The organism is Pseudomonas arcuscaelestis (assembly GCF_016881005.1).
GTDB lineage: Bacteria > Pseudomonadota > Gammaproteobacteria > Pseudomonadales > Pseudomonadaceae > Aquipseudomonas > Aquipseudomonas arcuscaelestis.
In genome coordinates this window covers 282,115-338,122 of the sequence record NZ_JACOPV010000001.1, presented here as the reverse complement: position 1 = coordinate 338,122, position 56,008 = coordinate 282,115, and the positions used below count along the sequence as shown (strand labels likewise).

Genomic DNA, 56,008 nt, shown 5'->3' with positions numbered 1-56,008 from the left:
TGGGCAACGAGGTGCCCACTTACGAGTTCTCGTATGCAGACGAACGCTCTTGGCAGGTGCGTTATGACTACGATTTTGTTGCCATGGGCGTACCGGGCCTGACGGCTACCGTGCGTTACCTTAAGGGCAACAACGTCGATACCGGGTTGGGTTTCGAGGGCAAGGAGCACGAGCGCGACCTGGACCTGGGATATGCGGTGCAGAGCGGATTGTTGAAGGGCTTGGGGATAAGACTGCGCAATGCTGTGGCGCGCTCCAACTACCGTTCGGATATTGACGAGAACCGGTTAATCGTTTCGTACACCTGGACGCTGTTGTAGGGGTTTCGCGGGGCATGCCCGCTCCTGCCGAATAGGCAGGGGGCTTGTTTGGCGATGTGTTTGGAAACACACCGTCCATCCCTCGATTGGTCGTGGGCCAGTGCTATCGCTTAGACTGCCAAGACAACTACAACGAGTGCCCTGGTATGGAAAGTCCCCTGCTCAGTGAGCGCAGCCGGGTTTTCGATCGTGCCGATCCTTATGCCGTGTCGACCTACGTCAATCAGCATGTTGGCGTGCACCACATCCGCCTGCCGCGCTACGGGCTCCCCGAGGCGTGCCTGAACCATCGCAAATTCGCCAGCCTCGACCTGTGCCGAATCAGCTATGGTGGCGAAGTGCGGGTGATGTCTGAAGCCCTGGAGAACGTGTTTCACCTGCAGATCCTGTTGCGTGGCCATTGCCTGTGGCGGCGCGGGCGTGCCGAACGCGTGCTCGGTCCTGGCGAGTTGTTGCTGATCAATCCGGACGAGCCGGTAGACCTTGCCTACTCGGCGGACTGCGAAAAATTCATTCTCAAGCTGCCTAATCGCTTACTCGAAAGCGTCTGCGACGAACAGCGCTGGCAGCGTCCGAGCGAGGGCGTGCGTTTTATCCAGAGCCATTATCAGTTGCTGGCGCTGGAGGGTTTCGCCGGGTTGCTGGCAATGGTTTGTCACGAAGCCGAGGCCAGTGAGCCGCTGCTGCGCGTTCAGGAGCACTATAGCCAGATCGTCGCCAGCAAGATGCTGACCTTGATGCCGACCAACGTCAGCCGTGAGGCCCTGGGTAGCCAGGCGGTGACGTTCGATCGCATTGCCGGTTATATCGAAGGCAACCTCAAGCTCGATATTTGCAGTGAGCAGCTGGCGCGCCAAGCCAGCATGAGCCTGCGTTCGTTGTATGCGCTGTTCGAGCGCAACGCGGGCACCACGCCTAAAATCTACATCCGTCAGAAGAAGCTCGAGCGCATCCACGCCAACCTCTGCGATCCCAACTGCCCGGTGCGCAGCATTACCGAACTGGCCATGGATTACGGCTTTGTCCACCTTGGCCGCTTCTCGGAAAACTACAAGTCGCTGTTTGGCGAACTCCCCTCCGATACCCTCAAGCGTCGTTCCTGACACTTTGCAGAAAACGGATAAAGGTCTGCACAAAGCGGATATTTGCCGTCCCCCTCGCTGCTTAACCTGACATGGCCTGAACACAATAACAACGGAGGCCCCGGCCATGTCCCTGGGATTCGATTACCTTAATTCCCTGCTTGAAGAAGATCAGGAGAAGGGCGTCTTTCGCTGCAAGCGCGAGATGTTCACCGACCCCCGTCTGTTCGATCTTGAGATGAAACACATTTTCGAGGGCAACTGGCTGTACCTTGCCCACGAGAGCCAGATTCCTGAAAAGAACGACTTCCTTACCACCACCATGGGGCGCCAGCCGATCTTTATCGCGCGCAACAAGGATGGTGTGCTCAATGCTTTCCTCAATGCCTGCAGCCACCGCGGTGCGATGCTGTGCCGGCACAAGAGCGGTAACCGCTCCTCCTACACATGCCCGTTCCACGGCTGGACGTTCAACAACTCCGGCAAGCTGCTCAAGGTCAAGGACCCGGTCGATGCCGGCTACCCTGCGAGCTTCAATTGCGAAGGCTCCCATGATCTCACCAAGGTTGCTCGTTTCGAGTCCTACCGGGGTTTCCTGTTTGGCAGCCTGAACCCGGATGTCGTGCCACTGCAAGAGCATCTGGGCGAGTCGGCCAAGATCATCGACATGATCGTTGACCAGTCGCCGGAAGGCCTGGAAGTGCTGCGTGGATCCTCGTCGTACATCTACGAAGGCAACTGGAAGCTGACAGCCGAGAATGGCGCCGACGGCTACCACGTCAGTGCCGTGCACTGGAACTACGCTGCGACCCAGAACCAGCGCAAACAGCGCGAGGCTGGCGATGAAGTCAAAACCATGAGCGCCGGCGGTTGGGCCAAGAGCGGTGGTGGCTTCTACTCGTTCGAAAAAGGTCACCTCTTGCTCTGGACCCGCTGGGCCAACCCCGAGGACCGTCCGCTGTTCGAGCGCCGCGATGAGCTGGCGGCTGATTTTGGCCAGGCCCGCGCCAACTGGATGATCGAGAACTCGCGCAATTTGTGCCTGTACCCGAACGTTTACCTGATGGATCAGTTCAGTTCGCAGATTCGTATTGCCCGGCCAATTGCCGTGGACAAGACCGAGATCACTATCTACTGCATCGCGCCCAAGGGTGAGAGCGCCGAGGCACGGGCCCAGCGTATTCGCCAGTACGAGGATTTTTTCAACGTCAGTGGCATGGCCACTCCGGACGACCTGGAAGAGTTCCGTTCCTGCCAGATGGGTTACCAAGGTGGGCGTGGCTGGAACGATATGTCCCGTGGCGCAACGCATTGGGTTGACGGTGCCGATGCTGCTGCCCAGGAAATCGACCTGCACCCGCAGATGAGTGGCGTGCGCACCGAAGACGAAGGGCTGTTTGTGCTGCAACACAAGTACTGGCAGGAAACCATGCTCAAGGCGCTTGCCGCTGACCAGCAATTGATTCCAGTGGAGGCCGTGCAATGAGCATTTCCTTCGAGCAAGTGCGCGACTTCCTGTTTGAAGAAGCGCGCTACCTGGACGACAGCCAATGGGATAACTGGTTGGAGTGCTATGCCGCCGACGCCACCTTCTGGATGCCGGCCTGGGACGATAACGATCAGCTCACCGAGGACCCGCAGCGGGAGATTTCGCTGATCTGGTACGGCAACCGTGGTGGCTTGGAAGACCGGGTGTTCCGGATCAAGACCGAGCGCTCCAGTGCGACCATGCCCGACACTCGAACCTCGCACAACATCAGCAACATCGAACTGCTGGAACAGGGCGATGGCGTCTGCAAGGTGCGCTTCAACTGGCACACCCTGAGCTTTCGCTACAAGACAGTGGACAGTCACTTCGGCACCAGCTTCTACACCCTTGATGTGCGCGGCGATCGGCCGCTGATCAAGGCCAAGAAGGTAGTGCTCAAGAACGACTACGTGCGTCAGGTCATCGACGTTTACCACATCTGAATCCAGCTTTTTGCGAGGTGCGCCATGCACAAGATCGCCTTGAATTTCGAAGACGGGGTTACCCGTTTCATTGACGCCACCGCTGACGAGACGGTCGCTGACGCGGCCTACCGCCAGGGCATCAACATTCCCCTGGACTGTCGCGATGGCGCCTGCGGAACCTGTAAGTGCTTTGCCGAAGCCGGTCGCTACGACTTGGGCCAGGAATACATCGAAGACGCGTTGAGCGAGGAAGAAGCCGCACAGGGTTACGTTCTGACCTGCCAGATGCGCGCTGAGAGTGATTGTGTGGTGCGCATCCCGGCGTCGTCCCAGGTGTGCAAGACCGAGCAGTCCAACTATCAGGCGAGCATCAGCGCAGTACGCCAGCTTTCCGATAGCACCATTGCCTTGTCGATCAAGGGCGATGCTCTGAGCCGCCTGGCTTTCCTGCCAGGGCAGTACGTCAATCTTGGCGTGCCGGGGAGTGAACAGACGCGCGCGTATTCGTTCAGCTCGTTGCAAAAGGACGGCGAGGTCAGCTTCCTGATCCGCAACGTGCCGGGTGGACTGATGAGCAGCTTCCTTACCGGCCTGGCGAAAGCGGGTGACAGCATGACCCTGGCGGGGCCACTGGGTAGCTTCTATCTGCGTGAAATCCGTCGTCCGTTGCTGCTGTTGGCAGGGGGTACCGGCCTTGCGCCGTTCACCGCGATGCTGGAAAAAATCGCCGAGCAAGGCAGCGAGTACCCCCTGCACCTGATCTACGGCGTGACCAATGATTTCGACCTGGTCGAGCTGGACCGCCTGCAGGATCTGGCCGCTCGTATTGCCAATTTCAGCTTCAGCGCCTGTGTGGCCAACCCCGAGAGCCAGCACCCGCTCAAGGGCTATGTCACCCAGCACATCGAGCCTTGCCACCTCAATGAAGGTGATGTCGATGTGTACCTGTGTGGTCCGCCGCCGATGGTTGAAGCGGTCAGCCAGTACATCCGCGAACAGGGGATTACGCCGGCGAACTTCTACTACGAAAAATTCGCTGCCGCGGCTGCCTGAACCCGTTTTATGGGGCCGGGCGCATCGTGCGGGTACGGTCGGTCCCTTTTTTCATTCGAGGTTGTCATGAACAACAGATTCGACAACAAGGTCGTGCTGGTGACAGGCGCGGCCCAGGGCATCGGCCGACGCTTGTGTGAGCGGTTGCTGGAAGAGGGCGCGACCCTGATCGCAGTGGATCGCTCGGAGCTGGTGCACGAGCTGGAAGCTGAGGGTGTGCTGAGCCTGACAGCGGACCTGGAGCAATACAGCGATTGCAATCGCGTAATGGCGGCAGCCGTGGAGCGCTTTGGTCGCCTGGATGTGCTGGTCAACAACGTTGGCGGCACCATTTGGGCGAAACCATTCGAGCACTACGAAGCGGCGCAGATCGAAGCGGAAGTGCGACGCTCGTTGTTCCCCACCTTGTGGTGCTGCCACGCGGCGCTGCCTTACATGCTTGAGCAGGGCAGTGGAGCGATCGTCAACGTTTCCTCGATTGCCACCCGCAGTGTCAATCGAGTGCCTTACGGCGCAGCCAAAGGGGGTGTGAATGCCCTGACTGCCTGCCTGGCATTTGAAACGGCCGGACGTGGAGTGCGGGTCAATGCGACTGCACCCGGTGGCACCGAGGCGCCACCTCGGCGAGTGCCGCGCAACAACGCCGAGCAGAGCGGCGACGAGAAAATCTGGTACCAGCAGATCGTCGACCAGACCCTCGATAGCAGCCTGATGAAGCGCTACGGCAACCTTGATGAACAGGTTGGCGCAATCCTCTTTCTTGCCTCCGACGAGGCTTCCTACATCACCGGCACGGTGTTGCCGGTTGGTGGCGGCGACCTCGGCTGAGTGCCCTTGGAGATCTCGATGAGTCATCCCCTGATTGAACGCATCTCGACGGTTATCGTCGACCTGCCCACGATTCGCCCGCACAAGCTGGCGATGCATACCATGCAGAAGCAAACCCTGGTGATCATCCGCCTGCAGTGTTCGGATGGCATCGAAGGGCTCGGCGAGTCCACCACCATTGGTGGCCTGGCCTATGGCAACGAAAGCCCGGAAAGCATCAAGCAGAACATCGACAGCTATTTTGCCCCTCTGTTGATCGGCCAGGACGCCAGCAACATCAATGCGGCGATGCAACGCCTGGACAAGACCATCAAGGGCAACACCTTCGCCCGCTCCGGGATCGAAAGTGCCTTGCTCGATGCGCAAGGCAAGCGTCAGGGGTTGGCTGTCAGTGAACTGCTGGGCGGACGTGTGCGCGACAGTCTGGAAGTGGCCTGGACCCTGGCCAGTGGCGACACCGCACAAGACATCGCTGAAGCGGAGCAGATGCTCGACCTGCGCCGTCATCGCATCTTCAAATTGAAGATTGGTTCCAACCCGGTCGCTCATGACCTGAACCATGTAATTGCGATCAAACGCGCGCTTGGCGAACGCGCCAGCGTACGCGTCGATGTCAATCAGTATTGGGATGAGTCCCAGGCCATTGGTGCCTGCCAAGTACTCGGCGACAACGGTATCGATCTGGTTGAGCAGCCTATTTCGCGCATCAATCGCGCAGGTCAGGTACGCCTGAATCAACGCAGCCCGGCACCGATCATGGCCGATGAATCCATCGAAAGTGTGGAGGACGCCTTCAGTCTGGCTGCCGAGGGTGCTGCCAGCATTTTCGCCTTGAAGATCGCCAAGAACGGTGGACCGCGCGCGGTGTTACGCACCGCTCAGATTGCCGAAGCCGCCGGTATCGCCCTGTACGGCGGCACCATGCTCGAAGGCTCGATCGGCACCCTGGCCGCGGCCCATGCCTTTGTCACCTTGAACAAGCTGACCTGGCACACCGAACTGTTCGGCCCACTGCTGCTGACCGAAGAGATCGTGATCGAAGCGCCGGTTTATCGCGACTTTGCGTTGCACGTACCCAGCACCCCGGGCCTGGGCCTGACCCTGGACGAAGAGCGCTTGGCGTTCTTCAGCCGCAAGTAAGGAGAGATGCCATGTTGTTCCACGTGAAAATGACCGTGAACCTGCCCCTGGATATGGATCCGGCGCTGGCCACCCGGCTCAAGTCTGACGAAAAGCAGTTGGCTCAACGCCTGCAGCACGAGGGCATCTGGCGCCACCTGTGGCGTATCGCCGGGCATTACGCCAACTACAGCGTCTTCGACGTGCCTAGCGTCGAAGCATTGCATGACACCCTGATGCAACTGCCGCTATTCCCCTACATGGCCATCGAAATCGATGGTCTGTGTCGCCACCCGTCATCTGTCCACAGCGATGACCGCTGAATCACCGAACCATCGATAACAACAATTCGAGGTACTCCATCATGACCGTGAAAATTGCTCACACTGCCGATGTTCAGCGTTTTTTCGAAGAAGCCAGCGGCCTGAACAACGACCTTGGCAGCCCGCGCATGAAACGGGTGACCAACCGCATCATTAACGATGTGGCGCGCATTATTGAAGACCTGCAAATAACCCCGGACGAGTTCTGGAAAGCCGTGGATTACTTCAACCGCCTGGGTTCCCGTCAGGAAGCTGGACTGCTGGTGGCCGGGTTGGGCGTTGAGCACTACCTGGATTTGCAGTTGGATGCCCAGGATGCCCAGGCCGGCATCAGCGGCGGCACCCCGCGCACCATCGAAGGCCCGCTGTATGTAGCGGGTGCGCCTATGGCCGAAGGCGAAGTGCGGATGGACGATGGCCTGGATGCGGGCACCGTAATGTTCTTGCAGGGCCAAGTTCTGGATGATCGGGGGCAGCCTGTTGCAGGCGCCGTTGTCGATCTGTGGCATGCCAATACCCAGGGCACCTATTCGTACTTCGACAGCAGCCAATCCGACTACAACCTGCGCCGACGTATCATCACCAATGCCGAAGGCCGTTACCGTGCTCGCAGCATCGTGCCGTCCGGCTATGGCTGCCCTGAAGATGGTCCGACCCAAGAGCTGCTCGACCAACTGGGGCGTCACGGCAATCGTCCGGCGCACATTCACTTCTTCATTTCCGCACCGGGTTACCGTCACCTGACCACTCAGATCAACCTGGCGGGTGATCAATACCTGTGGGATGACTTCGCCTACGCTACGCGTGATGGCTTGATCGGCGAGCTGCACTTTGTCGACGATGCGGCGGCAGCCGACGCTCGCGGGGTGCAAGGGCGCTTTGCTGAAATGAACTTCGACTTCCAGTTGCTCACCACACCCGCACCTGCGGGCGAAAACCGCAGCAAGCGGCCGCGAGCGTTGCAGGACGCCTGAGGTTTAGGTTGAATTGTGCGCGGGGCAAAGCCCGCTCCTACAAATACTTGTAGGAGCGGGCTTTGCCCCGCGATGCTTTTCAAAAGCTTTCAACTGGAAAATCCAATGAAAACAATACTCCAGGACTTCTCTCTCTCGGCCTTCGTCGCCGGCTTCATCGCTACCCTGATTTCTTATGCCGGCCCCCTGGTGATCGTTTTCCAGGCCGCCCACAGCGCACACCTGTCGGCGGCCGAGCTGTCTTCGTGGGTGTGGGCTATTTCTATCGGCAGTGGGGTCCTGGGCGTGGTCCTGAGCCTGCGCTTTAAAGTACCGCTGGTAATCGCATGGTCGGCGCCAGGGTCGGCCTTGCTGGTAGCACTGTTGCCGGATATCGCGTTTGCCGAGGCAGTGGGGGCCTACATTGTCGCTAATCTGGTCATTCTGTTGGTGGGCGTGTCGGGCGCCTTCGACCGGATTGTCGGCAAGCTGCCGCCTGCCATCTCGGCGGCAATGCTGGCGGGAATTCTGTTCAGTTTCGGCACCGGTCTTTTCACCTCTCTGAAATCGCAGCCGCTGCTGGTGCTGGCAATGTTTGTCACCTACCTGGTGTTCAAGCGTATCGCTGCGCGTTACGCGGTACTGGCCGTGTTGGTCTGCGGGGTGAGCATTGCGGTGTTCAGTGGTGATATGAACAGCTCGGCGTTGGTAGCAGGGCTGGCCACCCCGGTGTGGACCACGCCGGTGTTCACCTGGAATGCCTTGCTGAGTATCAGTCTGCCGTTGGTCATGGTGGCCCTGACCGGGCAGTTTGTGCCGGGTATCGCCGTGTTGCGCAACGATGGCTACCAAACCCCGGCCAGCCCTATTATTGCCAGCAACGCGCTGACCAGTTTGATCCTGGCACCTTTCGGTTGTCATGGTCTGAACCTGGCAGCAATCACCGCGGCCATCTGCACGGGGCGCGAAGCGCATGATGATCCGGGCAAGCGCTACTGGGCAGGTGTGAGTGGCGGTGTGTTGTATTTGCTGCTGGGTGTATTTGGCGCAACGTTGGTATCGCTGTTCACCGCCTTTCCAGCGGCCTTGATTGCGGCGCTGGCCGGGCTGGCCCTGTTCGGCGCCATTGGCGGCGCTCTGGCAGGCGCGATGAGTGTTCCGAGTGATCGAGAGGCAGCCTTGATCACCTTTCTGGTGACGGCCTCGGGCATGTCATTCCTGGGCTTGTCGGCGGCGTTTTGGGGATTGATCTTCGGATTGTTCGCCCATGTGCTGCTCAACCTGCGGCGACCAGCGCCACAGGCAAGCAGGATAGGGGTACGGGCAGACTGAGGTCAGATCTGCATGGCCATGCCTTCGACGTTCATGGCCGCCTGACGCAAGGCTTCGGAGCGCGTCGGGTGAGGGTGGCAGGTCAGGGCTATGTCTTCGGCCGAGGCAGAAAACTCCATGGCCACGCAGAATTCACCGATCATCTCGCTGACGCTCGGGCCAACCAGGTGTACGCCCAGTACTTCGTCGGTGTCGGCGTCGGCCAGCACCTTGGCGAAGCCTTCGGTCTCGTGGTTGATCTTGGCGCGGCTGTTGGCGGTGAAGGGGAATTTGCCGACCTTGTAGGCACGCCCTTCGGCCTTGAGCTGCTCTTCGGTCTTGCCGACGCTGGCCAGTTCCGGACGGGTGTAGATCACACCGGGAATGAGGTTGTAATTGACCTCGTGGGCCTTGCCGGCAATGCGCTCGATACAGGCTACGGCCTCGTCTTCGGCCTTATGCGCAAGCATTGGGCCGGAGGTGACGTCACCTATTACCCAGACGCCAGAAACGGCAGTACGGTGATGTTCATTGGCAAGCATGCCGCGCTTGTCGGTTTCCAGGCCAACACTTTCAAGGCCAAGGCCTTTGGTGTACGGACGGCGACCAATGGCCACCAGAACGTAGTCCGCTTCCAGGTTTTCGCTGGCACCACCTGCGGCTGGCTCCAGGCTCAAGCTGACAGCATCTGCCGATGCCGTGGCCTGAGTGACCTTGCTGCCCAGCTTGAAGCTGATGCCTTGCTTGGCCAACGCGCGTTGCAGGGTCTTGGCGGTCTCTTCGTCGGTGCCTGGACAGATTCGATCCAGGTATTCGATCACCGTGACCTGGCTACCCAGGCGACGCCAAACCGAGCCAAGTTCCAGGCCGATCACACCGGCACCGATCACTACCAGGTGCTTGGGGACGCTGGGCAACGAGAGTGCGCCGGTGGAATCGATAATCCGCTGGTTGTCGATGGTTACCCCTGGCAGAGGCGTCGGCTCTGAACCGGTGGCGATGACAATGTCTTTGGCCTGCAGCTCGGTGATGCTGCCATCTTCGGCGCTGACATTCACCCGGCCCGGCCCAGCCAGTTGGCCCCAGCCTTTGATCCAATCGACCTTGTTTTTGCGGAACAGGAACTCGATGCCCTTGGTCAGCCCGGTGACGCTCTCATCTTTCTGTTTCATCATCTGGGCGAGGTTCAGGGTCGGTTTGACCTCGATACCCAGATTGGCGAATTCGCTGCCTGCCGCTGCTTCGTAAAGCTCCGAAGCGTGCAGCAACGCCTTCGAGGGCATGCAGCCGACGTTCAGGCAAGTGCCTCCCAAGGTTGAGCGGCCTTCTACGCACGCCACACTCATACCCAGCTGGCCCGCCCGGATAGCAGCGTTATAGCCGCCCGGTCCGCCGCCGATGATCACCACATCATAGGTTTTCATTGTTTTACTCCAGGATGAAGAATCGACAATGGCGCCAAGATTAGTCTGCGGGACGGCTGATTGTATACAATTTATATGGCTTCTCGATGAGCCTGCAGAGGTCTGGAATGGGAGCGCCAGGGCAGACTATGGTCTCGATTAGCTGAAACTTTCAGCAGATGAACTACCCTTTCGCCGTGACGTCCGATAAAGAAAGGGAGGTTCAGTTCATGCTTGCGCAACTTCCGCCTATTCTGCAAAGCCTGCGATTACCATTGCGTCTGAAGCTGTGGGACGGCCATGAGTTCGATCTGGGTCCCAAGCCCAAGGTCACTATTGTGGTCAAGGATCCGCAACTGATCAGCCAATTCACTCACCCCAGCCTGGACGAACTAGGCGCAGCTTTTGTTGAAGGAAAGCTGGAGCTGGAAGGCACCATCAGTGAAGTAATTCGCGTTTGTGATGAGCTCAGCGAAGCGTTGCTCAAGGATGAAGCGGATGATCAGCCGGTGCGCCGCAAGCACAACAAGGCCACAGATGCTGCTGCGATTTCTTACCATTACGACTTGTCCAATGACTTCTACCAGCTATGGCTGGATCCGGACATGGCGTACTCCTGTGCCTATTTCAAGACTGAACAGGACACACTGGAGCAAGCGCAACAGAACAAGTTTGAGCACCTGTGCCGCAAGTTGCGCCTGAACAAAGGCGACTACCTGCTTGATGTCGGATGCGGCTGGGGAGGGCTGTCACGATTTGCCGCTCGGGAGTTCGGTGCCAAGGTATTGGGCATCACCCTGAGTAAAGAGCAACTCAAATTGGGTCGTGAACGGGTCAAGGCTGAGGGCCTGCAAGACCAGGTCGATTTGCAGATCCTCGACTACCGGGACCTGCCTCAAGATGGTCGCTTCGACAAGGTTGTCAGTGTCGGTATGTTCGAGCATGTCGGCCATGCCAATCTGGCGCTTTACTGTCAGCGTCTGTTTGGGGCGGTACGCGAGGGCGGCTTGGTAATGAATCATGGCATCACCGCCAAGCACGTGGACGGCCGTCCAGTTGGACGAGGCGCGGGCAGCTTTATCGAACGCTACGTGTTTCCCCATGGCGAGCTACCACACCTGTCCATGATCGCTGCCAGCATCAGTACTGCAGGTCTTGAAGTTGTCGATGTGGAAAGCCTGCGCCTGCACTATGCGCGCACGCTCGAACAGTGGAGCAACCGTTTGGAGAGCCAGCTGCAGAAAGCTTCCACCCTGGTTCCGGAAAAAGCCTTGCGCATCTGGCGTCTGTATCTGGCTGGCTGTTCGTATGCCTTTGCCAAAGGCTGGATCAATCTTCACCAGATCCTGGCGGTGAAACCTTATGCCGATGGTCATCACGAATTACCCCTGACCCGTGAAGATCTCTACCGTTGAAGGCGTTTAGAGGATCGGTGAAATAAGCCGAGCTATACGCATCCCCAATTGCTGCAGACGGTGGGTGTCTTTGCTGTCCTCGGCACTGATCTCACGAGCCTGGTTGAAGTCATGGATAAGCATGGCTTCGACCTGATCGGAAAAGGTTCGATCGACAGTCAGCAACATCACTTCGAAATTGAGCCGGAACGAGCGGTTGTCCAGGTTGGCGCTGCCGATCGCGCTGAGCTCGTTGTCTATCAGCACCACTTTCTGATGCAGGAACCCAGGACCGTAGCGGAACATTCTGACCCCCGCCCGCACCGCTTCGAACGCGAACAGGCTTGAAGCTGCGTAGACAATGCGGTGGTCGGCTCGTGACGGCAAAAGTATGCGTACATCTACGCCACGCAGTACGGCAAGACGCAAAGCCGCGAATACCGCTTCATCGGGGATGAAGTAGGGGCTGGTAATCCATAGCCGCTCCCGGGCTGAATGGATCGCTTCGACGAAGAACAGGGAACAGGTTTCCTGAGGGTCTGCCGGACCGCTCGCCAGAACCTGGCAAAGCACGCCGTCCTCTGGATAGGTGTCGGGCAGGATCAGGGGCGGCAACTCGCGCGCGGCCCAATACCAGTCTTCGGCAAAGGACTCTTGCAGGCAGGCCAGCACCGGTCCGCTGACTTGCACGTGCGTGTCGCGCCATGGCGAAAGTTTCGGCTTGTCTCCCATGTATTCGTCGCCGACGTTGTGCCCGCCCACGAAGCCTTGCAAACCATCGACGACGACGATTTTGCGATGGTTGCGAAAGTTAACCTGGAAGCGGTTGAACCAACCTCGACGTGTGGCGAAAGCGCGAACATTCACCCCCGCATCGCGCAATGTCTGGGTATAGGCAGAGGGCAGGGCATGGCTGCCAACGCGGTCATACAGCACATATACTTTTACCCCTTGTGCTGCCTTGTTCAGCAACAAAGATTGCAGGGCGCGCCCGAGCTTGTCGTCATGAATGATGAAGAACTGCACCAGCACTGTATTTCGCGCTTGCTCGATCGCAGCGAAGATCGCCTCGAAAGTCGCTTTGCCATCGATCAGCAGCCTCACCTGATTGTTGGCCAGACACGGCATGCGACCTAACCTGGGCATGGCTCGCAGGGCGCCGTATGACTCTGAGTTGCGGGCTGCCAGTGCCTCGTCGACCCAAGGGCGCCAGTTCAAGTCTGCCATCGCCACGTGCATTTCCCGGTTGGCCTGGCGTCTGGCCTGGATGTAGGCGTCGAAGGTTCGGCTGCCGAATATCAGGTAGGGAATCAGAGTGAGGTAGGGAATGAACAAAAGCGACAAGGCCCAGGCGATTGCCCCTTGAGCTGTGCGCACGGTGAGCACTGCGTGCATGGCAGCGATAGCGCCAAGCAAATGAAGGGCACCAATGAGGTAACCGAAGAAGTAGGGGCTGTGGTAATCCATACGCATCCTGCTGTCCAAAGGCACTGCCCTCTAACAGAGCATGTTCCTCGGTGTACTTGCAACCGAAAGGACAAATTGACGTCTAAGCTTTGATCCAGCTTGGGGCTGGACTATCGAGGAGCCACTACATGAAGAGTCGTCTGCCGATGCTGGCATTGGTCGTGGGGCTGGCGAGCCCGTTGGTGCATGCGCAAATGTTGCAACCGGGTTTGTGGGAACTGACCACCAGCAACATGCAAGTCGATGGCAAGCCGCTGCCGGACATGGGCTTCATGCTTGGCCAGTTGAAGAACCTGCCGCCCGAGCAGAGGGCTATGATCGAAGGTGGCTTGGCCAAGCAGGGGATCAGTGTGGCAGGACAAGGTGTGCGTTCGTGTCTGACACCTGAACAGGTTAAGAGCAACGATATCCCGCTGCAGGACCCGAAGTCCGGTTGCACTCAGAAGATTACCGAGCGCAGCGGCAACGTGTGGAAGTTCACCTTCACTTGCCCAAAAGCACAAGGCGCCGGACAAGCCACCTTTCTCAGCGATCGGGAATTTCTCACTGAGGTCAGTGGTACCTTCAATGCGTCGGGAGTTCAGCAACAGGGCAGTATGAATACACGCGCTGTTTGGCTGGGCAATGATTGTGGCGCTGTGAAGCCACGGACTTAACAATCGCTTACCAATGCCACTGACTGTGGGCGACAGCATCGTGGGCATGCAGGCTTTCCGCATGTTCCACGCGCAATGCAAACCCACTCAGCCAAGACATGCTTCTCAGCGCCTGGTGCAGTCTTCGAGCGGCATCCTCACAGAACATCAAATTTTGGCCATTGGCCAAGGCAAAGGCCTGTTCATCGGCTCGTTTGACGGCTGTCTGCACCGCGGTACCCAGCACCGCCTCAGCTTGGTCGATCAATGCCTTGATTGGTAGAGCGTCGATGTCGTTATTAAGACGAACTTGCAGTTTTGCCGTGCTGCGTTGACTGTGGGGTGTGGCAACTACGCCTTGAGCACTGCCCAGCCAGGTGAGCAGGTCTTCATGATTCAGCGTCCGCTCGCTGAAATCGGCCAAAAACTGTTGCTGAATTAATTGGCGGGCCAAGGCAGCCGAGCATGGGCAAGTAGAGGAGTAATCGAGTTCCACATTTAGTTCCACGTGGAACACTTCATCTTTTAGCTGTGCATTCAGCGTGACTGGATAAGCTTTCCACCCTGCCAACGGACTGATTGCTGCGGGTCGCTTCAGCATGAGCTCAAAGCGCAGAGCAAGAAAAGCAGCGGCAGACAAGCCTGTATGACTTTGCAGAAATCCGTCTAAAACCCGGCGCAGCAGGGATGGGGTAAGCGTTTGATCCTCAAAAACATCGAGTGCCACGTACAAGCGCGACATGTGGATGCCGCGCGCCGCGCCATCGTCCAGGCTTACTCCTGCGTCGGCAGTTGCCGGCAGTGTGCTGCCATCAAATAACACCGGAACGGCTATGTTGCACATGCCAACCCAATCAAGTGGCAAAAAAGTGTGGTTCGCTTGCGCAGCGATATCTGGAAGCGTGAGGGCTGTCATGTCGGTCTCTTTGTCTGGATAAGTCAGTTAATCGCAGCCGCTCAATCGATTGCAGCGCACGCTGAAGCGTTGGCCATTTGAACTCGATACTCGATTCAAGGTGGTCCAGCCAACCTTGCGGCTGTATCCCACCCAGGTTTCACCGTCGCTGGCCAGTCCGGTATAGAAGGTCAGTTGTCCATAGCGACTGTTGGTCTGCGACCACAGCCGCTTACCCGTCACTTCATAACCGCGTAAATAAGTGGTGCTGCCTTCGGTCCGTACGCTGTAGTAGTTGCCCTGCGCGTCACCACACGCCAGCAGGGTAGCGCTGCGTGTACACAGCGCGAGGCCCGCGCTCATTGGCGCCGCTTCGGTACGAGCAATTGACAGACACAGCGGCAACGCTGCTGTCACAGCGAGCAAACGCAACGAGTTCATTTCCTGGCGTCCTTCTCGGGGGCCGTTGTCGAGTTGAATCAAAGCAGAGTGGCGAGATTATATTGTTATACTATAACATCACGCAATGCATCGCTCGAATGCACTTTGCTTAATGAGGACCTGATGATGCCCAATCGCCTTCCCGTCACCGTGCTATCCGGCTTTCTCGGCGCCGGAAAAAGCACACTGCTCAACCATGTCTTGCGTAACCGCGAGAACCTGCGGGTCGCGGTTATCGTCAACGACATGAGCGAAATAAACATCGATGCCAGTGAGGTGCAGCGAAATGTCACCCTTAACCGTGCCGAAGAAAAGCTCGTGGAAATGAGCAATGGCTGCATCTGTTGCACCCTGCGGGAGGATTTGCTCGAAGAGGTTGGGCAGTTGGCACGAGAAGGTCGTTTTGATTATTTGTTGATTGAGTCCACTGGTATTTCCGATCCACTGCCGGTTGCCGAGACATTCACTTTTCGGGATGAGCAAGGTCGTAGCCTGGCGGATCAGGCACGGCTGGACACCATGGTCACAGTTGTTGATGGCGTGAATTTTCTACGTGACTACCAGGCAGCAGAAAGCCTGGCCAGCCACGGCGAGACCTTGGGTGAGGAAGATGACCGCTCTATTACTGAACTGCTGATCGAACAGGTCGAGTTTGCCGATGTGATTCTGGTCAGCAAGATTGATTTGATCAGTAGTCACGAGCGCGAAGAGCTGAGTGCCATCTTGCGCAGCCTTAACGGCAATGCTCGGATTGTGCCGATGGTGATGGGGCAGGTGCCTTTGGAGTGGATACTCAATACTGGTTTGTTCGATTTCGAGCGTGCCGCCCAGGCGCCTGGCTGGCTGAAGGAGATGCGCGGTGAGCATGTACCGGAAACCGAGGAATACGGTATTTCTGCTACCACTTGGCAGGCGCGGCGACCGTTGCATCCACAGCGTTTTTTCGACTTTATCAACGGTCCGTGGCGCAATGGCCGGTTGCTGCGCTCGAAGGGCTTTTTCTGGCTAGCGAACAAGCATCAGGATGCAGGTAGCTGGTCGCAGGCCGGTGGAATGATGCGCTACGGCTTTGCCGGGCGCTGGTGGCGCTTCGTGCCGCGTGAGCATTGGCCGCAGGATGAACAGAGCGCTGGGGCGATTCGCAAGAACTGGGTGGCTGAATGTGGGGATTGTCGCCAGGAACTGGTGTTCATTGGCCAGAACATCGATTTCGCCCTGCTCAAGACCCAGCTCAGCGCATGCCTGCTGACCGATGCAGAGATGGCCGAAGGCTTGGAAAGCTGGTCTCAATGGCCAGATCCTTTCGGCCCCTGGTACGAGGAGGAGGCAGCCTGAGCGCACATGCTCAGGTATTGACTGGAAGATGTGAAATCAAGGCATAGTGACGTAAATTCCAGGCTTGTATCTTCATATGCTGCAGAACATACCCACCCATGTAATTGCCGGCCCGTTGGGGGCCGGCAAGACCACCCTCATTCGTCATCTGCTAGGCCAACGGCCCGCAAACGAACGGTGGGCGGTGCTGATCAACGAGTTTGGCCAGATAGGCCTCGATGCCGCTCTGCTCAGCACTGACGACAAGGGCATTGCCATGGGAGAAGTGGCGGGCGGCTGTCTTTGCTGCGTCAACGGCGCGCCGTTTCAGGTCGGATTGGGGCGTTTGTTACGCAAAGCCAAGCCTCACCGGTTGTTTATCGAGCCCTCTGGGTTGGGGCATCCACTTCAGTTGCTGGAACAGCTTCGACAGGCTCCTTGGCGTGGGGTGTTGGCGGTGCAGCCGGCTGTAATGGTGCTGGATGCGCAACACTTGGCTGAGCGCATACCTTTGCCAGAGGCACAGGTGCAAGCCCTGCCCGGTGCAGGCTTGCTGGTACTGAACAAATCGCTGAATCTGACCGAAAAACAGCGTCTGTGGATAAGTTCCCAGCTGCCAGACAAGCCTATTTTCTGGACCGATCAAGGTCGTCTGCCGCTCATGGCGTTACCCAGCCAAGTGCTTGAGGATGCGACCACCCCAGCTGTGGGTAATCTTGTATTGCCCAATGGGTCCGGGCCTTTGCCCGCCCTGTGGATAACTTCGGGCACACCGATCTGTGAGATTCGCGATGCAGCAGAAGGTTGGAGTATTGGCTGGCGTTGGCATCCACAGCAGGTGTTTGATCGGATGCGCATCGAACAGTTTTTGCGCAGTTTCGCCTGGCGCCGCGCGAAACTGGTTATCCACAGCCCTGAAGGTTGGCAGTCGATAAATGCTTTGCAGGGGGAAAGCCCTCTGCAATGGCAGTTCAGTGAATGGCGGCGGGACTCACGTATCGAGCTGATATTTGCTCAGCCTCAAGATGGCGACAGGCTTCAGGAGGCTATGCAGGCTTGCCTGGTCTAGTTGCGCCAGCGGTTATGGTCCTGGCGCCACTGATTCATTTCGATGACGTTGTCGGCTTGCTGCGCAGGTTTGATTTCAAACGGGTAGGGCGCCAGTTCTATCTGCATGCTGTGTGCACCGAATTGGGTGACGGTGCCCGGATGGCGCTGTTCGCCGGTAACGGTGAATTCGAAGTTATACACACGAGCCAGGCGCTTGCGGCCGTTGGCGTCGCGGACAAAGCCAATTCGCTTTAGCGCGACGTTGCCGTCGAGCAACTCCAGATCGAGTTTTGCGCAATGCTGCTTGACCCTTTCCAGGGCCTTTTCACGCAATCCGTGGTTGTGCCATAGCCAGGCGCCGGCTGTGGCCAGCAACATCAGCACGGAGAGATTACCCAGGGTCAACATTTGCGAATGCTCCAACGTATTATGCCAAGCTTAACTGCCTCCCTGGTCTGTCGTACAGGTGGCTGTTGGCGCCATACTGCACGCCTTGAATTTCATCTAATTGCTTCGGAAGCCTTGCATGAAACGTACGCCGCACCTGCTTGCCATTCAGTCTCATGTAGTTTTCGGCCATGCCGGTAATGGCGCGGCAGTGTTTCCGATGCAGCGGGTCGGTGTGAATGTATGGCCTCTGAACACCGTACAGTTCTCCAACCACACTCAGTATGGCCAGTGGACGGGAGAAGTGCTTGCGCCAGCTCAAATTCCCGCACTGGTAGAGGGAATTGCAGCGATTGGAGAGCTGGGTAACTGCGATGCAGTGCTATCAGGTTACCTGGGCAGCGCCGAACAAGGGCGAGCAATTCTCAGCGGGGTGGCGCGAATCAAGGCGGCGAACCCCAAGGCCATCTATCTCTGTGATCCAGTAATGGGGCATCCGGAGAAAGGCTGCATCGTACCGGCCGAAGTCAGCAGCTTTTTGCTCGAAGAAGCATCGGCAGTCGCTGATGTGTTGTGTCCAAACCAGCTGGAGCTGGACAGCTTTTGCGATCGCCGGCCTGAATCGTTGGAAGATTGCGTGGTCATGGCTCGCAGCTTGCTGGCGCGCGGACCGAAAGCGGTGCTGGTCAAACACCTGGTCTACCCCGGACGTGGCGCTGATGATTTTGAGATGCTGCTGGTTACTGCGCAAGACAGCTGGCACCTGCGTCGGCCGCTCTTGGCTTTCCCGCGACAACCTGTAGGCGTCGGTGATCTGACTTCAGGGTTGTTCCTGGCGCGCCTGTTGCTGGGTGACAGCTGGGTGGCAGCGTTCGAATTCGCTGCAGCAGCGGTTCACGAGGTACTGTTGGAAACCCAGGCCTGCGCCAGCTATGAACTTGAGCTGGTGCGGGCCCAGGATCGCATCGTACATCCACGCGTGCGTTTTGAAGCGCAACTTCTTGGCTATTAAAGCGCGTCGCCCTTGAGTTCCTGGTAACGCTTTTCCAGCTCCTGGCGGATCAATCGGCGCTGCTTTCCTTGCATGAAGCGGCGCTTCTCTTCACTGCTTTCCGGCTGGCGGGGAGGAACTGCCACCGGCTTGCGGTCGTCATCGACGGCAACCATGGTAAAAAAGCAGCTATTGCTATGGCGCACCGAACGTTCGCGGATGTTTTCAGTGACGACCTTGATGCCAACTTCCATTGAGGTGTTGCCGGTGTAGTTGACCGAGGCCAGAAAGGTCACCAGCTCACCGACATGTACCGGTTCGCGAAAGACCACCTGGTCTACCGACAGGGTTACCACATAGCGACCGGCATAGCGGCTAGCGCAAGCATAAGCCACTTCATCGAGGTATTTGAGCAGCGTACCGCCATGAACGTTGCCAGAAAAATTGGCCTTGTCCGGGGTCATCAGGACGGTCATCGACAGCTGGGCGTTTCCAGGTTCCATAGTGTGCTCACGGTGAGGTTGCGCTGAGGCGGGGTGGCGACTGGTATTCACGCTTCTTTCCCCTATTTCGATCCCATTAAAAGACGGGACGCTGACAGCGGCCTTGCCGTCACGCTATTAGTGCCATACACGGCGTTGAATTGGTCGATCTGTTACCACTTATTGCATCGGCTTTTCGCGACAGGTGGCGGTGTTAACCTGAAGAAGCCCATGCAAGATGGGCGTTCTGTATTAAATCATTATGTACCCGCAACTCAATCCACGTGCAGGAGTTGCGCTGTGTCCATGGTCCCAAGGTAAGGAGTACCACGCCGTGCATGCCATCAGCTTCATCCAGGACCTGGCGGTGATCATGCTGGTTGCCGGTGTGGTGACCATCCTGTTTCACCGCTTCAAGCAGCCGGTCGTACTGGGTTATGTCGTCGCCGGCTTTATTATCGGCCCGCATACCCCACCTTTCGGACTGATTCACGACGAAGACACCATCAAGACGCTTGCCGAGCTTGGGGTGATTTTCCTGATGTTCTGCCTAGGGCTGGAATTCAGCCTGCGAAAGCTCTTCAAAGTGGGCGCCACCGCGTTCATCGCGGCGTTCCTGGAAATCGTGCTGATGATCTGGATCGGCTTCGAGATCGGCCGCTGGTTTGGCTGGAGCACCATGGATTCGCTGTTCCTGGGCGCTATCCTGGCGATTTCCTCAACCACCATCATTGTCAAAGCGCTCAACGATCTGAAGATGAAGAACGAGCGCTTTGCGCAGTTGATCTTTGGTGTGCTGATCGTCGAAGACATTCTCGGCATCGGTATTATTGCGCTGCTTTCAGGGATCGCTGTCAGCGGTTCTGTGAGCTCCGGCGAAGTATTCTCCACGGTCGGCAAGCTATCGCTGTTCATGATTGTGGCGTTGGTCATCGGTATTTTGCTGGTGCCGCGCCTGTTGGCTTATGTCGCGCGGTTCGAAAGCAATGAAATGCTGCTTATCACCGTACTGGGACTGTGTTTCGGCTTCTGCCTGCTGGTCGTCAAGCTCGAATACAGCATGGTGCTGGGCGCATTCCTGATCGGCGCGATCATGGCCGAATCTCGTCAGTTGATTAAAATCGAACGGTTGATCGAGCCGGTCCGCGACTTGTTCAGCGCTATTTTCTTTGTTGCCATCGGTATGATGATCGACCCTCAGGTACTGGTCGAATATGCCTGGCCGATCGTGGTCATTACCGTGGCCGTGGTGTTGGGCAAGATGCTTTCCTGTGGCATGGGGGCTTTTATCGCTGGCAACGATGGGCGTACCTCGCTACGTGTGGGCATGGGCCTTTCTCAAATTGGCGAGTTCTCATTCATCATTGCAGCGTTAGGCATGACCTTGCAGGTCACCAGTGACTTTCTGTATCCGGTGGCGGTTGCCGTGTCGGCTATTACCACGCTGCTCACACCCTACCTCATCCGTGGCGCCGACCCATTGTCGCTGAAGCTTGCCAAGGTGGTTCCGCGCCCTCTGGCGCGAGTGCTGTCGCTGTATGGGGAGTGGCTGCGCAGCATTCAGCCACACGGTGAGGGTGCGCTATTGGCGTCGATGATCAGGCGCATCCTGTTGCAGGTGGGGGTGAACCTGGCTTTGGTGGTAGCGATATTTTTCAGTGGCGGTTATTTCGCTGCGCGTATCGGCGAATACCTGGGTAAATGGATCAGCGATGTGGGTCAGCAGAAGGCGCTAATCTGGGGCGCTGCATTGTTGCTGTCGCTGCCATTTTTGATAGCGGCCTATCGCAAGCTCAAGGCGTTGTCGATGTTGCTGGCGGAGATGGGCGTCAAGCCGGAAATGGCCGGCCGTCATACTCAAAGGGTCCGTCGGGTGATTGCCGAGGTCATCCCGTTGTTGTCGCTACTGGTGATTTTTCTACTGTTATCGGCACTTTCGGCAAGCATTCTGCCAACCAGTGAGTTGCTGATATTGATTGTTGTGGTGGCGGCGGGGGTCGTTGCATTGCTCTGGCGTTGGTTTATCCGGGTGCATACGCGCATGCAGATTGCGTTGCTGGAGACCCTGGAAAACCATCAGGAGAATCACCACTAGAGGTGGACGCTTCCTGCACGAGGCGACTCGAGTGTCCGAGGGGATGGAGCGGTAACGAAATCGCCACGCACAGGAAGGCATGGCGATTCTACGAACATTAATGGCAAACGGCCATTAATTTATGAGGATATTTCTCATTCAGCTTTCTAGCCAGACATCCCGGGCCCAGTGCCAGACAGACTCCCAGCTTTCTTCGGTGACGAGCTCTTCTTCACCCGACCAAAGCACCACGGTGCCATCTTCCTCGACACAGTAGTAGTCGTCGCCATCCTGACAGATTGGGATCAGCTCGCGCGGAACGCCCATGTCCCAGGCTGTAGCGGCTACTTCTGGCAAATAGGTGTGAGATTGCGGATCGGTGACTGTCACTGGCTCCAGGCTGCCATAGACCACATCGCTCACCGTCAGCAGGAACTCCTTGAAGACGAACGGAATATTGATGAACAACTGTTCTTCGATTTCGACCAACTGGTCTTCATCCGGCAACTCAAGCGGCACCGGTACCGGTTCGTTGGCTTCTCGGAGCTGTTCGATGACTTCTTCCACGGTTCTATCCTCTAACCTTTACGACACGCTGCGCGTTATACCCTAGTAGCCCACCGCGCTAAAAGCAAAACCCCGGGGCAAGCCCGGGGTTTTTTTGTGCAATGCCTCAAGATCAGCCGTTCTGGCGGATCCCTGCGACCAGCCAAGGCTGGTTTTCGCCTTGGGCGCGTTCCATGTTCCAACTTTCGCTGAACTGTTCGCCTTGGTCGAAACGCGAGGTTTTCGACACGCCGGTGAACGTCAGGGTGGCGATGGTCTTGTCGGCGCGGTCTTCGACACCTTCAAGTTGCACGTCGAGGTTGTCGATGTAGGTGGATTGGAAGCCATCACCCAGATCAGCACGTTCCTGCTTGAGGAACTGCAGCATCTGCGGGGTGACGAACTCGGCGATCTTGTCCATTTCGTTGGCGTCCCAGTGCTGCTGCAGCGTCTGGAAGTGGTTGCGCGCAGCAGCCAGGAAGCTCTGCTCGTTGAACCATGCTGGCGCATTGATTACCGGACGGGCGGCTGCGGCAGGTGCGGCGGAGCCACCGAAGATCGACGGCTGGGCAGCAGGCTGGTGAGCTTCGCGCTGGAACGGCGCGTGACCGGCGGCGGCCATTTGTGGCTGCTGCTTGCGGCGACGGGCGGCGATGAAGCGGAACACCAGGAAGGCGATCACAGCCATGATCAGGATGTCGAAGATCTGCATGCCTTGGAAGCCATCGCCCATGAACATCGAGGCCAGCAGGCCACCGGCGGCGATACCGGCCAGAGGGCCGAGCCAGCGCGAGGCACCGCTGGCGGCTGCAGGTGCGCGACCTGGAGCGGTTGGCGAGGCGGCTGGCGTAGTCGGCGCAGCCTGGCGGGTTTGGTGCATGGGCGCTGCGCCCGAGCTTTTGCCGCCACCGAGGCGTTTGGCGTTCGCGTCGAGGCTCATCGTCAGGCCGATGCACAACGCCAGGGCGATGCTAAGAAAACGTTGCATAGAAGGGTATTCCCGTTTTGTGGATTGCACGCGCGTCATGTTGCACAGGTTGTAACGCGCATGACCAGAGCCAAGATGTTTCCATCTTTTGCCTAAGCAGGCTTACCTCTACAGCGCTTCTAGCTTGGCATAGCCAAGCATCAGCCATTTGCTGCCTTCTGCGAAGTTCACCTGTACCCGGGCCTGGGCTCCGGAACCTTCGAAGTTGAGGATTACACCTTCGCCGAAAACAGCGTGTTGCACCCGCTGGCCGAGGTTGAAGGAGGTCTGCGGAATGTTGGCATTGGCAAACAAACTGCTACTGTTTTGCTGTTGTCCCGAGCCGAAAGGACGGCTGACGCTGTTGGACAAGCGCACTTCCTGGATCAGTCCAGCCGGAATCTCGCGTACGAAACGAGAGACCTTGTTGTAGGTTTCGCTGCCATATAGGCGTCGGGTTTCGGCGTAGGTCATTACCAGTTGCTGCATGGCACGAGTGATGCCGACATAGGCCAGACGGCGCTCTTCTGCCAGGCGGCCAGGTTCTTCCAGGCTCATCTTGTGCGGGAACAGGCCCTCTTCCATACCCACCAGGAACACATGGGGGAACTCCAGGCCTTTGGCGCTGTGTAGAGTCATCAGCTGAATGCTGTCTTCATGCTCGTCTGCCTGGGCATCGCCGGCTTCCAGCGAAGCGTGACCCAGGAAGGCTGCCAGCGGGGAGAGTTCGGCGTCTTCTTCGCTGGTTTCGAAGTTACGCGCGGCGCTGACCAGTTCCTCAAGGTTTTCTACCCGTGCCTGACCCTTCTCACCTTTTTCTTCCTGGTGATACATGATCAGCCCGGACTGCTCGATCACGGTTTGGGTCATCAGGTGCAGCGGCATTTCCATGACTTTCGCGGCAAGGTTCTCAATCAGCTCGATGAACGCCGCAAGGGCGCCTGCTGCGCGGCCTTTGAGGGCTTTGTTGGCGATCAGCAGGCTCATCGATTCCCACATTGACACTTCGGCGTGCCGCGCATGATCGCGAATCGCTTCTACGGTTTTCTCACCGATGCCCCGTGGCGGAACGTTGATTACCCGCTCCAGAGCGGCGTCGTTGCCGCGCCCTTCGAGCAAACGCAGGTAGGCCATGGCATTCTTGATTTCAGCACGCTCAAAGAAGCGCTGACCACCATAGATGCGGTACGGGATACGCTCGCGCAGCAAGGCTTCTTCAAGCACGCGGGACTGGGCGTTGGAACGGTACAAGATGGCAATGTCGCTGCGGGCCAGCCCCGTCTTCAGCACGCTTTCAATGGTTTCGACCACATAGCGCGCTTCGTCATGTTCGTTGAAGGCGGCGTAGAGGCTCAGGGGTTCGCCATCGCCACCATCGGTCCACAGCTCTTTGCCCAGACGATCGCTATTGTTGGCGATCAGGGCGTTGGCTGCCTTGAGGATCCCGGCGGTAGAGCGATAGTTCTGCTCCAGACGGATCATTTCGGCGTCGGGGAAGTCGGCGCTGTACTGGTGAATGTTCTCGATCTTGGCGCCGCGCCAGCCGTAGATGGACTGGTCGTCGTCGCCGACAACCATCAGGCTGTCCCCACCTTTGCAAAGCAGGCGCAGCCAGGCGTATTGCACGGCGTTGGTATCCTGGAATTCGTCCACCAGCACATGACGGAAGCGCCGTTGATAGTGTTCGAGCAGACCAGGATGGTCGCGCCATAGATCCAGCGCGCGCAGGAGCAGTTCGGAGAAGTCGATGACCCCGGCGCGCTGGCACGCGGCCTCGTAGGCTTCATAAATGCTGCGCATGGTGCCCAGGTACAGATCACCACTGGCCTGGATGTGCTGCGGGCGCAAACCTTCATCTTTCTGCCCATTGATGAACCACTGGGCCTGGCGCGCCGGCCAACGTTGTTCATCGAGACCCAGCTCACGGATCACTCGCTTGACCAAGCGTTGCTGATCATCACTGTCGAGGATCTGGAAGTTCTGGTTCAAGCCGGCTTCTTGCCAATGCGCACGCAGCAGGCGATGGGCCAGGCCGTGGAAAGTGCCTACCCACATACCGGCCGGGTTGATGCCCATCAGTTGCTCGATACGCTGGCGCATCTCGGCAGCGGCCTTGTTGGTAAAGGTCACCGACAGAATCGAGTGTGGCGAGGCCTGCTCGACCTGGATCAACCAGGCGATGCGGTGCACCAGCACACGGGTTTTGCCAGAGCCGGCACCGGCCAGAACCAACTGACGACCGACGGGGGCCGCTACGGCCTGGCGTTGGGCGTCGTTGAGAGAGTTCAACAGGAGAGAGAGATCATCGCGCATCCGGACATTTTAGAGGCGCGAGCAACCCTTGGGCAAATATACAGTAGAAAAACTTGTTGCCGCTGACCAGCCGGTCATTGGTCTGTAGCGCAAGGCCTGCGTGCTTGAGCGCTTTTCGTCGCCAAGGCGGACAGCAAAATAATGATCCAGAGCATTTTGGCGTGGCTGCCTGCTTGTGTATGCTCCGTGCACGTTTAGGGCTGACCATTACAAGAACACTGCCTATGACATCTGGTTCCAGCTCCGCTGGCGTGCCGCTGGGCACACGCGGGAGCATTCGCAAACAATTTGCTACGCAACTGGCGGTAGAGCGCACCCGTCTGCTCTATCAAGGCTCGCTGCTGCCCACTTTATTCATGTTGCTCAATGGACTTGTCTGCGCCTGGTTGCTCTGGAGCCCGGCGCGTTACCTGCAGGTCAGTGTCTGGGTAGTCTGGTTGATGGCGCTGGTAGCACTGAGAGTTATCCAAGTCGCAGCGTTTGACTCCGCGATGCCGGAACGCCAAGCCAAGCCGGCTTGGTGGCGAATGTTTTTATTCGGTTCGGCGTTCAGTGGTCTCACCCTGGCCAGCGCAGCGATTGCCCTGGTCCCTGTGGATAACTTTGTGCAGCAGGCCTGGGTGTTCGGCTTGCTCGGGGCGGCGACATTGTCCGCCAGCATCGCCTACGCAGTCAGCCTGCCAGCTTTTCTGAGCTTCACCTTGCCGTGCCTGCTGCCACCTATCGTCTTTTTATTCTGGAATGGCGATGAGCAACAACGTGGCTGGGGTTGGCTGGGCCTGATTTTACTCGGCGCCCTGTTGGTAGTTGCCTGGCAGGTCAATCGGCTGATAGAAGGCGGCCTGCTCAAGCGCTTCCAGAACCAGGCATTGATTGAACACCTGCAAGCTGCCCAGCGCCGCAGTGAGCGCCTGAACCAGGCGTTGGCTGGCGAAGTGGAGCAGCGGCGACAGATAGAAGAGCAACTGCGAGAGGCTCAGACGGGACTGGAGTCGAGGGTGGCTCAGCGTGGGCTGGAGTTGGACCAGGCCAATCATGCGCTAGGCAAGAGTGAGCAGCGTCTCGCATTGGCCTTGCAAGCCAGCGAGCTGGGCCTGTGGGACTGGAACCTGGACACTGATGAAATCCACCATACCCAGCTTCGCGAGCTATTCGGCCTTGAACAGGCTCAGGTACGCAGCGTACGCAATGACCTCAAACCTCGCCTGCACCCCGATGATCTTCCGGTTTTGCGACGCACACTGGTTGAACATCTGAAGGGTCGCACCGAGGATTATCGGGTCGAGTATCGCATACGCCATAGCCACGGACACTGGTGCTGGATCGAAGACCGGGGCAAGGCGGTGGAGCACGACGGCAACGGCAAGGTCCTACGCATGCTGGGTACGCGTCGCGACGTTTCTGCGAAGAAGGCTCAGGAAGAACAGCAACGCCTGGCAGCAACAGTATTCGAGGCGGCCAGCGAAGGCATTGCCATTCTTGGCCCGGATTTCGAATTGCTGGCGGTCAACCAGGCCTACTGCGAAGTCACCGGTTATTGTCGTGAAGAGTTGCTTGCGCGTAATGCCTTGGAGTTGCCCTGCAGCCGCGATGCAAGACGGCACAGCGCCGCTATCGAGCAAGCGTTGGATCAGCAGGGGCGCTGGCAAGGGGAACTCGTCGAAGCTCGCAAGAACGGAGAGCTGTATCCGCAATGGCTGCAATTGAACGGTGTACGCGACGCTCGCGGCAGCATCAGTAATATTGTGGGTTTCTTTACCGACCTATCGACCCGCCGTGAGTCGGAAGAGCGCCTGCGTTACTTGGCCCATTACGACGAACTGACAGGATTGGCTAACCGGGCACTGTTCCGCCTGCGCCTGCACGATGCCGGCCAGCGGGTTCGAATCAACGGCCGTAGCCTGGCGTTACTGCATATTGATCTGGATCGTTTCAAGTTGCTCAACGAAGGCCTCGGCCATGAGCTGGCAGATCAGTTGCTCAAGAAAATGGCGCGGCGTATCGCTAATGCAGTGCCCGAAGCCGATACCGTGGCGCGGTTGTCAGGTGATGAGTTTGCCGTGTTGTTCGACGGCTACAACAACCTTTCCAGCCTGGTCAGGGTGACGACACGGCTGCTCGACAAACTACGTGTACCGCAGCGTCTGGACGGCCACGAAGTAGTGATCAGTGCGTCTATAGGTATCAGTTTATTGCCGGACGCCACCTTCGACCTGGGTGCCCTGGTCAGCCAGGCGGATATGGCCAAGCAGCATGCCAAGCATCTGGGCGGCGACAGCTTTCAGTTCTACACCGAGAATCTTCGAGCCAGCACGCTTGAGCGGCTGCAGTTGGAGAATCAATTGCGAAAAGCCATTGAGGAGCGACAACTGCTGGTCTATTACCAGCCCAAGTTGTGCTTGCGCCAGGGGCGTTTACTTGCCGCTGAAGCGCTGGTGCGCTGGCAGCACCCGCAATGGGGCATGGTCCCGCCGAGTGAGTTTATCGGTCTGGCTGAAGAGACCGGCCTGATAGCACCCATTGGCGAATTCGTACTGCGCCAGGCTTGTTGGCAAGCCCGCGAATGGCAACGCCAGGGTTTGACGCCGATCCGGGTGTCGGTGAATCTGTCGGTGCACCAGTTGCGCCAGGGCAAGCTGGTCAGTCTGGTACGCCAAGTTCTGGAAGAGAGCGGCCTGGAGCCCCACCTGTTGGAACTGGAGCTGACCGAGAGTCAGTTGCTCGACAGCGTCGAACACATCATCACCACCTTCGAGCAATTGCATGAGCTCGGGGTAAAATTGGCCATCGATGATTTTGGCACCGGTTATTCGTCACTCAGCTATCTCAAGCGCTTTCCGGTGGACTACGTAAAGATCGACCAGGCCTTTATACGTGGCCTGCACGAAGGCAGTGAAGATGCGGCCATAACCCGGGCGATCATTGCAATGGCCAAGAGCCTGGAGCTGAAAGTGGTGGCCGAGGGCGTGGAGACGATGGAGCAGCTTACCCTGCTGCGTGAACAGGGGTGTGATGAGGTACAGGGTTACTTGATCAGTAAGCCTGTCGACGCTTGTGCCTTCAGCGACCTGCTAGGACGTAGCATGACTAGCTTCATGGAGTAGCAGGCCGTTCAGGAGTGAAGGCCTGCCGTTAAAAACATCAGTATGTGGTCGCGATGTCTTTGATGGTGTACAGCAATTTGCCCTCGTGAAACACATGTACCCAAGGGATGGTGTAGTCCACCCCAGGCATTTCGAAGGCTACCTGTTTCTCGGTAACTACCGCGAGGAATATGCCCTCTTCTTGCTCAAATTTAAGTTCCAGGTTGATCCCAGTAGATTTGTCCTGAATTTGCGCCATTGTCAGTACTGGGGTGAACGATGGGCTGTCTACGGTCACGGTGCCACGCACGCGAAAGCGTGGGCCTTCTGTGCTCGGCATCCGGTCATTCTGGGCATGCCAGTCTTTACTTTGGATGGTCATATCTTGAAGTCCTCAATGATGGGTTTGCAACGCGTGTTGCAGAACCATCATTGATCCAAAGTAGCTGGCAGATTCAGCAGGAAACCCTTCAGTCGTGCCACGCGCTGCTTCGGCGTGCCAACAGGCTATGAGCCTGGTCAGGCCCATTGGCGCCGGCAGGGTATGGTCGGGGAGCCTGGAAGTGTTCCTGCCAGCCGTTGAGGATCGGATCAATCCAAGTCCATGCCGCTTCAACCTCGTCACGGCGCATGAACAGGGTCGAGTCACCTGAGAGTACATCCAGCAGCAGGCGTTCGTAGGCATCCCATCGGCGGGTCTGGCCAAATACCTGGGCTAGGTTGAGGTTCAGCTCTACGGGTTCCAGGTGCATACCCTTGCCGGGCGTTTTAGTCATCATTTGCAAGCTGATGCGCTCATCCGGCTGCAATTGGATCAGCAACTGGTTGGCCTGGTCACCCTCGAACAAGCGATGGGGCACAGGCTTGAACTGGATGACGATTTGCGAGGAACGTTTCCCCATGCGTTTGCCGGTGCGCAGATAGAAAGGCACGCCAGCCCAGCGCCAGTTTTCAATATGTGCTTCAACGGCGACAAAGGTCTCTGTATCGCTGTCGTTGTCGACATCTTTCTCGAAATAGTACGCAGGAACCTCCTGTCCGCCGATCTTGCCCGCGCCGTACTGGCCACGCACGGTTTTGTCTTGCACGTCCTGGCCGCAGATCGGTTTCAGCGCCCGCAGGATTTTTACTTTTTCATCGCGCACAGCCTCGGCTTCGAACTGCGCGGGTGGTTCCATCGCGACCAGGCAAAGTAGTTGTAGCAAGTGGTTTTGCAGCATGTCGCGGGTGGCGCCGGCACGGTCGTAATAGGCGCCACGATTTTCCACGCCAAGGGTTTCACAGACGCTGATCTGAACGTGGTCGATTTGGCTGTTACGCCATACTGGCTCCAGCAGGGCGTTGGCAAAGCGCAGGGCCATTAGGTTCTGCACCGTTTCCTTGCCCAGGTAGTGGTCGATCCGGAATACCTGCGACTCATCGAAAACCGCGCCAATGGCTTGGTTGATCGCGGTGGCCGACTCCAGTGAGTGGCCGATGGGCTTTTCCAGAACGATGCGCGCCTCATTATCGGCCAGTCCTGCAACTTTCAGATGGTTGGCGATAGGCACGAAGAGATTGGGTGCAGTGGCGAGGTAATAGACGCGGGTCAGGCCGCCGGCCTCGCCTAGAAATCGCGCCAGGCGACCAAAGTCGGCGCTCTGTGCGGCATCCATGGAGAAATAGTCCAAGCGCGCACAAAAACGTGCCCACACATCCTCGTCAAAATCGTTTGGTGCAATCTGGGCCCGGCAACGGCGCTCGACCAGCTTTAGGTATTCACTGCGCGGCAGGTTGCGCCGCGCCAGGGCAATGATCCGTACGGCAATATGGAGACGGCCCTCGCGATACAGGTGATAGAGCGCAGGAAGCAGTTTATGCAAGGCCAGGTCACCGGTGCCGCCGAACACCATGATGTCGCACGGGATAGTCAATATCACTACTCTCACAGTTCGTTTAGCTGGGCGGGTCGCCGGTCATGTAGTATAACTACAAGAAAGCTACAACCCGGTCAGTCGATCATAACCGAGTCCTGCCCTTGAATCTGTTGCAACACATCGCCCAGTCGCGCCATCTGCTACGCAAATCGGAACTCAAGGTTGCCGATCACGTGCTGCTGGATCCAGCAGCCGTCATGCACAGCTCCATGGCCGATCTTGCCCACAGCGTTGGTATCAGCGAACCGACCATCGTACGTTTTTGTCGGGCCATCGGTTGCTCCGGGTTCCAGGATCTCAAGCTGAAGCTGGCGCAAAGCCTGGCGGCCGGCGCCAGTTTTGGCCAGTTTGCCATTCATGAAGACGACTCGGTCGCCGACTACAGCCTGAAGATCTTCGACACTACGCTGCACACCCTGATGGAGGTGCGTGAGCATCTCGATCCCCAGGCTCTGCAGCGGGCAGTGTCCGCCATGGCTCAGGCCCAGCGCGTCGAGTTCTACGGCTTTGGTGCTTCCGGTGCGGTCGCTGCGGACGCTCAGCACAAGTTTTTCCGCCTGCTGCTTACGGCGGCAGCATATTCCGACCCGCATATGCAGGCGATGTCGGCGGTCACGCTCAAGCCAGGCGATGTGGCTATCTGTATTTCCCAGTCGGGTCGCTCGAAGGACTTGCTGATCACGGCCAACCTGGTACGTGAGAGCGGGGCCACGTTGATCACGCTGTGCCCTAGCCAGACGCCTCTGGCTGAATTGTCGACGGTCAATCTGGCGATCGACGTGCACGAAGATACCGAAATCTATACCCCGCTGACGTCGCGTATTGCGCACTTGGTGGTGATCGATGTGCTGGCAATGGGCGTGGCCATGGCGCGTGGCCCAAGCTTGGTCAATCACCTCAAGAGCGTGAAACGCAGTTTGCGCAGCCTGCGCCTGTCGCCCAAGTCGATCAAGGCAATGGACGACTGATACGGATTTATCCAGACGCTACGGGTTCATCGATTTGTCATTGGCGCGCCGCCAAACCGTAATGCCACGAAGTCAGGCTAAAACTCCCGCACTCGATCAGGGAGATATGCAATGGCTCGTGAATTCGATGGCTATCAGCCCAACGCCAAGTCCCGCAAGCAGCAGGAGAAAGATCAGCGCCGCATGGAGTTTCGCCGCGCGATTGAAAGTTACTCCGAGCAGCGTCGCCTGCTCCAGGAAATTGCCGATTACCCTGAGTTGAAAGCCATTAGCGTGTGGCAGGTATCGGCGGCAGAGTCCCCGAAAAGCGCTCAACAAGCGCGCTGATTTGTGCACGTTCGCTGCGAATGAACGCTAGAAAGGCCAGGGCCACCGGTGATTGCCGCTTGGCCTTGGCCTGCACCACGCACCAACTGCGATAAAGCGGCAGCTCTTCAACGGGTAGCTCCCGTAGTACGCCGGTAGCCAACTCCAGGTTAAGCGCATGGCGAGTCAGCAGGGCAATGCCCAGGCCGGCAATTACGCACTCGCGCTGGGCATCGGTCGAAGCCACCTCCAGGGTTTGGGCAAAGTGCACGCGCTTTTCCTTGAAGTACTCCTCGCAGGCCTTGCGCGTTCCCGAGCCTTGCTCGCGAACCAGCAGTGTATGCGGCTCCAGATCCTGCAGGCGCAGGTTTTCCAGCTTGCACAGTGGGTGGTCAGGAGGGGCGACGGCGACGATCGGATTGTTGAGGAATGGCAGGAATTCGAGGCCCATGTCCTGCGGCACCATGGACATGATGATCAAGTCATCCCGGTTGTCCGAGAGGCGGCGGATAGCCTGGGCACGGTTGACCACGTTGAGGGTCAGGTTAACCTCAGGATGCATTCGTTTGAAGGCGGCAAACAAGTGCGGGACGAAGTACTTGGCGCTCGACTCCACCGCAAGCTTCAGTTGCCCTTGTAGTGAGCCCTGCATGTCGGAAAGCTGCATATCGAGGCTTTCGAGGCGGCCGAATATATCGCGGCTGGCGCGTTGAAGCGCTTCTGCTGCCTCGGTCAAATAGAGCTTTTTTCCGACGTACTCGAACAAGGGCTGCCCCACCAGTTCTTCGAGCTGGCGAATTTGTAGACTAACGGCGGGTTGCGTCAAATTCATCTCTGCGGCTGCGCGGCTGTACGAACGTAAATCACACACCTCATTGAAGATCTGCAATTGACGCAATGTCATACGCATCAATGACTTACGCATTTTTCCTGGTACTCCGGCAAAACCCTGTAACAGCACTATAAGCTTTTGCTAATGCATGCCCTAATAAATATTGATTTTTGTTTATCCAGAGACAGCGCTAAGTTAAAGATGCGACTGGCCAGCGACGACTGGTCACGCGCCGACCGGCACCGCCGGCTCGTTTGTTCTAGCGGCCTTGGGAATACTCCAGTGATAAAAAAAATCCTGATCGCCAACAGGGGTGAAATTGCAGTTCGGATCGTGCGTGCTTGCGCCGAGATGGGCATTCGCTCCGTGGCGATCTACTCCGACGCCGACCGTCATGCCTTGCACGTCAAACGTGCCGATGAGGCGCACAGCATTGGTGCTGAGCCCCTGGCTGGCTACTTGAACCCGCGCAAGCTGGTGAACCTGGCGGTGGAAACCGGTTGTGATGCATTGCATCCCGGTTATGGCTTTCTGTCGGAGAACGCTGAACTTGCGGACATCTGCGCTGAGCGTGGCATTAAGTTCATTGGCCCCGCCGCCGAAGTCATTCGCCGTATGGGCGACAAGACTGAAGCCCGCCGCAGCATGATCAAGGCTGGTGTCCCGGTGACGCCGGGTACCGAAGGTAACGTTGCTGACATCCATGAAGCACTTGAGGAGGGTGAGCGCATTGGTTACCCGGTCATGCTCAAGGCTACCTCGGGTGGTGGCGGTCGCGGTATTCGTCGCTGCAACAGCCGTGAAGAGCTGGAACAAGCATTCCCACGAGTGATTTCCGAGGCGACCAAGGCCTTTGGTTCGGCAGAAGTCTTCCTGGAAAAATGCATCGTCAACCCCAAGCATATTGAAGCCCAGATTCTCGGCGACAGCTTTGGCAACGTTGTGCACCTGTTCGAGCGTGATTGTTCGATTCAACGTCGCAACCAGAAGCTGATCGAAATCGCCCCGAGCCCGCAACTGACCCCGGAGCAGCGCGCCTATATCGGCGACCTGTCGGTGCGCGCAGCCAAGGCCGTGGGATATGAGAACGCTGGCACCGTGGAGTTTCTGCTCGCCGAAGGCGAAGTGTACTTCATGGAAATGAACACCCGGGTGCAGGTGGAACACACCATCACCGAAGAAATCACCGGTATCGACATCGTCCGCGAGCAGATTCGTATTGCCTCGGGCCTGCCTCTTTCGGTCAAGCAGGAAGATATTCAGCACCGCGGCTTTGCTCTGCAGTTTCGGATCAATGCTGAAGACCCAAAGAACAATTTCCTCCCCAGCTTCGGCAAGATCACGCGTTATTACGCTCCCGGTGGCCCCGGCGTACGTACAGATACGGCGATCTATACCGGCTATACCATTCCACCGTTTTACGACTCCATGTGCCTGAAACTTGTGGTTTGGGCATTGACCTGGGAAGAAGCCATGGACCGCGGCCTGCGCGCCCTGGATGACATGCGCGTGCAAGGGGTGAAGACCACTGCCGCCTATTACCAGGAAATCCTGCGTAATCCGGAGTTCCGCAGCGGTCAGTTCAATACCAGCTTTGTAGAAAGCCATCCGGAACTGACCAACTACTCGATCAAGCGCAAACCCGAAGAGCTGGCCCTGGCCATCGCTGCCGCCATTGCCGCCCACGCAGGCCTGTGAGGAAACCCATAATGTCCAAGAAGATCTTTGTAACAGACACAATCCTGCGCGACGCCCACCAGTCCCTGCTGGCAACTCGCATGCGTACCGATGACATGCTGCCGATCTGCGACAAGCTCGACAAAGTCGGCTACTGGTCGCTGGAAGTCTGGGGTGGGGCGACCTTCGACGCCTGTGTACGTTTCCTCAAGGAAGATCCGTGGGAACGCCTGCGCAAGCTGCGCGCTGCGCTGCCTAACACTCGCCTGCAGATGCTGCTGCGTGGCCAGAACCTGCTTGGCTACCGTCACTACAGTGATGACGTGGTCAAAGCCTTCGTGGCTAAAGCCGCTGTCAACGGTATCGATGTGTTCCGTATCTTCGATGCCATGAACGACGTGCGTAACCTGCGCGTGGCCATTGAAGCGGTCAAGGCTGCCGGTAAGCACGCCCAGGGCACCATCGCCTACACCACTAGCCCTGTGCACACCATCGACGCCTTTGTCGCCCAGGCCAAACAGATGGAAGCGATGGGTTGCGATTCGGTCGCGATCAAGGACATGGCGGGTCTGCTGACCCCTTACGCCACGGGCGAGCTGGTCAAGGCTTTGAAAGCCGAACAGTCACTGCCAGTGTTCATTCACTCCCACGACACCGCTGGCCTGGCTGCCATGTGCCAGCTCAAAGCTATCGAGAACGGTGCCGATCATATCGACACGGCCATCTCTAGCTTTGCCTGGGGCACCAGCCATCCAGGTACCGAGTCGATGGTGGCCGCCCTCAAGGGTAGCGAGTTCGACACCGGCCTGGACTTGGAGCTACTGCAGGAAATCGGCCTGTACTTCTATGCCGTGCGCAAGAAGTACCACCAGTTCGAAAGCGAGTTCACCTCTGTCGACACCCGTGTTCAAGTAAACCAGGTTCCAGGCGGAATGATTTCCAACCTGGCCAACCAGCTCAAGGAGCAGGGCGCTCTCAACCGCATGAGCGAAGTGCTGGCTGAAATCCCGCGCGTGCGTGAAGACCTGGGTTTCCCACCGCTGGTTACGCCAACCTCGCAGATTGTTGGTACCCAAGCGTTCTTCAACGTGTTGGCGGGCGAACGCTACAAGACCATCACCAACGAGGTGAAGCTGTACCTGCAAGGCGGCTACGGCAAGGCGCCAGGAGTGGTCGATGAGAATCTGCGTCGCCAGGCCATTGGCAGCGAAGACGTTATCGATGTGCGTCCGGCAGACCTGCTCAAGCCGGAAATGACCAAGCTGCGTGCCGATATCGGCAACCTGGCCAAGTCCGAGGAAGACGTGCTGACTTTTGCCATGTTCCCGGATATCGGGCGCAAGTTCCTCGAAGAGCGCGAAGCCGGCACCCTGACTCCAGAAGTGCTGCTGCCAATTCCTGAAGCGGGTGCAGTGGCATCGGCCAGTGGCGAAGGCGTGCCAACCGAGTTCGTTATCGACGTTCACGGTGAGACCTACCGCGTAGACATCACCGGTGTTGGCGTCAAGGCCGAAGGCAAGCGTCACTTCTACCTGTCCATCGACGGCATGCCGGAAGAAGTGGTGTTCGAACCGCTCAATGAATTCGTTGGCGGCGGGAGCAGCAAGCGTAAGCAGGCCAGCGCACCGGGTCATGTCAGCACCACCATGCCGGGCAACATCGTCGATGTGCTGGTCAAGGAGGGTGACATGGTCAAGGCTGGTCAGCCGGTACTGATTACCGAAGCGATGAAGATGGAGACTGAAGTCCAGGCGGCCATCGCCGGCAAGGTTACTGCCATTCACGTGGCCAAGGGCGACCGCGTGAACCCGGGCGAAATCCTGATCGAGATCGAAGGCTGATTTACACGCCTTCATCTACAAGCGGTTAACCTCTGGGGAGCATTTGCTCCCCTTTTTTTACCTAGCTCTGCGATAGCAGCGAGCACAGCCCGCTGCAAAGTTTATACGCCAACGCTAGCGGGCACTCCGGCAGGCTTGCAGTGTGAGCAGCTGGCCTGTTGGTCGCTGGTTGTCTTCCCCTAGCCAGCGCTCAAAGCCTGCCGCAATCGCAGGCCATTCATCGTCGGTAATCGAGAACCAAGCTGTGTCGCGGTTACGATCCTTGATCACCATGTGCTTGCGAAACACGCCTTCGAAACTGAAACCGAAGCGTTCGGCAGCTTTTTTGGAACGGGCGTTGTCGTTATTGCACTTCCACTCCAGGCGGCGGTTGCCCAATTCGAACCCCAACTTACCCAACAGGTATACGGCCTCTGTGCCTTTGGATGAGCGTTGCATGGCTGCGCCAAAGGCAATATGGCCGATCTCGATGCGGCCTTGCTCGGGCACGATGGACATCAAACTGAGGATCCCCTGAGTCTGGCCGCTGGCCAGATCAACAACGCTGAAAAACAGCGGATCGCTGCTGGCTGCATTGCTATCAAGCCAATGGTCGAAGTCTTCTCGTTCAGTAAAGGGACCATAGGCAAGGTAGTCCCAGAGCGTAGGGTCCGATTCTGGCCCCTGGAACACCTGCCAAAGGTCTTCACGATCGCGCCGGGGATCGAGTTTCTCCAGGCGAATGAAGCGACCTACCAGGGTTTTGGCTTGCGGACGTTTGGCCGGGTGCCAGTTCAACGATGCACTCATGTGAAGGCTCCAGGTTTACAACGGTTTACGAAACTGGATAAACCCAGGTCGCTCGGCAACCTGTTCGTAGAGACTGATCGCGGTAGCGTTGGTCTCGTGGGTTAGCCAATGAACCTTGGCGCAGCCAGCCTCGCGGGCTGTGGCGTAGACGAACTCGATCAACTGACGACCAATGCCGAGGCCACGTTGCTCACTTTGTACATACAGATCCTGCAGGTAGCATGAGTTCTCGATGCTCCAGTTTGATCGATGATAGATCCAGTGAACCATGCCTACTGCCTTGCCATCGACCCAGGCCAGCGCGGCGTTGGTGGGCTCACCTGGATCAAGCATGCGCTCCCAGGCCACTGCCGTCACCTCGTCGGCAAGGCGGGTTTCGTAGAAGCTCAGGTAAGCCTGCCAGAGTGGCAGCCAGACATTATGGTCGTCAGCAGTGACCGGGCGAATAATTACGGTAGGCATAGCAGGTTCCCTCAAGGTTGGCGCATCAGTGCGGCCAGTTGGTTGTCCATGGGATCAGGGCTGTTAGCCAGGGCCGAGCGAACGCCTTCGATATCGACGGCTGAGCGGTTCTGACTGAGTTTTCGTGTGCCTTGCAGGCGATCGATAGGCAGGGCAAAGCCGACAATGGCCTTGAGCATCCCGGCCATGTAGTCGCTGGGTGCTTCGTCTACCGACCAGGGTTTGGCCTGTCGCTGTTCATGGTGGTCACTCAGGCGGCGGACGATATCGAGCAAGCGTTCGGCATCGTGAAACACCTCGGCCTTGCCCCAGGCATGTACGGCCTGGTAGTTCCAGGTGGGTACAGTGCGGGGATCTTCAAGCTTGCTTGGATAATAGCCAGCGCTGACGTAGGCGTCAGGACCGGCAAAAACCACCAGTGCCTCGGCGCCGTCGGCTAACTCCTGCCATTGGCGATTGGCGCGGGAAAAGTGGCCGTAGAGGGTACCGTTGCGGCCCTCGCTACGGTCCAGCAAAAGCGGTAGGTGACTGGCTTGCAAACCCTGCTCGCCGTGGGTTACCAGAACCGCCAGGCGTGTCTGTTCGATCTGCTGCTGCAGTTGGGAAAGGTCGGTTTCCTGGTAGCTTGAAGGTGTGAACATGAGGATTGTCCTTGGCGAATGGCTCAATCCTAGGCAGGCTATTGGACTATGTTAAGAGCCATTTCCAGCTAATTTTATAGGTCCATTTCGATGAGCGTGCGCCCTTTCGCCTTGCCGTTCGACCCCACGGGTATTGTTCTTGATCGCCGCCAAGGCCTGAGTCGTCAGCTATATCAAGAGCTGCGCGCACGTGTGCTGGATGGCCGACTGAGCAGCGGCACGCGTCTACCGGCGACTAGAGACATGGCCGCTGCCATGGGGTTGTCGCGTAACAGTGTGGTGCGCGCTTACGATCAGTTGTATGCCGAGGGCTTCATCGAAAGCCGCGTGGGTGACGGCACTTACGTCAGTCAGCTTCCAAAATTATCCACAAAAATATCCACAGGGTTATCCCTGGGTTTTTCCACAGCTTTATCCACAAACTCATCGGAAAATACTGAGATTTTATCCAGTAAAGTTATCCACAATGGTCCGCTCGTGCGTCTGGAGCAGCATCATTTACCGGCGCCAAAAAGTGGTCCGCCACGCGCTTTTCGCGTCGGTTTGCCGGCGCTCGACCTGTTTCCTTTTGACGTCTGGGCCAAGCTGCAGGCGGAATTTTGGCGCAACCCGGATCCGACTGCCTTGGGGTACGGCGACCCGGCAGGTGAAACCCAACTCCGTGTCTTGATTGCGGCCTATTTACGTCAATCGCGTGGGCTTTTCTGTACGGCTGATCAAATTGTGATCACCAGTGGTGCGCAGCAAGCAATCAGCCTTTGTGCACAGTTGCTACTGGAGCCAGGGGATGTGGTGGCTGTGGAAAACCCTGGGTACCGTGCTGCTGGTAACGCCTTCGCTCTGACGGGAGCGCAGGTGCATGGCATTGCGGTGGACAATGAGGGGCTGGACTGTGCTGCGCTTAATGCCCTGGCGCAGTGTCGCTTGAGCTATGTGACGCCATCGCATCAGTACCCCACTGGTGTCACGATGAGCTTGGCCCGGCGTCTGGAGCTGCTGGAATGGGCGCAGCGCAAGGATGGCTGGATCATCGAGGACGACTACGACGGCGAATATCGTTACAGCGGCGCGCCTCTGGCACCGTTGGCGGCGCTGGATCGCAGCGGGCGTGTATTGTATGTCGGTACGTTTGGCAAAATTGCTTTTCCTGCATTACGACTGGGCTATCTGGTGCTGCCGCAACAGTTGGTGCAGGCTTTTTCTCGCTGTCGAGCGCTGGCTGTCAGGCATTCGGAAGTGGGTACCCAGGCTGTCATGGCGAAATTCATGGCCCAGGGGCATTTTCTACGACATATTCGCCGAGTGCGGCGGGCCGCCCTGAGTCGGCGAAATGCGCTTCAGGTGGGTTGGCCTGTGGATATGCCGGGAGTCGGTCCCATGCCCGAAGTAGCGGCAGGGCTGCACCTGAAAATCGATGTCGACAGCTACGCGCGGGAGCAGGCGTTGATCGCTCAGGCCGAAGCGGTTGGCGTTGAGCTCAATGCCTTGAGTGACTACTGGCTGCCGGACTCGGCCACGCCTGTGGATGAACGCGCAGGATTGGTGCTGGGTTTTGCCGCAGTGGACGAAGCGCACATTGCTGATGCACTCGTACGTCTGCGGCGTGCGTGGGGCGGCTAAATGCGCCGCTGCCGTGCGGTTAAGCGCGTTCGAATCCTTCCAGGACGTTAACGGCGTTTATACCGATTTCTTCGACGGCATAGCCACCTTCCATGACAAACAAGGTCGGCTTGCCAAGACGAGCGATGCGCTCGCCCATCTGCAGGTAGTCCGGGCTGTCGAGCTTGAACTGGGAAATGGGATCGTCCTTGAATGTATCGACACCCAGCGACACTACAACCACATCTGGCGCATAGGCGGCGATGCGTTCACAGGCCTGTTCCAGCGCGTTGCTCCAAGTGACCCAGCCACTGCCTGCCGGTAGCGGGTAATTGACGTTGTAACCCAGGCCATCGCCTTCGCCTTCCTCGTCGGCGTAACCAAGGAAGAATGGAAACTCGGCTTGGGGATCGCCGTGAATCGAGGCAAAGAGTACGTCGTTGCGCTGGTAGAAGATTTCCTGGGTGCCGTTGCCGTGGTGGTAGTCGACGTCAAGGATGGCAACTTTGCTGTGGCCTTGGTCAAGAAAGGCCTGGGCAGCAATGGCTGCATTGTTCAGATAGCAGTAGCCGCCCATTACATCGCTAGCCGCGTGGTGTCCTGGTGGACGGCATAGGGCAAAGGCGCTGCGTGCACCGGCTTGGACTGCCGCTTGGGCGGTGAGCGCAACCTGCGCGGCACTGTAGGCTGCCTTCCAGGTACCAGCAGTGATGGGAGCTCCAGCGTCGAAGCTGTAATAGCCCAATTCACCATGCAGGCCCTTGGGTTTGATGTTGCGCAAGGTTCGGGCTGGCCAGGTAAAGGGCAGCAGGTCACCCTCGTGACCGAGGGCGGACCAGCGTTGCCAGGCACCCTCGAAGAAATTCAGGTAATCGGCGCTGTGTACGCGTAGCAGCGGGGCGCGACCATAGTCTGTTGGGCCTTGTATCGGTCCCAATTCACGGGCCTTGGCCCGCTCAAGTACATGATCTGCGCGTGAAGGCATTTCAAAGCAGGGCATCAGTTGCCCATCGATCAACTCGCAGCGGCCGTGATGAAGGCGATGGTCGTCAGAATAAATTGTCAGCATTTATTGTTCTCCGGAGTCTCTGGCGTGGGCCCATTGTTGATGGACCGGTTCCGGTTCTGAACGGCGAAAACGGCCAAAAGGGGATCGATATGGCCAGCCTGGCAGTCCGCTTTTCACCGCTAGGTGCGGAAGTGGCTAGGCGCTACGCCGCTCCAGCGCAGAAACGCGTGACGAAAGCTCGCCGTTTCGCTGAAGCCCAGCACTTCTGCGATTTTATAGATCGGCAGTTGGTCTTCGGCCAGCAGTTGCTTGGCGCGTTCGAATCGCAACTCATCGAGCAATTGCTGGTAGCTGCTGCCCAGCTCCTGCAGATGCCGTCGCAGGGTGCGCGATGAACAATTCATCTGCTTTGCCAGACCCTCCAGCCCAGGTGCGGCATTCAACTGATCGAGAAGAAGCTGGCGGATACGCCCCAGCCAGGCCTGACGACCGGTGAATTCAAGGTTCTGTCGCCGGCAACGCTCGCTCATGGCGCGGTGGGTTATCTGGTCTGCCAATGGCAGCGGCATGTCCAGCCAGCGTCGTTCAAAGGCAAAAGCATTGTCGCCAGCGCCGAAATGCAGTGGACAGTTGAAAGTTTCAGCGTACAGCGGTTGGTAATCGGGACTGACATGGTTGAAGCGGGAGGCTATCAACGGCAGTGTCTGCCCGAGTAAGTCATCGCAAATCACTTTCAGCGAGGTCAGGCAAAACTCGGCGTTGAATGCAGCAAGGCAAGGGTCCGCACGATAATTGCTGGCGCTGAACCAGATGCGTTCACCGTCTTCGATCAGGCGGAGCTGAAAAAGTGTTCCCAACAACGCCGGGTATTGCATTGCCAGACGCAAAGCGTCACCTAAGGTGGCACTGGAGAGCAGGGCGTAACCGAGCATGCCGTAGCAGGAAACGTGCATGCGTCGGCCCAATTCCAAACCCACGTCACGGCGCCGTGCCACGGCATTGGCACACACCAGCATCTCCTGGCGTGTGGTGATGCGTGAATCGGCGCGGCCCAGGTCTGCCGGGCTGATACCGCTACCTTCGAGCAGCGCAGAAGCCTCGATGCCGTCGTCCTTGAAGGCTTGAATAACCAACGACACGGCATTGAGCGTTGTGAGGTGTGAGTGGAGCATGTTGGGGCTTCCTGCTGAAGGGCTACCAGCAAACGAGCAATATGCGTGCCTTGCCGGTATCAGCGCAGCTCTCCACACAGGTCCAGTTCGATCAAGCGCCGTATTTCTGCTGGCGGCAAACCAGCACCGAGTAGGAGTTGCAGCTTGCCGAAAGCCGCTTCTCGGGTCATTCCACCGCCCGATACCACGCCAACCCGACGCAGGCGACTGCCCGCTTCATATACATCCAGTTCGACGCCACCCTCATGGCATTGGGTAATTGCTACCACCACTACGCCCAGGGACTGGGCGCGAGCCAGCGCATCGAGAAACTCGGCGTCGTCAGCCGGACCGGTACCGCTCCCGAAACACTCCAGGATCAGCGCCTGCGCACCGCTGTCGAGCGCCGCTTGCAACAAAGAAGCTCCGAACCCGGGCACCAGCGGCAATACGGCGACAGTGGCAGGCTGCCTCGCTTGCCGATAGTCCAGCGCTACAGGCAATGACTGCGCCTTAGGTGCGCCGCCGGAGCGCTTGAGCGTGACGAAGGGATGCCGACCAAAGCTGCGCACCTTGGCGGTTCGGTGGGGTTGGAGCAGTTCGCCATGAAAGTACAATTGCACGCCCGCGACTGCGCCTTGAGCCAGCACTTGCAGGGCCCCGTCGAGGTTTTCCCAGGCATCACTGTCGGCTGTACCTGCGGGCAGCATCGAACCTGTGAACAGTACGGGCGCTGGCAGGCCAATGAGTTGGAAGCTCAGGGCCGCCGCGCTGTAGGCGAGGGTGTCGGTACCGTGCAGTACCAGTACAGCATCGCAGTGTTGTAGCTCGATGGCGTCGATGATCGCTACACGCAAGCGCTGCCAGTAATGGGGCGTCATATTGGCACTGTCGATCAGCGGCTGCATTTCGCGAAACTGCCATGGCGCTATATCGGCACGCCCGGCGAGGTGCTCGCGCATACGTTGTTCGAGTCCAGATGCCGGAACCAGACCATTGGCACTGGCCTGCATGCCAATGGTGCCTCCGGTGTAAAGCACCATGATTTTGCGTGCGGGATATGCAGTAGCCATTGCGCTGTCTCCGAGGCCGGCCAAGGTTTAGCCGACCACAGTACGCCATCATCAGTCTGGCTGTCAGCGGGCATAAAAAAAGGGCCCGGGGAGTGATCCCTGGGCCCTCAAAAGGTGAGAGGTGTCTAGTCCCTCGACCTGGTGAGCGGTGTTACAGCATCGGTTACGCTTTGAGCGGAACCAGACGTGGAGCAATCATGTTTTCCGGACGCAGGATGTCGTTGAGCATTTCTTCATCCAGCAGGCCTTCCTCGCGAACCAGTTCCAGCACGCCACGGCCACTTTCCAGGGCAATGGCAGCGATACGGGTGGCGTTCTCGTAGCCGATGTACGGGTTCAAGGCGGTGACCAGGCCGATCGAGTGTTCGACCAATTCACGGCAACGTTGTTCGTTGGCGGTGATGCCGACAATGCAGTGCTCACGCAGCATGTCCATGGCGCGTTGCAGCAGGCGGATCGAGTCGAAGATCTTGTAGGCGATCAGAGGCTCCATGACGTTCAACTGCAGTTGACCACCTTCGGCGGCAACGGTCAGGGCAAGGTCGTTACCCATGATGGCAAAGGCCACCTGGTTGACCGCTTCCGGGATTACCGGGTTGACCTTGCCTGGCATGATCGAGCTGCCTGGCTGACGCGCTGGCAGGTTGATCTCGTTGATGCCGGTACGTGGGCCGCTGGAGAGCAGACGCAGGTCGTTGCAGATCTTCGACAGCTTGACCGCGGTACGTTTGAGCATGCCGGAGAACAGGACGAAGGCACCCATGTCCGAGGTAGCTTCAATCAGGTCGGCGGCAGGTACCAGCGGCTGACCGCTGATGGTTGCCAGGCGCTGTACGGCCAGGGACTGGTAGCCAGGGTCAGCGTTGATGCCGGTGCCGATGGCGGTACCGCCCAGGTTGATTTCGGTCAGCAGTTCTGGCGCCAGGGAGCGCAGGCGGTTCAGGTCTTCGGTCATGGTGGTGGCGAAGGCGCGGAATTCCTGGCCCAGGGTCATCGGCACAGCGTCCTGCAGTTGGGTACGGCCCATCTTCAGTACGTGGTCGAATTCCTGGCCCTTGGCGGCGAAAGCCTGGATCAGGCTGTCGAGGCTGGCCAGCAGTGCGTCGTGACCCAGCAGCAGACCCAGACGGATCGCAGTCGGGTAGGCGTCGTTGGTGGACTGCGCCATGTTCACGTCGTTGTTCGGGTGCAGATACTTGTACTCGCCCTTCTGGTGACCCATGGCCTCCAGCGCAATGTTGGCGATTACTTCGTTGGCGTTCATGTTGGTAGAAGTACCAGCACCGCCTTGAATCATGTCGACCACAAACTGCTCGTGGTAGTCACCGCGGATCAGGCGGGCACAGGCCTCGCTGATGGCAGCGTGCTTGGCATCGCTCAGGTGACCCAGCTCACGGTTGGCGTCGGCAGCGGCCTGTTTGACCATGGCCAGGGCAACAACCAGTTTAGGGTAGTGCGACAGCGGAACACCGGAGAGGTGGAAGTTGTTGGCAGCGCGCAGGGTCTGGATGCCGTAGTAAGCATCAGCAGGGACTTCAAGGGTGCCAAGCAGGTCTTTCTCAACGCGGAACGATGCAGCAGCGGACATGATAGATATCATCTCGAATTTGACCCGGCACATGCCGGAATGGCGCTAATGCTAGGCCGGGGGGGATTTTGCGGCCAATGCTGTTGCACGCTAACCTATGCACAAACGGCATAATGGTTGATGTGACGCCAACCGACATTCGAGCGTGTGCCATTTTGGTGCGCGTCTGGAGAGATAGATGAACCTCGAAAGTAAATGGCTGGAAGATTTCAGCGCCCTGGCGGCGACCCGCAGCTTTTCCCAGGCCGCTGAGCGCCGCTTTGTGACCCAGCCGGCCTTCAGTCGACGCATACGCAGTCTGGAGGCCGCGTTAGGGTTACAGTTGGTGAATCGTTCCCGCACACCCATCGAGTTGACAGCAGCGGGCCAACTGTTCCTTGTGACTGCGCGCACCGTTGTCGACCAATTGGGCGAAGTTCTGCGTCACTTGCATCATTTGGAAGGTGGCCAGGGAGAGGTTATCCAGATTGCGGCGGCGCACTCGTTGGCGTCCGGCTTTTTCCCGCGTTGGGTTGCGCAACTGCGTAACGACGGGCTGAACATCGCCACACGTCTGGTAGCGACTAACGTCGGCGATGCGGTGCATGCGTTGCGTGAAGGTGGCTGTGACTTGATGCTGGCGTTCTATGATCCGGACGCCGCGCTGCAGATGGATGCCGAGATTTTCCCATCGCTACACATGGGTACTACCGAGATGTTGCCGGTGTGTGCTTTGGATGCCGATGGCAAGCCGTTGTTCGATTTGGAAGGAGAGGGCAGCGTACCGCTGTTGGCCTACAGTGCGGGGGCTTTTCTGGGGCGCTCGGTCAACCTGCTGCTACGCCAGCGCAATCTGCGCTACACAACGGTCTATGAAACGGCCATGGCCGATAGTTTGAAGAGCATGGCACTAGAAGGGATGGGCGTTGCCTGGGTGCCGCGACTGTCCATGCGCGGTGAGTTGGAGCGCGGCGAGCTGGCCATTTGCGGTGCTAGCCAATGGCATGTGCCTTTGGAGATCCGACTTTACCGTTGTGCGTTGGTGCGAAAGGCCAACGTGCGCCTGTTGTGGCGAAAACTTGAGTCCACAGGCGTGCACGCTGGTCAGAGTGAGTGATTTCTCACTGATTTAAAACAAAATCCAGGTGGCGGGCTATACGGGTACGATTCTCGTCGCTGTACCGATAGCAATTTGAACGTAGTGGCATACGCTCGGGATAGACATAGGTCTCGCAAACCCACGGGTTGAAACGCAACTCAGCTGCCTCGTGCGTGGCCTTCATCAGATGCCCCAATTCATGCGCCAACGCCGTGTAGGTGACGAGCGATGCGATAGCGTAAGGCCAGGTTGGACTGGCCAAGCCAGCGACCGCTCTGCTCGATCCGTCGTCTTTACCAAAATCATTTTTTGTCAGCAGCACGGACATTTCTGAATAGGAAGCCGGAACGGCGTGTCTGAATGTCGCCAATGTCTCTGTCGGTGCAATCTGCTGATAGGGAATATCGGTTACGCCTGCAATATTGCGCTGGAAAATCACCTCGATGGAGTGGTTGGTAACCTTGCGCATCTCATCGAGCCAAGGTTGTACATAATCTTTACGTAGTTGGTCGTTGCTGGTGTCGGCCAATTCGTCATGGGGATATAGCTTTACCACTAGCGACGAGGCTGCCATGGCTTGGCCTAGATGCGTGCAGGCGAATAAAGCGAACGTCATTGCGCAGCATTTGAAGAGATTCATCGAGCGCCCTCCTTGGGACTTGATTTGGCACCTGATGATGTTTTGGAACCGGCGCAAGCAGCATTCGGAAAAATACCCAGCAATAAACCCAGCCTTTGATCTGTCGGGCAGTGCCAAGGGGTGGGCGTGTGTATACGCCATGGGCTATAATCCCGCGCCTTCGGCCACACCGGTCGATTCAGAATCCGAATGACAAGCCACGCCGGTCCACCTGCGTGGCTTGTTGCTTTTAGCGCGCCGCACGGCGCTTGCAGGAGAGGCTCGACGATGAGTGCACTGGTTGGCGTGATCATGGGCTCCAAGTCCGATTGGTCCACCCTTAGCCACACCGCCGATATGCTGGAAAAACTCGGCATTCCCTACGAGGTCAAGGTGGTTTCCGCCCACCGCACCCCGGATTTGTTGTTCCAGTATGCTGAAGAGGCCGAAGGCCGTGGCATCGAGGTGATCATCGCCGGAGCGGGGGGCGCTGCCCACCTGCCAGGCATGTGCGCCGCCAAGACCCATCTGCCTGTCCTGGGTGTGCCGGTACAGTCGTCGATGCTCTCCGGAGTCGACTCGCTGTTGTCGATCGTACAGATGCCAGCCGGTATTCCGGTCGCCACCTTGGCTATCGGCAAAGCTGGCGCCATCAACGCTGCGCTGCTCTCGGCGAGCATTCTGGGCGCCAAGCACCCGCAGTTCCACACGGTGTTGAAGCAGTTCCGCGCTGAGCAGACAGACAGCGTTCTGGATAATCCAGATCCGCGTCAGGCTTGAGGTCCAACCCATGAAAATCGGTGTAATCGGTGGCGGCCAACTGGGTCGTATGCTGGCTTTGGCGGGAACTCCGCTGGGCATGAACTTCGCCTTCCTTGACCCCGCCCCGGATGCATGTGCAGCCCCCTTGGGCGAACACCTGCGCGCCGATTACGGTGACCAGGACCATCTGCGTCAGTTGGCCGACGAAGTCGACCTGGTAACCTTCGAGTTCGAAAGCGTACCGGCTGAAACCGTTGCCTTCCTCTCGCAATTCGTGCCGGTCTATCCGAGTGCAGAATCGTTGCGGATCGCACGTGATCGCTGGTTCGAAAAAAGCATGTTCAAGGACCTGGGCATTCCGACCCCGGCGTTTGCCGATATCCAGTCGCAAGCCGATCTGGACGCTGCAGTCGCCACTATTGGCCTGCCTGCCGTGCTCAAGACCCGTACCCTGGGTTATGACGGCAAGGGTCAGAAGGTGCTGCGCACTGCCGAGGATGTCGTAGGTACTTTTGCAGAACTCGGTAGCGTGCCTTGCCTGCTGGAAGGCTTCGTTGCGTTCAGCGGCGAAGTTTCACTGATTGCCGTGCGTGCTCGCGATGGTGAGACCCGTTTCTATCCGTTGGTGCACAACACCCACGAGAACGGCATCCTGCGTCTGTCGGTGGCCAGTGAAGACCATTTGCTTCAGACGCTGGCCGAAGATTACGCGGGCCGTGTGCTCAAGCAACTCGACTACGTCGGTGTGCTGGCATTCGAGTTCTTCGAAGTCGATGGCGGCCTGAAAGCCAACGAGATCGCTCCGCGCGTGCACAATTCGGGGCACTGGACCATCGAAGGCGCCGAGTGCAGCCAGTTCGAGAATCACCTGCGCGCCGTTGCCGGTCTGCCGCTGGGGTCGACCGCCAAGGTCGGCGAAAGCGCCATGCTCAACTTCATTGGCGAAGTTCCAGCAGTGGACAAGGTGGTTGCCATCGACGAATGCCATCTGCATCACTACGGCAAGGCCTTCAAGGTCGGCCGCAAGGTGGGTCACGCCACCCTGCGTTGTGATGACATGGCGGCCCTGGAGCTAAAAATCCAGCAGGTCGAAGCCCTGATTCAGGGTTAATTGGAACCTTCCCCCACCGCTATCCCTCTGATGGCAGGATGCCAAAGCGCTGACTAGGCTTTGGCATGCGCCATTTCATTCAGAGGGATTGCCATGGGTATCATCGGAACCATCTTCATCGGCCTGATCGTCGGATTGCTGGCACGCTTCATCAAGCCTGGCGACGACAGCATGGGCTGGATCATGACCATTCTCCTGGGCATTGCCGGTTCGCTTGCTGCGACCTACGGCGGCCAGGCGCTAGGTATTTACCAGGCTGGCGAAGGCGCGGGCTTCCTGGGTGCGCTGGTGGGTGCGGTCGTTCTTCTGGTGATCTACGGTATGGTCAAAAAGAACTGACAGCAGGCTAGAATGCTCGGCAATTTTCGTTGCCGAGCATTTTTCATGCGCCGTGTATTGCTGCTTTCACTGTTGCTCATCAGCAGCCTCGCTCGTGCTGAGCTGGCGGAAACCGACTGGCTGGAATTGATGCCCGAATCGGATCAGAAAGCCCTAGAGCTGATGCCAGAAATTGATCACAACTCCCCCGAGGCCATGGGCACTTTCACTGCCAAGGGCGGCCTTAAGCAGAGCAAGGGCTTGCCTGCGGTGATGTATTCAAGCAAGACCGTGCCCGCAATGAATGGCAAACAGATCCGTCTGGGTGGTTACCCCGTGCCGCTGGAATCCGATGCCAAGGGCAACAGCACGCTGTTTTTCCTCGTGCCTTACCCAGGTGCCTGCATCCACGTGCCGCCGCCACCACCGAACCAACTGGTGCTGGTTCGGTACCCCAAGGGCCTGAAGATCGACGATATCTACACGCCGCTGTGGGTCAACGGCACGCTGAAAGTGGAGAAGGTCACCAACGACTTGGCAGACGCAGCATATGCAATAGATGCTGCCAAGGTGAAAGTAGTCGAAGAAAGCGATCTCTGATCTTCCTGAACGTTGCTTGGCGCTGACAGTCCGATATTCAAGGAGTGTCATGGAGCGTCATATCTCATGAAAGGACTCATTGTGCTGATGGCCTGTGTGGGCCTGATTTCGCCGCTGACTTCAGCAGCACAAGCGCCGCTGCGAATCACGCAAATGCAACGTTGCGGCAACGTGCTGGCGAGTGATGAGCAACAGTGGTGCTTGCAGGTAAGCGGGCTGGGAAATCAGCGTCCCACCGTCTGGCTCGGCGATAAGGCTTTGGCGCCTGAAGCCGTGCAGCTCAAGGATGAGTCTGTGCAGCTACGCGTGAGCAAGTGCGATCACGTAAGCGCTTCTTTGTGGCTGGAATTGGCGGGCCGACGCAGCAACCCCGTATGGTTGTCGGTGAGCAATAGCCACGTAGTGGCGGCGCGGCCAGACGAAGTTGCCAGGAATATGGATGGTCTGGTTACTTACGTAAATCTGGTCAGCCTACTGATTGAGGAGCAGCACGACGGATTGGTCGAGGCGCAACGTCTGGCGGAAAAATATGGCGCCAAGGTCGTAGGCGCCATCCCTGCGCTCAATACCTACCAATTGCGTATACCCGCACATGACCTTATCCAGCGCGATGCCTTGTTATTGCGCATGGGCAGCGAAGTCAGCGTTGATGCTGTCATCATCGAAGAATCGGCCCCGGAGCGTGGTGAAGAGACGGCCGCCGACAACACCCGTCCATCTGCGGGGGGAAATGAATGGACCGCCAATCGGTTCATGGATGCGGTTTACTACTACCGTAAACGTATTCCCGCTGTGGAGGCGCCAATCAAGGTGCAGCAAGTGCGAGTGGGCATTATCGAGCGTGATGTGGATTTCGATTCGCCAGATTTCGCTGCGTATCGGGGTGGCTGCAAGGCAGGTGCTGGGAAGATGTGCGTGTTTGCCCGTGATTCGAGCAAACCGGATAACCACGGCTCCAGTGTTGCTGGCATCATTGCGGCGGGTTGGCAGGCCGGAGGTAATCGCGGGTTCCTGTCGGGGTTGGACGCTGCCAGCCCTGGCTTCGAGGTGATCGTTGAGCGTAGTTCTGATGCGGGTATAACCGCCAATATTGCCGCTTCGGTGAATCTGGTCGAGGACGGGGTACGGGTACTTAACTGGAGTTGGGGAGTACATCGTATCGGAACCAGGAGCATCGAGGGAGACGAAGTCGAGTCACTGGTACGCTCCGGGCTGGCCATAAGTGGTTACGAAGAACTTCTCGAAGAATTTTTCCTGTGGCTGCGAGCCGAGCACCCGGACGTCATTGTGGTCAATTCGGCGGGTAACGGTTCATCCAGGTCCGGTGACGATGAGTATCGCCTACCGTCTTCATTCGTGACCGATCAGCTTCTGGTGGTGGGTGCTCATCAGCGCAGCGGGCAGGACGTGAGGCGAGATGACCCGGATTACGTGATCAAGCGCGGCAGTTCAAATATCGGAAAGCGCGTTGATATTAGCGCTGCAGCCTGTGCTCATGCCTCTACTGCAGAAGTAGGCAAGCCCGGCGCGTTGCATTGCGGCACCTCGTTCGCCACACCTTTGGTGACGGCAGTTGTGGCAGCGATGCTGTCCATCGATCCGGCACTCACCCCGCAACAAGTACGCATGCTATTACGACGTAGCGCAATGACTCTGGGGCCGCGGCAAGACTTCGAGGCCATGGACGGCGAAGATCTCACCGCGCCCATTTTACCGTCCGAACGTAACAGCCAGCTGGACCATGCTGACCTGGGCCGCTCGGCGCGACTGGACATGCAAAAGGCGCTGGAGCTGACCATACAAGGCAGCGGTAGAGTGCGCTGAGGTTATTGTCCTAGAGCGGTTCGCTGCTGATGCACAGGCTCAGGGAATGGGTTGCGCCCGGTGCTAGTGTCACAATGTCGTCCCATACATTGGCGGTCTCGATACACAGCATGCGTTGCCAGCCATCGTTGGCCATATCAGCTAATTCCACAGCGCGGGCAGTCCATGGGTTCCAGATCACCGCCGAGCGCGAACCGCTGCTGGTCAAACGAATACGCCGGTTCCAGGCTGGATCGACAATGTGCAACTGCTCAGGGCTCTGCAAATAGATGCGGTCGGTTTCACTGGCAAAAACCAGCGCGCCTTGTTGCGTGCGTTGTTGCCAATCGGCCAGGGTTTCGATGTAGTTCAGGCCCTCAACGCCTTCGACTTGTACCTGGCGCACATCACTGACGGCGAAGTAGCTATGCAGTGCCTGGCTGAGGGTGACAGGAGCATTGTCGAGGTTATAGCTTGAGAGGGTGACTGTCAGCTGTTCGCCCATGACGATGGTCAACTTGAGCTCGACGTTGTGCGGCCAGTCGCGAAGATTGCCCTGAGTGTCTGGCAGAGTGAATTCGACACGTACACTTTCGCCACTGCTGTCGATGCCGAGCAGTTGCCAATCGCGACCACGTACCAAACCATGGGCAGGCCCCTCCTCGGCGCGATACATGGCTTGCACCGCAGTGGGATTGCGCTTGAGGTTGCCAAACCACGGCCAGCACACCGGCACCCCGGCACGCACGGACTTGCCCTGTTTGAAAATGGCTTGTTCGCTGAGCCACAGCAACGGCGGCTCCCCGAGCCGCTGATAGCTCAGAACCTGCGCGCCTTGCTGGGCGATTAGCAGTTCGGCATGGCTGCTGGTGATACGCCAGCAGTTAAGCTCGCCATGCTGTTCGGATTCGACCTTGGGTGTGGACATGCGCTTGATCTCTTTGGTTTGCCGTTCGGTTTTGGACCGTCTGCATTCCGTCGAGTTTACCGCGCAGCCATGTCAGCGACGAGGAGGAACCGAGCGAGTGCGGCCACTGCCATCGATGGCAACGAACACGAAGACCGCTTCGGTAACCTTGCGCCATTCGCTGGACAGCGGATCGTCGCTCCACACCTCTACCATCATCTGGATCGAGCTACGGCCGATTTCCAGGGTTTGGGTATAGAAAGACAATTGCGCACCAACGGCTACTGGGACCAGAAAGGCCATGCGGTCGATAGCCACGGTTGCCACCCGGCCACCGGCGACTCGGCTGGCCATGGCAGTGCCCGCCAAGTCCATTTGCGCGACCAGCCAGCCGCCAAAGATATCGCCAAAACCATTGGTTTCACGCGGTAGTGCGGTGATCTGCAAGGCCAGGTCGCCTTGCGGGATAGGATCTTCTTGTTCGAGTTCAATCATGCCGGGGGTGCCTCTGACCCGTGACGCTTCGTTGGTTGGCGCTAATACAGACGCCTCGAAAAACGATTCAGCACAACCATAATACGCTGCTTTCGCTTTGCCAGGCGGCGAAGGGAAACTCTGCGAAATCGACTAAGCACATCTAGCGGCGTTTTCGCACAACATCCTTCATAACACTCAACCCTTTCTACAAGCGGCCAGTATATAGAGCCAACAGCGCAGCGACGACCGTGCAGTCATTAAACTTGTATTGAATTTGTACTGCTATGTGCTTTTTCCAGCAATTTGCTATGGTTCGATGCTTCCCAGGCCGAAAGCCGCGTCGTAGCTGGCCTGAACATAAGAAAGACCTATAAGAGATATCCATGACCTCCGTGCCCGGTAGTATCGCGCAGCCTTCGAGGCCGCTCACCCGCAGTGACTATAAGACCCTGTCGCTTTCCGCTTTGGGCGGGGCACTAGAGTTCTACGACTTCATCATTTTCGTATTCTTCGCCACCGTCGTCGGCCAGTTGTTCTTTCCTGCCGACATGCCGGATTGGCTGCGCATGATGCAAACGTTTGGGATTTTTGCCGCCGGCTACCTGGCGCGCCCGCTGGGCGGCATTGTCATGGCCCACTTCGGCGACCTGCTGGGGCGCAAGAAAATGTTCACATTGAGCATTTTCATGATGGCCGTACCCACCTTGATCATGGGTCTGCTGCCAACGTATGCGCAGATAGGTGTGATGGCGCCGTTCCTGCTTTTGCTGATGCGGGTTATCCAAGGTGCGGCGATTGGCGGTGAAGTACCGGGCGCATGGGTTTTTGTTTCCGAGCATGTTCCGGCACGTAATACCGGTTATGCCTGCGGCACCCTGACCGCCGGGCTAACTGCCGGGATCCTGCTTGGCTCGCTGGTAGCAACCCTGATCAACACGGTATACACCACCGAGGAAGTAGCTGACTACGCCTGGCGTATTCCATTCCTGCTGGGTGGTGTGTTCGGATTGTTCGCGGTGTACCTGCGTCGATGGTTGCACGAAACCCCCGTTTTTGCCGAAATGCAGGCGCGCAAGGCACTGGCTGAGGAAGTACCGCTGCGGGCGGTATTACGTGATCACCGGGGCGCCATTGTTCTTTCGATGTTGCTGACCTGGCTGTTGTCGGCCGGCATTGTCGTCGTCATCTTGATGACGCCTGCGTTACTGCAGAGCCTCTATCACATCACCCCGCTCGATTCGCTGAAGGCCAACAGCATGGCAATTGTCCTGCTCAGCCTGGGCTGCATCGGTACCGGTGCGCTGGCTGACCGTATAGGGGCAGGGCGGGTATTTGTCGTGGGTAGCCTGATGTTGCTGGCGTCTTCCTGGACTTTCTATCACACCCTGCCAACCCATCCAGAATGGATGTTCCCGCTGTACGCCCTGACTGGTCTGTGTGTAGGCATCGTTGGTGCGGTGCCGTATGTCATGGTCAAGGCTTTCCCGCCTGCGGTGCGTTTCAGCGGTTTGTCTTTTTCCTACAACATGGCCTACGCGATCTTCGGCGGCCTGACGCCGATGGCGGTAACGGCGTTGCTCAAATTCAGCCCCATGGCTCCGGCCTACTATGTCGCCGTTATCTGCGCCATTGGTCTGTTGGTTGGCCTCTATCTGCTGATCAAGAAACGCTAATGCCGCGCTAACTCAGCCCTCGCAACATTTTGAAAAGGCCATCATCGATCTTCGGTGATGGCCTTTCATCTAATTGTCACATTCCATTCATAGAGTGTTCATACGGCCTGCAGATACTTGGGCCCGATCCATCTCACCCCAATTCCTGCTAGGAGCAAGGCATGAAACTGAAGCGTTTGATGGCGGCCCTGACTTTCGTCGCCGCTGGCGTTGCCACCGCCAATGCGGTTGCCGCTGTTGACCCTGCTATTCCGACCTACACCAAGACCACCGGTGTGTCGGGCAACCTCTCCAGCGTCGGTTCCGATACCCTGGCGAACCTTATGACCCTGTGGGCTGAGGCCTACAAGAAGGAATACCCGAACGTAAATATCCAGATCCAGGCTGCTGGCTCCTCGACGGCGCCACCTGCGCTGACTGAAGGCACAGCCAACCTCGGCCCGATGAGCCGCAAAATGAAGGACGTCGAGTTGCAGGCGTTCGAGCAGAAGTACGGCTACAAGCCAACCGCTATCCCGGTTGCTGTCGACGCACTGGCTGTATTCGTCCACAAGGACAACCCGATCAAAGGCCTGACCATGGCGCAGGTCGATGCGATCTTCTCGTCGACCCGTCTGTGCGGCGCCAAAGCTGACGTTAAAACTTGGGGTGACCTGGGTGTGACCGGCGACTTGGCCAACAAGCCAGTGCAGCTGTTCGGTCGTAACTCGGTCTCCGGCACCTATGGCTACTTCAAGGAAGAAGCCCTGTGCAAAGGCGACTTCAAGCCTAACGTCAACGAACAACCTGGCTCGGCTTCAGTCGTGCAGTCGATCAGCAGCTCGCTGAACGGTATCGGTTACTCGGGCATCGGCTACAAGACTGCCAGCGTCAAGACTGTGCCTCTGGCCAAGAAAGACGGTGGCGCATTTGTTGAAGACAACGAAGCTAACGCCCTGAACGGCACCTATCCGCTGTCGCGTTTCCTCTACGTCTATGTCAACAAGGCACCGAACAAGCCTCTGGCCCCGCTGGAAGCCGAGTTCGTCAAACTGGTTCTGTCGCAGGCAGGCCAGCAGGTGGTAGTGAAAGACGGTTACATCCCACTGCCTGCCAAAGTGGCTGAAAAAGCCCTGGCGGACCTGGGTCTGAACCACGCTACCAAAGGCGTCGCAGCAAACTAAGAGTGAGCTAGGCGGGGTCTGGAAATGACCAGGCTCCGCTGAAAATTGCGAGTCCGTTGCCAGCATTCCTGAGCGGCGGGCTTTTTTGCGTCACTGCACTGTCATGTTTTTGTAATACGGGACCGCTAGGGTGTGCGCATGAATGATCTGGCCAACTCCACCATGACCCAAAATTCTCCCCCCGTGCGGATTGATTTCAATACGCCCGAATTGCAACGCAAGCGCCGTATGCGCGCGTTCAAGGATCGCCTGACTCGCTGGTATGTACTGGTGGGCGGGCTTGCCGTGCTGGCAGCGATCACCTTGATCTTCTTTTACCTGGCCTATGTGGTCGTGCCCCTGTTCCAGGGCGCCACGCTGACCAGCAAGAAAGCGCTGGAGCCTACCTGGCTGAGCCAGGACGCAGGCAAACCCCTGATGATTGCTCTGGAAGAGCAGAACCTGGTGGGTATGCGTGTTTCCGATAAGGGACAGGCGCTGTTCTTCGACACCAAGACCGGTGCCGAACTCAAGCGCGTGGAGCTGCCTCTGCCTGCTGGCACCCAGGTGACTTCTATCGGTAGCGATCAGCCGGGTAACCCGCTGGTGGTGCTGGGCTTGTCCAATGGACAGGCGTTGGCATTCAGCCACAGCTACAAGATCACTTACCCGGACAACAAGAAAACCATCACGCCTGCTATCGACTATCCCTATGGCCAGGAGCCGTTTGTACTCGATGAGCAGGGCCGTGCGCTGGAGCACGTGAGCCTCAATGTGAACGGTGAAACCCTGGTGGTTGCCGGGTCCACGGGTGCGCACTTGCAGGTGCTCTCGCTGAGCCGCGAAGAAAACATGATGACCGGCGAAGTCACCAGCGAGCAGAACCGTATCGATCTGCCGCAGATGACCGAGCCGGTCAAGGCAATCTTTATCGACCCGCGCCAGCAGTGGCTGTATGTGATCAATGGCCGGGCTCAGGCGGATGTCTTCAGCCTGCGTGACAAGAGCCTCAATGGTCGTTACAAACTGCTTGATGACGGTAATACCGAAGTTACTGCCAGCGCTCAGTTGGTAGGCGGCATCTCTTTGATCATCGGCGACTCCAAAGGTGGTCTGGCACAATGGTTCATGGCCCGCGACCCCGATGGCGAGCAGCGCTTCAAGCGTATTCGCGAGTTCCAGATGGGCAAGGCGCCGATCGTGCAGATCGATGCCGAAGAGCGTCGCAAGGGTTTCGTGGCCCTGGATGCCAGCGGTGAACTCGGCGTGTTCCACAGCACTG

General features: G+C 57.9%; 53 protein-coding genes (2 of these 53 running past the window's edge). 31 read left to right on the top strand and 22 right to left on the bottom strand.

Going from position 1 to position 56,008, the window contains the following annotated elements; all coding sequences use genetic code 11:
* The 10 genes from H8F21_RS01560 to H8F21_RS01515 form a co-directional block, all read left to right on the top strand.
* On the top strand, positions 1–320 hold the final stretch of the coding sequence (locus tag H8F21_RS01560; RefSeq protein ID WP_203477221.1) for an OprD family porin. The gene continues 934 nt to the left of window position 1, outside the view; 320 of the gene's 1,254 nt are visible here — the last part of the coding sequence; the start codon falls outside the window, past its left edge; the stop codon is at positions 318–320.
* 146 nt (positions 321–466) lie between these two features.
* On the top strand, positions 467–1,423 hold the full coding sequence (locus H8F21_RS01555; protein WP_203477224.1) for an AraC family transcriptional regulator: 957 nt from the start codon (positions 467–469) through the stop codon (positions 1,421–1,423).
* Between the two features lie 106 nt (positions 1,424–1,529).
* Entirely contained in the window at positions 1,530–2,888 is a 1,359-nt protein-coding gene (gene benA / locus H8F21_RS01550; protein WP_203477227.1) for a benzoate 1,2-dioxygenase large subunit, read from the top strand.
* Entirely contained in the window at positions 2,885–3,373 is a 489-nt protein-coding gene (gene benB, locus H8F21_RS01545; RefSeq protein ID WP_203477230.1) for a benzoate 1,2-dioxygenase small subunit, read from the top strand. The genes benA and benB overlap by 4 nt, the downstream gene beginning before the upstream one ends.
* A 24-nt stretch (positions 3,374–3,397) precedes the next feature.
* Entirely contained in the window at positions 3,398–4,408 is a 1,011-nt protein-coding gene (gene benC / locus H8F21_RS01540) for a benzoate 1,2-dioxygenase electron transfer component BenC (RefSeq protein ID WP_203541781.1), read from the top strand.
* Between the two features lie 66 nt (positions 4,409–4,474).
* Positions 4,475–5,236 carry a 1,6-dihydroxycyclohexa-2,4-diene-1-carboxylate dehydrogenase gene (locus H8F21_RS01535; protein WP_203477233.1) on the top strand — a complete coding sequence of 254 codons (762 nt, stop codon included), beginning with the start codon at positions 4,475–4,477 and terminating at the stop codon, positions 5,234–5,236.
* An 18-nt stretch (positions 5,237–5,254) separates the two neighbouring features.
* Entirely contained in the window at positions 5,255–6,376 is a 1,122-nt protein-coding gene (locus H8F21_RS01530; RefSeq protein WP_203477236.1) for a muconate cycloisomerase family protein, read from the top strand.
* A gap of 11 nt (positions 6,377–6,387) precedes the next feature.
* Positions 6,388–6,678 (top strand): muconolactone Delta-isomerase, encoded by a 291-nt coding sequence (catC, locus tag H8F21_RS01525; protein WP_203477238.1) that lies wholly within the window; start codon positions 6,388–6,390, stop codon positions 6,676–6,678.
* 41 nt (positions 6,679–6,719) lie between these two features.
* Entirely contained in the window at positions 6,720–7,652 is a 933-nt protein-coding gene (gene catA / locus H8F21_RS01520) for a catechol 1,2-dioxygenase (protein WP_203477240.1), read from the top strand.
* 105 nt (positions 7,653–7,757) lie between these two features.
* Positions 7,758–8,963, top strand: a complete 1,206-nt coding sequence (locus H8F21_RS01515) for a benzoate/H(+) symporter BenE family transporter (protein WP_203477243.1) — start codon at positions 7,758–7,760, stop codon at positions 8,961–8,963.
* Positions 8,964–8,965: 2 nt separating this feature from the next.
* Here the strand turns inward: H8F21_RS01515 and lpdA are convergent, their stop codons facing one another.
* Positions 8,966–10,366 carry a dihydrolipoyl dehydrogenase gene (lpdA, locus tag H8F21_RS01510; protein WP_203477246.1) on the bottom strand — a complete coding sequence of 467 codons (1,401 nt, stop codon included), beginning with the start codon at positions 10,364–10,366 and terminating at the stop codon, positions 8,966–8,968.
* A gap of 209 nt (positions 10,367–10,575) precedes the next feature.
* Between lpdA and cfaB the strand changes: the two genes are divergently transcribed.
* Complete coding sequence (gene cfaB, locus H8F21_RS01505; protein WP_203477249.1) at positions 10,576–11,760, top strand: C17 cyclopropane fatty acid synthase CfaB; 1,185 nt, start codon at positions 10,576–10,578, stop codon at positions 11,758–11,760.
* 6 nt (positions 11,761–11,766) lie between these two features.
* On the opposite strand, the gene cls is transcribed toward cfaB, so the two are convergent.
* Complete coding sequence (gene cls, locus H8F21_RS01500) at positions 11,767–13,206, bottom strand: cardiolipin synthase (protein ID WP_203477252.1); 1,440 nt, start codon at positions 13,204–13,206, stop codon at positions 11,767–11,769.
* 128 nt (positions 13,207–13,334) lie between these two features.
* Here cls and H8F21_RS01495 point away from each other — a divergent pair, with 128 nt between their 5' ends.
* Positions 13,335–13,862 carry a DUF3617 domain-containing protein gene (locus tag H8F21_RS01495; protein WP_203477266.1) on the top strand — a complete coding sequence of 176 codons (528 nt, stop codon included), beginning with the start codon at positions 13,335–13,337 and terminating at the stop codon, positions 13,860–13,862.
* 7 nt (positions 13,863–13,869) lie between these two features.
* Here H8F21_RS01495 and folE2 read toward each other — a convergent pair whose 3' ends face one another.
* Together folE2 and H8F21_RS01485 are read right to left on the bottom strand one after the other, a co-directional pair.
* Positions 13,870–14,757 carry a GTP cyclohydrolase FolE2 gene (folE2, locus tag H8F21_RS01490; RefSeq protein WP_203477270.1) on the bottom strand — a complete coding sequence of 296 codons (888 nt, stop codon included), beginning with the start codon at positions 14,755–14,757 and terminating at the stop codon, positions 13,870–13,872.
* Positions 14,758–14,784: 27 nt separating this feature from the next.
* The gene (locus H8F21_RS01485; protein WP_413242975.1) at positions 14,785–15,168 is read right to left on the bottom strand and encodes a glutamine synthetase; all 384 of its coding nucleotides are present in this window, start codon (positions 15,166–15,168) and stop codon (positions 14,785–14,787) included.
* Positions 15,169–15,303: 135 nt separating this feature from the next.
* Here H8F21_RS01485 and zigA point away from each other — a divergent pair, with 135 nt between their 5' ends.
* Both zigA and H8F21_RS01475 read left to right on the top strand, forming a co-directional pair.
* Entirely contained in the window at positions 15,304–16,512 is a 1,209-nt protein-coding gene (zigA, locus tag H8F21_RS01480) for a zinc metallochaperone GTPase ZigA (RefSeq protein ID WP_203477508.1), read from the top strand.
* A 76-nt stretch (positions 16,513–16,588) separates the two neighbouring features.
* Complete coding sequence (locus H8F21_RS01475) at positions 16,589–17,560, top strand: CobW family GTP-binding protein (RefSeq protein WP_203477273.1); 972 nt, start codon at positions 16,589–16,591, stop codon at positions 17,558–17,560.
* Here H8F21_RS01475 and H8F21_RS01470 read toward each other — a convergent pair.
* Positions 17,557–17,949 (bottom strand): DUF3301 domain-containing protein, encoded by a 393-nt coding sequence (locus H8F21_RS01470; protein ID WP_136478806.1) that lies wholly within the window; start codon positions 17,947–17,949, stop codon positions 17,557–17,559. The genes H8F21_RS01475 and H8F21_RS01470 overlap by 4 nt on opposite strands.
* Before the next feature lie 118 nt (positions 17,950–18,067).
* Between H8F21_RS01470 and pdxY the strand changes: the two genes are divergently transcribed.
* Complete coding sequence (pdxY, locus tag H8F21_RS01465; RefSeq protein WP_203477276.1) at positions 18,068–18,940, top strand: pyridoxal kinase PdxY; 873 nt, start codon at positions 18,068–18,070, stop codon at positions 18,938–18,940.
* On the opposite strand, the gene H8F21_RS01460 is transcribed toward pdxY, so the two are convergent.
* On the bottom strand, positions 18,937–19,422 hold the full coding sequence (locus tag H8F21_RS01460; RefSeq protein ID WP_203477278.1) for an acyl-CoA thioesterase: 486 nt from the start codon (positions 19,420–19,422) through the stop codon (positions 18,937–18,939). The genes pdxY and H8F21_RS01460 overlap by 4 nt on opposite strands.
* Before the next feature lie 313 nt (positions 19,423–19,735).
* On the opposite strand from H8F21_RS01460, the gene H8F21_RS01455 reads away from it, so the two are divergent.
* A complete protein-coding gene (locus H8F21_RS01455; RefSeq protein WP_203477280.1) occupies positions 19,736–21,496 on the top strand; it encodes a cation:proton antiporter in 1,761 nt (586 codons plus the stop codon).
* A 138-nt stretch (positions 21,497–21,634) separates the two neighbouring features.
* Here H8F21_RS01455 and H8F21_RS01450 read toward each other — a convergent pair whose 3' ends face one another.
* From H8F21_RS01450 to uvrD, 3 genes are all read right to left on the bottom strand, one after another.
* Complete coding sequence (locus tag H8F21_RS01450; protein ID WP_203477282.1) at positions 21,635–22,042, bottom strand: SMI1/KNR4 family protein; 408 nt, start codon at positions 22,040–22,042, stop codon at positions 21,635–21,637.
* A gap of 112 nt (positions 22,043–22,154) precedes the next feature.
* Positions 22,155–23,009, bottom strand: a complete 855-nt coding sequence (locus tag H8F21_RS01445; protein WP_203541791.1) for a Tim44 domain-containing protein — start codon at positions 23,007–23,009, stop codon at positions 22,155–22,157.
* Positions 23,010–23,117: 108 nt separating this feature from the next.
* Positions 23,118–25,301 (bottom strand): DNA helicase II, encoded by a 2,184-nt coding sequence (gene uvrD / locus H8F21_RS01440; RefSeq protein ID WP_203477294.1) that lies wholly within the window; start codon positions 25,299–25,301, stop codon positions 23,118–23,120.
* 224 nt (positions 25,302–25,525) lie between these two features.
* Between uvrD and H8F21_RS01435 the strand changes: the two genes are divergently transcribed.
* Positions 25,526–28,405: a putative bifunctional diguanylate cyclase/phosphodiesterase gene (locus H8F21_RS01435; RefSeq protein WP_236042834.1), complete on the top strand. Its 2,880-nt coding sequence runs from the start codon at positions 25,526–25,528 to the stop codon at positions 28,403–28,405.
* Positions 28,406–28,442: 37 nt separating this feature from the next.
* On the opposite strand, the gene H8F21_RS01430 is transcribed toward H8F21_RS01435, so the two are convergent.
* Together H8F21_RS01430 and zwf are read right to left on the bottom strand one after the other, a co-directional pair.
* Positions 28,443–28,766 (bottom strand): hypothetical protein, encoded by a 324-nt coding sequence (locus H8F21_RS01430; RefSeq protein ID WP_203477310.1) that lies wholly within the window; start codon positions 28,764–28,766, stop codon positions 28,443–28,445.
* 88 nt (positions 28,767–28,854) lie between these two features.
* Positions 28,855–30,297 carry a glucose-6-phosphate dehydrogenase gene (zwf, locus tag H8F21_RS01425; RefSeq protein ID WP_203477314.1) on the bottom strand — a complete coding sequence of 481 codons (1,443 nt, stop codon included), beginning with the start codon at positions 30,295–30,297 and terminating at the stop codon, positions 28,855–28,857.
* 104 nt (positions 30,298–30,401) lie between these two features.
* Between zwf and hexR the strand changes: the two genes are divergently transcribed.
* Positions 30,402–31,268, top strand: coding sequence for a transcriptional regulator HexR (hexR, locus tag H8F21_RS01420; RefSeq protein WP_038616018.1), 867 nt, complete (start codon positions 30,402–30,404; stop codon positions 31,266–31,268).
* Positions 31,269–31,379: 111 nt separating this feature from the next.
* Positions 31,380–31,595, top strand: coding sequence for a PA3496 family putative envelope integrity protein (locus H8F21_RS01415; protein ID WP_203477317.1), 216 nt, complete (start codon positions 31,380–31,382; stop codon positions 31,593–31,595).
* Here H8F21_RS01415 and H8F21_RS01410 read toward each other — a convergent pair.
* A complete protein-coding gene (locus H8F21_RS01410) occupies positions 31,537–32,499 on the bottom strand; it encodes a LysR family transcriptional regulator (protein WP_328824218.1) in 963 nt (320 codons plus the stop codon). The genes H8F21_RS01415 and H8F21_RS01410 overlap by 59 nt on opposite strands.
* Before the next feature lie 189 nt (positions 32,500–32,688).
* On the opposite strand from H8F21_RS01410, the gene H8F21_RS01405 reads away from it, so the two are divergent.
* On the top strand, positions 32,689–34,104 hold the full coding sequence (locus tag H8F21_RS01405; RefSeq protein ID WP_203477320.1) for an acetyl-CoA carboxylase biotin carboxylase subunit: 1,416 nt from the start codon (positions 32,689–32,691) through the stop codon (positions 34,102–34,104).
* An 11-nt stretch (positions 34,105–34,115) separates the two neighbouring features.
* Positions 34,116–35,924: a sodium-extruding oxaloacetate decarboxylase subunit alpha gene (oadA, locus tag H8F21_RS01400; protein WP_203477322.1), complete on the top strand. Its 1,809-nt coding sequence runs from the start codon at positions 34,116–34,118 to the stop codon at positions 35,922–35,924.
* A 114-nt stretch (positions 35,925–36,038) separates the two neighbouring features.
* On the opposite strand, the gene H8F21_RS01395 is transcribed toward oadA, so the two are convergent.
* Genes H8F21_RS01395 through H8F21_RS01385 form a run of 3 tightly spaced genes read right to left on the bottom strand, consistent with a single transcriptional unit; the run spans position 36,039 to position 37,816 of the window.
* The gene (locus H8F21_RS01395) at positions 36,039–36,713 is read right to left on the bottom strand and encodes a GNAT family N-acetyltransferase (RefSeq protein ID WP_203477324.1); all 675 of its coding nucleotides are present in this window, start codon (positions 36,711–36,713) and stop codon (positions 36,039–36,041) included.
* A 15-nt stretch (positions 36,714–36,728) separates the two neighbouring features.
* A complete protein-coding gene (locus H8F21_RS01390; protein ID WP_203477326.1) occupies positions 36,729–37,175 on the bottom strand; it encodes a GNAT family N-acetyltransferase in 447 nt (148 codons plus the stop codon).
* Positions 37,176–37,186: 11 nt separating this feature from the next.
* Positions 37,187–37,816: an FMN-binding negative transcriptional regulator gene (locus tag H8F21_RS01385; protein WP_203477328.1), complete on the bottom strand. Its 630-nt coding sequence runs from the start codon at positions 37,814–37,816 to the stop codon at positions 37,187–37,189.
* Between the two features lie 90 nt (positions 37,817–37,906).
* Here H8F21_RS01385 and pdxR point away from each other — a divergent pair, with 90 nt between their 5' ends.
* Entirely contained in the window at positions 37,907–39,436 is a 1,530-nt protein-coding gene (gene pdxR, locus H8F21_RS01380) for a MocR-like pyridoxine biosynthesis transcription factor PdxR (protein ID WP_203477330.1), read from the top strand.
* A gap of 19 nt (positions 39,437–39,455) precedes the next feature.
* Here pdxR and H8F21_RS01375 read toward each other — a convergent pair whose 3' ends face one another.
* From H8F21_RS01375 to aspA, 4 genes are all read right to left on the bottom strand, one after another.
* A complete protein-coding gene (locus H8F21_RS01375) occupies positions 39,456–40,484 on the bottom strand; it encodes a histone deacetylase family protein (protein ID WP_203477332.1) in 1,029 nt (342 codons plus the stop codon).
* Positions 40,485–40,603: 119 nt separating this feature from the next.
* The gene (locus tag H8F21_RS01370; RefSeq protein WP_203477334.1) at positions 40,604–41,596 is read right to left on the bottom strand and encodes an AraC family transcriptional regulator; all 993 of its coding nucleotides are present in this window, start codon (positions 41,594–41,596) and stop codon (positions 40,604–40,606) included.
* A 59-nt stretch (positions 41,597–41,655) separates the two neighbouring features.
* Positions 41,656–42,648 (bottom strand): asparaginase, encoded by a 993-nt coding sequence (locus H8F21_RS01365; protein WP_203477337.1) that lies wholly within the window; start codon positions 42,646–42,648, stop codon positions 41,656–41,658.
* Between the two features lie 163 nt (positions 42,649–42,811).
* A complete protein-coding gene (aspA, locus tag H8F21_RS01360) occupies positions 42,812–44,236 on the bottom strand; it encodes an aspartate ammonia-lyase (protein ID WP_136478786.1) in 1,425 nt (474 codons plus the stop codon).
* Positions 44,237–44,414: 178 nt separating this feature from the next.
* Here aspA and H8F21_RS01355 point away from each other — a divergent pair, with 178 nt between their 5' ends.
* Positions 44,415–45,332: a LysR substrate-binding domain-containing protein gene (locus H8F21_RS01355; protein WP_203477348.1), complete on the top strand. Its 918-nt coding sequence runs from the start codon at positions 44,415–44,417 to the stop codon at positions 45,330–45,332.
* Between the two features lie 4 nt (positions 45,333–45,336).
* Here H8F21_RS01355 and H8F21_RS01350 read toward each other — a convergent pair whose 3' ends face one another.
* Positions 45,337–45,954 carry a zinc metalloprotease gene (locus tag H8F21_RS01350; RefSeq protein WP_236042833.1) on the bottom strand — a complete coding sequence of 206 codons (618 nt, stop codon included), beginning with the start codon at positions 45,952–45,954 and terminating at the stop codon, positions 45,337–45,339.
* 267 nt (positions 45,955–46,221) lie between these two features.
* On the opposite strand from H8F21_RS01350, the gene purE reads away from it, so the two are divergent.
* The 5 genes from purE (at position 46,222) to H8F21_RS01325 (ending at position 50,548) form a co-directional block, all read left to right on the top strand.
* Positions 46,222–46,713 carry a 5-(carboxyamino)imidazole ribonucleotide mutase gene (gene purE, locus H8F21_RS01345; protein ID WP_009402441.1) on the top strand — a complete coding sequence of 164 codons (492 nt, stop codon included), beginning with the start codon at positions 46,222–46,224 and terminating at the stop codon, positions 46,711–46,713.
* Between the two features lie 10 nt (positions 46,714–46,723).
* Positions 46,724–47,806, top strand: a complete 1,083-nt coding sequence (locus tag H8F21_RS01340; protein ID WP_203477351.1) for a 5-(carboxyamino)imidazole ribonucleotide synthase — start codon at positions 46,724–46,726, stop codon at positions 47,804–47,806.
* Positions 47,807–47,899: 93 nt separating this feature from the next.
* Positions 47,900–48,145, top strand: a complete 246-nt coding sequence (locus H8F21_RS01335; protein ID WP_028942497.1) for a GlsB/YeaQ/YmgE family stress response membrane protein — start codon at positions 47,900–47,902, stop codon at positions 48,143–48,145.
* Positions 48,146–48,190: 45 nt separating this feature from the next.
* Complete coding sequence (locus H8F21_RS01330) at positions 48,191–48,724, top strand: DUF3299 domain-containing protein (RefSeq protein WP_203477355.1); 534 nt, start codon at positions 48,191–48,193, stop codon at positions 48,722–48,724.
* 66 nt (positions 48,725–48,790) lie between these two features.
* Entirely contained in the window at positions 48,791–50,548 is a 1,758-nt protein-coding gene (locus H8F21_RS01325; RefSeq protein ID WP_203477358.1) for a S8/S53 family peptidase, read from the top strand.
* Between the two features lie 10 nt (positions 50,549–50,558).
* Here the strand turns inward: H8F21_RS01325 and H8F21_RS01320 are convergent, their stop codons facing one another.
* Both H8F21_RS01320 and H8F21_RS01315 read right to left on the bottom strand, forming a co-directional pair.
* A complete protein-coding gene (locus tag H8F21_RS01320; protein WP_203477362.1) occupies positions 50,559–51,455 on the bottom strand; it encodes a D-hexose-6-phosphate mutarotase in 897 nt (298 codons plus the stop codon).
* A gap of 72 nt (positions 51,456–51,527) precedes the next feature.
* On the bottom strand, positions 51,528–51,929 hold the full coding sequence (locus H8F21_RS01315) for an acyl-CoA thioesterase (protein WP_009402429.1): 402 nt from the start codon (positions 51,927–51,929) through the stop codon (positions 51,528–51,530).
* A 365-nt stretch (positions 51,930–52,294) separates the two neighbouring features.
* Here H8F21_RS01315 and H8F21_RS01310 point away from each other — a divergent pair, with 365 nt between their 5' ends.
* From H8F21_RS01310 to H8F21_RS01300, 3 genes are all read left to right on the top strand, one after another.
* Positions 52,295–53,584 (top strand): MFS transporter, encoded by a 1,290-nt coding sequence (locus H8F21_RS01310; RefSeq protein ID WP_203477364.1) that lies wholly within the window; start codon positions 52,295–52,297, stop codon positions 53,582–53,584.
* A gap of 161 nt (positions 53,585–53,745) precedes the next feature.
* Complete coding sequence (locus H8F21_RS01305) at positions 53,746–54,747, top strand: phosphate ABC transporter substrate-binding protein PstS (RefSeq protein WP_203477366.1); 1,002 nt, start codon at positions 53,746–53,748, stop codon at positions 54,745–54,747.
* A 138-nt stretch (positions 54,748–54,885) separates the two neighbouring features.
* On the top strand, positions 54,886–56,008 hold the start of the coding sequence (locus H8F21_RS01300) for an ABC transporter permease subunit (RefSeq protein ID WP_203477368.1). Its footprint extends 1,166 nt past the window's final position; 1,123 of the gene's 2,289 nt are visible here — the first part of the coding sequence; its start codon is at positions 54,886–54,888; the stop codon falls past the right edge of the window.

What these genes read in the sequence shown, in the direction of transcription:
- H8F21_RS01555 (WP_203477224.1), top strand. Translation starts at nt 467, where the DNA reads ATGGAAAGTCCCCTGCTCAGTGAGCGCAGCCGGGTTTTCGATCGTGCC.
- benA (WP_203477227.1), top strand. Translation starts at nt 1,530, where the DNA reads ATGTCCCTGGGATTCGATTACCTTAATTCCCTGCTTGAAGAAGATCAG.
- benB (WP_203477230.1), top strand. Translation starts at nt 2,885, where the DNA reads ATGAGCATTTCCTTCGAGCAAGTGCGCGACTTCCTGTTTGAAGAAGCG.
- benC (WP_203541781.1), top strand. Translation starts at nt 3,398, where the DNA reads ATGCACAAGATCGCCTTGAATTTCGAAGACGGGGTTACCCGTTTCATT.
- H8F21_RS01535 (WP_203477233.1), top strand. Translation starts at nt 4,475, where the DNA reads ATGAACAACAGATTCGACAACAAGGTCGTGCTGGTGACAGGCGCGGCC.
- H8F21_RS01530 (WP_203477236.1), top strand. Translation starts at nt 5,255, where the DNA reads ATGAGTCATCCCCTGATTGAACGCATCTCGACGGTTATCGTCGACCTG.
- catC (WP_203477238.1), top strand. Translation starts at nt 6,388, where the DNA reads ATGTTGTTCCACGTGAAAATGACCGTGAACCTGCCCCTGGATATGGAT.
- catA (WP_203477240.1), top strand. Translation starts at nt 6,720, where the DNA reads ATGACCGTGAAAATTGCTCACACTGCCGATGTTCAGCGTTTTTTCGAA.
- H8F21_RS01515 (WP_203477243.1), top strand. Translation starts at nt 7,758, where the DNA reads ATGAAAACAATACTCCAGGACTTCTCTCTCTCGGCCTTCGTCGCCGGC.
- lpdA (WP_203477246.1), bottom strand. Translation starts at nt 10,366, where the DNA reads ATGAAAACCTATGATGTGGTGATCATCGGCGGCGGACCGGGCGGCTAT.
- cfaB (WP_203477249.1), top strand. Translation starts at nt 10,576, where the DNA reads ATGCTTGCGCAACTTCCGCCTATTCTGCAAAGCCTGCGATTACCATTG.
- cls (WP_203477252.1), bottom strand. Translation starts at nt 13,206, where the DNA reads ATGGATTACCACAGCCCCTACTTCTTCGGTTACCTCATTGGTGCCCTT.
- H8F21_RS01495 (WP_203477266.1), top strand. Translation starts at nt 13,335, where the DNA reads ATGAAGAGTCGTCTGCCGATGCTGGCATTGGTCGTGGGGCTGGCGAGC.
- folE2 (WP_203477270.1), bottom strand. Translation starts at nt 14,757, where the DNA reads ATGACAGCCCTCACGCTTCCAGATATCGCTGCGCAAGCGAACCACACT.
- zigA (WP_203477508.1), top strand. Translation starts at nt 15,304, where the DNA reads ATGCCCAATCGCCTTCCCGTCACCGTGCTATCCGGCTTTCTCGGCGCC.
- H8F21_RS01475 (WP_203477273.1), top strand. Translation starts at nt 16,589, where the DNA reads ATGCTGCAGAACATACCCACCCATGTAATTGCCGGCCCGTTGGGGGCC.
- H8F21_RS01470 (WP_136478806.1), bottom strand. Translation starts at nt 17,949, where the DNA reads ATGTTGACCCTGGGTAATCTCTCCGTGCTGATGTTGCTGGCCACAGCC.
- pdxY (WP_203477276.1), top strand. Translation starts at nt 18,068, where the DNA reads ATGAAACGTACGCCGCACCTGCTTGCCATTCAGTCTCATGTAGTTTTC.
- H8F21_RS01460 (WP_203477278.1), bottom strand. Translation starts at nt 19,422, where the DNA reads ATGGAACCTGGAAACGCCCAGCTGTCGATGACCGTCCTGATGACCCCG.
- H8F21_RS01445 (WP_203541791.1), bottom strand. Translation starts at nt 23,009, where the DNA reads ATGCAACGTTTTCTTAGCATCGCCCTGGCGTTGTGCATCGGCCTGACG.
- uvrD (WP_203477294.1), bottom strand. Translation starts at nt 25,301, where the DNA reads ATGCGCGATGATCTCTCTCTCCTGTTGAACTCTCTCAACGACGCCCAA.
- H8F21_RS01435 (WP_236042834.1), top strand. Translation starts at nt 25,526, where the DNA reads ATGACATCTGGTTCCAGCTCCGCTGGCGTGCCGCTGGGCACACGCGGG.
- H8F21_RS01430 (WP_203477310.1), bottom strand. Translation starts at nt 28,766, where the DNA reads ATGACCATCCAAAGTAAAGACTGGCATGCCCAGAATGACCGGATGCCG.
- H8F21_RS01415 (WP_203477317.1), top strand. Translation starts at nt 31,380, where the DNA reads ATGGCTCGTGAATTCGATGGCTATCAGCCCAACGCCAAGTCCCGCAAG.
- H8F21_RS01410 (WP_328824218.1), bottom strand. Translation starts at nt 32,499, where the DNA reads ATGCGTAAGTCATTGATGCGTATGACATTGCGTCAATTGCAGATCTTC.
- oadA (WP_203477322.1), top strand. Translation starts at nt 34,116, where the DNA reads ATGTCCAAGAAGATCTTTGTAACAGACACAATCCTGCGCGACGCCCAC.
- H8F21_RS01395 (WP_203477324.1), bottom strand. Translation starts at nt 36,713, where the DNA reads ATGAGTGCATCGTTGAACTGGCACCCGGCCAAACGTCCGCAAGCCAAA.
- H8F21_RS01390 (WP_203477326.1), bottom strand. Translation starts at nt 37,175, where the DNA reads ATGCCTACCGTAATTATTCGCCCGGTCACTGCTGACGACCATAATGTC.
- H8F21_RS01385 (WP_203477328.1), bottom strand. Translation starts at nt 37,816, where the DNA reads ATGTTCACACCTTCAAGCTACCAGGAAACCGACCTTTCCCAACTGCAG.
- pdxR (WP_203477330.1), top strand. Translation starts at nt 37,907, where the DNA reads ATGAGCGTGCGCCCTTTCGCCTTGCCGTTCGACCCCACGGGTATTGTT.
- H8F21_RS01375 (WP_203477332.1), bottom strand. Translation starts at nt 40,484, where the DNA reads ATGCTGACAATTTATTCTGACGACCATCGCCTTCATCACGGCCGCTGC.
- H8F21_RS01370 (WP_203477334.1), bottom strand. Translation starts at nt 41,596, where the DNA reads ATGCTCCACTCACACCTCACAACGCTCAATGCCGTGTCGTTGGTTATT.
- H8F21_RS01365 (WP_203477337.1), bottom strand. Translation starts at nt 42,648, where the DNA reads ATGGCTACTGCATATCCCGCACGCAAAATCATGGTGCTTTACACCGGA.
- aspA (WP_136478786.1), bottom strand. Translation starts at nt 44,236, where the DNA reads ATGTCCGCTGCTGCATCGTTCCGCGTTGAGAAAGACCTGCTTGGCACC.
- H8F21_RS01355 (WP_203477348.1), top strand. Translation starts at nt 44,415, where the DNA reads ATGAACCTCGAAAGTAAATGGCTGGAAGATTTCAGCGCCCTGGCGGCG.
- H8F21_RS01350 (WP_236042833.1), bottom strand. Translation starts at nt 45,954, where the DNA reads ATGAATCTCTTCAAATGCTGCGCAATGACGTTCGCTTTATTCGCCTGC.
- purE (WP_009402441.1), top strand. Translation starts at nt 46,222, where the DNA reads ATGAGTGCACTGGTTGGCGTGATCATGGGCTCCAAGTCCGATTGGTCC.
- H8F21_RS01340 (WP_203477351.1), top strand. Translation starts at nt 46,724, where the DNA reads ATGAAAATCGGTGTAATCGGTGGCGGCCAACTGGGTCGTATGCTGGCT.
- H8F21_RS01335 (WP_028942497.1), top strand. Translation starts at nt 47,900, where the DNA reads ATGGGTATCATCGGAACCATCTTCATCGGCCTGATCGTCGGATTGCTG.
- H8F21_RS01330 (WP_203477355.1), top strand. Translation starts at nt 48,191, where the DNA reads ATGCGCCGTGTATTGCTGCTTTCACTGTTGCTCATCAGCAGCCTCGCT.
- H8F21_RS01325 (WP_203477358.1), top strand. Translation starts at nt 48,791, where the DNA reads ATGAAAGGACTCATTGTGCTGATGGCCTGTGTGGGCCTGATTTCGCCG.
- H8F21_RS01320 (WP_203477362.1), bottom strand. Translation starts at nt 51,455, where the DNA reads ATGTCCACACCCAAGGTCGAATCCGAACAGCATGGCGAGCTTAACTGC.
- H8F21_RS01315 (WP_009402429.1), bottom strand. Translation starts at nt 51,929, where the DNA reads ATGATTGAACTCGAACAAGAAGATCCTATCCCGCAAGGCGACCTGGCC.
- H8F21_RS01310 (WP_203477364.1), top strand. Translation starts at nt 52,295, where the DNA reads ATGACCTCCGTGCCCGGTAGTATCGCGCAGCCTTCGAGGCCGCTCACC.
- H8F21_RS01305 (WP_203477366.1), top strand. Translation starts at nt 53,746, where the DNA reads ATGAAACTGAAGCGTTTGATGGCGGCCCTGACTTTCGTCGCCGCTGGC.